Source organism: Mycobacterium sp. IS-1590, assembly GCF_001500025.1.
GTDB lineage: Bacteria > Actinomycetota > Actinomycetes > Mycobacteriales > Mycobacteriaceae > Mycobacterium.
In genome coordinates this window covers 170,286-212,095 of the sequence record NZ_LQIW01000002.1, presented here as the reverse complement: position 1 = coordinate 212,095, position 41,810 = coordinate 170,286, and the positions used below count along the sequence as shown (strand labels likewise).

The window sequence follows — 41,810 nt, the reverse complement described above, 5'->3', positions numbered from 1 at the left end:
CGGGGGCCCCGCCCGGCAGCCGCTCGCCGACCGGCGTCGCGCCCCCAACCCCCCCCGCCCCCGCAGGCTCCGACAAAGCCCAAACGCGCTCGGCGCAAACGACATTGGGGCCGGCTACTGGCGGTCGTGCTGCTACTGGCCGCGATCGCAGTGGTGGCAGGCGGCGCCTGGATAGACTCGTCGCTGCAGCGCATCCCCGCGCTGGCCGATTACCCCGGCCGGCCCGCCGCCGGCGCGGGCACCACGTGGCTGCTCGTCGGATCGGACAGCCGCCAGAACCTGACCCCCGAACAACAGGCGCAGCTGACCACGGGTGGGGACATGGGTGATGGCCGCACCGACACGATCCTGCTGGTGCACATCCCCGCCATCACCTCGAGCACCGAGGCGACGATGGTGTCGATACCTCGTGACTCCTACGTGTCGATCCCGGACTACGGCAGCGACAAGATCAATGCCGCGTACTCGGTGGGCGGCCCGCAGCTGCTCGCCCAGACCGTCGAGGAGGCGACCGGCCTCCGGATCGACCATTACGCCGAGATCGGCTTCGACGGGTTCGCCACCATGGTCGACGCGGTCGGCGGGGTGACGATGTGTCCCGCCGAGCCCATCAGCGACCCCCTGGCCGGAATCGAACTGCCCGCCGGATGCCAGAAGCTCGACGGCCGCAGCGCGCTGGGGTTCGTCCGCACCCGGGCCACACCGCGCGCGGACCTCGACCGCATGGTCCACCAGCAGGAGTTCATGTCCGCGCTGCTGCACCGCGCCACCAGTCCATCGGTACTGCTCAACCCGCTGCGCTGGTATCCGATGGCGCGGGCCGCCGGCCGTACCTTCACCGTCAACGAGGATGACCACGTGTGGAATCTGGCCCGGCTCGCGTGGGCGATGCACGGTGATGTCCTCACCACCACCGTCCCGATCGGGGAGTACTCCAGCGGGGACGTCGGCTCGGTCGTGGTCTGGGACGACGCCCTGGCGGGTCAGCTGTTCGAGGCGCTACGCACCGATTCCCCGGTACCGCAGGACGTCCTCGACGCACAGCCTTGACGCGGCTTCAGCAAACACTTCTACGCCGGTGTAAGTGGCGTCACCACGGGGCGGCTCGTTAAGGTAAACCTCGCCTGTGTTAGGTCGACCTTCACTGACAGTGCCCTCTGAGCTGGTCTATCGTGGCGTTCATGACCACTGCTGAAGCCTCCGACACCAAATTCCACGCCCTTCTGCAGGAGCAGATCCGCAACGAGTTCGGCGCCGCGCAGCAATACCTCGCCATTGCGGTTTACTTCGATGGAGCCGACCTTCCGCAGCTGGCCAAGCACTTCTACCGCCAGTCCGTCGAAGAGCGCAATCACGCCATGATGCTGGTGCAGTACCTCCTCGACCGCGACGTCGAATTCGAGATCCCCGGGATCGACGCGGTGCGCAACAGCTTCGACGCTCCGCGCGACGCGCTCGCGCTGGCGCTCGATCTGGAGCGCACCGTCACCGAGCAGATCGCCCGGCTGGCAGGTGTGGCGCGCGACGAGGGTGACTACCTCGGCGAGCAGTTCATGCAGTGGTTCCTCGGCGAGCAGGTCGAGGAAGTGGCGCAGATGACGACGCTGGTGCGCATCGCCGACCGGGCCGGCGACGACCTCTTCCATCTGGAGGATTTCGTCGCGCGCGAGCTGGGCAAGGCGCCGAAGGACAACGGCGCACCGAAGGTCGCGGGCGGCGGCCTCTGAGCGTCGCGCGGGGCTGATCGCGGCTAGTCGCGACCCGCGCCGGCCAAACCGTTCTGCAACCAATCCTTGGTGCGGCCAGGGTGGTTGGTCGCGACCCAAGCCACCCCGACGTCGCGGCAGTACTGCACGTCCTCGAAATGGTCGACGGTCCAGCAGTACAGCGCGCGGCCTTGTGCGGCCGCCCGGTCCACCAGCTCCGGATGCTCCCGCAACGTGGCGATCGAGGGGCCGACCGCGGTGGCGCCCACCGTCGTGGCGGCGCTTCCACCGAGGTAGCGCGACGTCTCGCCGAGCAAAACCGTCGGCAACATCGGCGCTGCGCGGCGGATTCGCCACACCGCGGCCGCCGAGAACGACATCACCACTGCGCGCGACAGGTCCGCCGATGCGGGCGAGGCGATCCCGAATCGGTGCAGGAGGGCCAGCACCTTGCTCTCCACCAGCCCACCGAACCGGACGGGGTGCTTGGTCTCGATGAACAGTTTGACCGGGCGGTTCCAGTCGAGCACCAGCGAGATCAGGGCTTCGAGGGTGAGCAGACCCGTATCACTTTGGGCCTCAACGACATTCCGACTGGGATGCCAACTGCCGTAGTCGAGCTCCCGCAGTTGGGCCAGCGTCATGTCGCTGACGATCCCCGTTCCGTTCGACGTGCGGTCGACCCTGCGGTCGTGCACACACACCAGGTGGCCGTCACGGGTGAGCCGCACATCGCATTCGACACCGTCGGCGCCCTGCTGCAGCGCAAGCTCGTACGCCGCGAGCGTGTGCTCGGGACGGTCGGCCGACGCGCCGCGGTGGGCCACGACGAATGGATGACCCCCGAGCGTCGGTCCGGAACTCGCGTTCTCGGCGGCTTCGGAGTCGCCTGTCATACGGCCTATGCTGCCGGGTCCTGCCCCTGCGACTCAACCGGAGCCTCGGGCTCGGGTCGATCCTGTGTCGGCGTGCCGTCGTCGGGGACGATCACCCAGCGCTTGCTCGGGCGCTCGACCGGTTGCCGTTCGAAGCCGGAGACGACCTTCATGGCGAGCAGCAGGGTGGTCAGCGCCAGCAGATAGGCGATCATCGTGGTCATCGTGTTGTCAGCGATTCCCTGCGCATCGCGGGTGAAGCTCGTCGCGATCGACCAGATCGACACCGCGTAGCTGGCCACCCACGCGAGCCACCAGACCGCGATCGGCCTGCGCAGATAGCTGAGTCGCTGCTCGACGCCCGCCAGTTCGAGGACGAACACCGGGGCCCAGAACAGGTTGACGAACGGGAGCAGACAGCCGGCCTGAAGCCGCCAGGATGGTCGAGGGTCGGTGGTTCCCCGGTAGGTGTATGCCACGGCCCGCCTGGCGATCAGCCAGTTGGTCAGCACGATGAGGCTGGCCACCACCATGAACGCTGCAACGACGCTGAGCACCACACCGAACCATGTCGCGATCGCCGCGATCCACGGGGGCAGCAACACCGACCGGTTGATGATCAGCAGCACGTAGCGCGCCAGATGGATCAGCGCCGCGGCGCCCAGTACCGCCATCGTCAGCAGCAGCGTGCCCGTCACCATGCCCGGCGACGGCCCGCGGCGCGGCTCTTCCTGCTGCTGGCCGGCCGGCGCGATCTGATCGACGAGGCCCCATCGCGGGATGGTCGCGTATCGGGGCGTCGGGCCGAGGGCGCGCTTCGGGCGCCGCGGATGCGGCGGTGCGCCCGGCCGCACGGCGATCCAGCGGTAGCCGGGCGGCAAGTGCGGCCGCGGGCCGGCCTGTCCGGGCGCAGACCGCGCGCTCCACTGGGCGTTCCCGGCATCGGGCGCAGAAGCCGACGGCGGCAGCAACGAACCGTTGCATCGCGGACACCACGTCCGGCGCCGGTCGCGCACGTTCCACCGGGTGCCGCACGACGAACACACCTGGATCATTTCGCTCCTCGCGCGCGCGGAATCACTTCGGCCCTCGCCCAGCCACTCGACCAGGGTAGCGACGAGCCCTCAGACGACACCCGGCCCGCCGTCGTCGGTCACCACCGGTCGGCCGGCACCGGCCCAGGCGAACATGCCGCCGTTGACGTTGACCGGTGAATAGCCGTTCGCGGCCAGGTACTGCGCCACTTGCTGTGACCGCCCGCCGGCTGCGCAGATCACGAACACCTGCGCGTCGGCGTCGATCTCCGCCAGCCGCGCCGGTACCTCTCCCATCGGGATGTGCCGCGCGTCCGGGGCATGCCCGCGTGTCCACTCGTCGTCTTCCCGCACGTCCAGCAGGATCGTCCCGGAACCGAAGGTGGTCGGCACGTCGGCGATGTCGACCTGCCCGATTTCAGCCTCGTTCATGCCTCAATGCTGACATGCCCTCGGCCGGCCCGCGGTGACAGCAATGCCCACCTATCCACAGTTTCCACAGGTTCATCCACAAGCCCCGACATCGGACAACCCACCGTGAGCCGCTGAATCTGTGTTTTTCCTGAGGGCCGCTGTGGATAAGCCGTCGGCGATTCGGCGTCCCCATCAACAGGCCTCGGCAGGGCGAGCGAAATCGCTAGTCACGCTAACCGCGACCGGGCCGGCGGTGCCGGTATCGGTGGTGAGTGCGAGCCGATTTTTCCGGTGCGCCGTGAGGGGTTATGATCGGCGTCACACACAGCCGCTGTGATAGATCTCACCCGCGGGAAGCCGTAACCATGCAGGTCAGGAGGGGTTCATGACGTCTTCGATGGGATCTGGTTCGGCGATGCCCCCCACGGAATGGCAGTCCTCGACACCCGCCGCCTACACCCGCAGCCAGTTGATGGCGTGCCTGCGCGCCGGTGCGATCGCGCTCGTGCTGCTGGTCGTGTTGGCCCTGATCGTCCTGTACTGACGAGGTGCTCCCGCCGCGACGCGGACACGAACGCGCATACGAAAGAGCCGCCGAGTCGTGACTCGGCGGCTCATTTTCGTGCCGGAAGGTTCTCAGGCGGGCGGATAGACGCCCATCTGCTTGCCCTTGTCGGTCTGCCAGAAGATGTCGGCGATCTCGTCGATCGTCTTGAGCAGCTTCTCGGCCACGGCGACGTCGAGCGACTTCTTGACGTCGCCGGCGCCGTGGACACCGTCCCAGAACAGCTGGTGCAGGTTGGGGAACTGCTCGAAGTGATCCTTGGTGAAGAAGTCGGCCCACAGCACCATCAGGTGATGCTTGACCTCCTCGGCTTGCCGCTCCTTGATGATGATGGCGCGCGCGCGGAAGTGCTCGTCGTCTGAGTCGTGATACTTCTGGATCGTCTTGAGGCACGAGAGCGCCTCGATCTTGGCCTGCGCGGGGTCGTAGACGCCGCAGTAGAGATCGCAGTGGGCATGGGCAGGGGTCGCGTTGTTGAACAATCGATGCAGCATGGTCCTAACTTACCCTTTGGGCGTGGGCCGCAACCAGACACCGCGACGCTGGCCGTTGCGGCTGTTCCGAGTGGTCGACGACTCGATGCGCCCGACCGTCGCGCCCGGCGACGGGCTATTGACCATGCGGGGCGGGAGCATTCGGCGCGGGCAGCTTCGGGTCTTCCAGGATCCGCGTCGTTCGACACGGTGGCTCGTCAAGCGGGTCGGTGATGTCTACACCGACGGCCGCGACGTGATTTTCGAAGCCCGCTCGGACAATCCCGGCGCCCCCGGTGCCGCCGACTCCCACGATTTCGGTTGGATCGCGGCGGCCGGGTCGTATCGCGTGCTGTGGACGGCCCGAGCAGATTCCGGCGATTAGCAGTCGTGTCCACTTGCGTGCCAGGCAAGTTCTGCCGCATGCTGAGCAAATCGACCCACTGGCGTGTCGGGCCATCAGTCGGCCAGCGGCCGGCGTCCGAACACCGATGGCGCGGAGGCGATATGGAGCGGGAGTCGGGCAGGGCGATCGAGATCGCACCCTTCCATTCACGCGGTTCACTCAAGGGATTCGTCATCTCGGGCCGCTGGCCGGACTCGACCAAAGAGTGGGCGCAGTTGCTGATGGTCGCCGTGCGGGTTGCATCGCTTCCCGGATTGCTCTCCACGACAACGATTTTCGGTGCCCGCGAAGAACTGCCCGACGAGCCCGAACCCAATACGGTCGGTTTGGTGGTCGCCGAGGGCACCGTGGTCGGTGAGTCAGCGGTGCCGCCAGGCTATTTCGCCGAGCACCAGCCACCGGCCCTGCTGATGCTGCATCCGCCGTCGGAAACCACACCGTCGCTGCCGGAGTGCAGCGGGGCGGCCTCGGGTTGCGTGTTACTGCCCGGCCTCCCCCACCTCGGTCTCGAGCACCGCGCCGCGTGGGTGGAAGCCGAATCCGACGGCACGGTGACCTCCATGGTGAGCCGCGTAGGCGTCGACCCCATCAGCCACCCGGACACCGCGATCCTCGCGATGCTGCTTGCGGCATAAGGGCTTTCGAAGCATTGATTCGGGCCCCTGAACGGTGGTTTCGGTTGTCCGAAAACCTGCGTGGCACTGGCGCATCCGTGACACCGCAGCTATGGTCGGTTCAGAAAGCGAAGGGGAGTAGCCCCCAATCGTCGTGTCGACACACTGGCGCAAGCCCGGCCGGCGAACCACACACCAAGCTGTGGTGGGCGAGACCTTCGACCGAAGCCGGCGGGGGCGTGAGCACCGTTTCGCCGGCGACGCGTCGAAAGGGTCGTCTGCATGCTCGCCGCCATTCTGGTCAGCCTGGCCGTGGTCTTCGTCGCCGAACTCGGCGACAAGTCGCAGCTGATCACCATGACCTACTCGCTGCGCCACCGGTGGTGGGTCGTGCTCTCCGGGGTCGGGATCGCCGCGATGCTGGTGCACGGCCTCTCCGTCGCCGTCGGACACTTTCTCGGCATGACGCTGCCCGAACGCCCGATCGCGTTCGTCGCCGCCATCGCGTTCCTGTTGTTCGCCGTGTGGACGTGGCGCGAGAACGGCGACGACGACGAGATCCGCATCGCCGAGCCGCGGTTCGTCGTCCCCGCCATCGTGTCGTCGTTCGTCCTGGCCGAACTCGGCGACAAGACGATGCTGGCCACCGTCGCCCTGGCCAGCGAACACCACTGGGCAGGCGTGTGGATCGGCGCGACTGCGGGCATGGTTCTGGCCGACGGCGCCGCGATCGCCGCCGGCAGGCTGCTGCACCGCCGACTGCCGGAGCGGTTCCTGCACGGTTTGGCCAGCGTCCTGTTCCTGGTTTTCGGCCTGTGGCTGCTGTTCGACGGTGCGCTGGGGCTGCGGTGGCTCGCCATGGCGGTCACCGCCTGTGTCAGCGTCTCGGTGCTGGTCGTCTGGCTGATCCGCCGCCGCCGCGCACCCGCGCCGGAGGGAACAGACCAGGCGTCAACCCAGGTGCCCTGACCACGGCTGCACGTTCGGCGACGGGACGCTCAGCGGCTCCGCGACCCTCCGCGCGGCGTTTGGCAAACGCCGCGTTCCGCCGGAATGCATGCAACTGATGTTGCCGGCGGCGGTCATCGGGCCCGCGGTGGGCACGGTGTCCGGCACCTCGGCAAAACTAGCTCGACAAAGTCGCCGTTGTTTGCTTCGTCGCACCGTATGGTAGAGGCGTCGGCGCACGCGAAATGCGTCGAGGCCGGCACGGCAGCGGGTGCCGAGCGCGGGGGCGGATCAACTTTTCCCGGGTTTGCACTTGGTTGTTGCCACAACACTCGCTACGATGATCAGCAAATACGCCGCTTGTACACCGCTCGTCCAATGCATGTGGAGGTCATATCGATGAGCACGACGTTCGCCGCTCGCCTGAACCGGCTGTTTGACACGGTCTACCCGCCGGGACGCGGCCCGCACACCTCCGCTGAGGTGATCGCGGCACTGAAGGCCGAGGGCGTCACCATGTCCGCTCCGTACCTCTCGCAGCTGCGCTCGGGCAACCGCACCAACCCCTCTGCCACCACCATGGCCGCTCTTGCCAACTTCTTCCGGATCAAGCCGGCCTACTTCACCGACGACGAGTACTACGAGAAGCTCGACAAGGAGCTGACCTGGCTCGCCAGCATGCGCGACGAGGGTGTCCGGCGTATTGCCGCACGCACCGTCGGCTTGTCGCCGGAGGCCCAGCAGGACATCGTCCAAAAGGTCGACGAGCTGCGTCGTCGCGAGCATCTCGACGATTAGCCCGACACGGCCCGCCGCGCCGCCCCTGGCGAAGCGGAGCCGCGCCACCAGCTACGCTGCTTGACCCGTCGCGCCGTCGCGGCGGGTCAGTGCTCTGTACTGCTCCGCGATCTCCAGGATCCATTCGCGATCCGAGTACTCGCTGGGCTGGTTCAACCACCCCAGGCCGGGAAAATCGACACGCTTGTCCTCCGAGGCGCCGTCGGTTCCCGAATGGATCCACTCGGCTATCGCCCTGGCCTGTTCCCGCGGCGGCACCGGCGGGGATTCGAGGTCCGTCTCGTCGGGGTCGGCGTCATCGCCGGACACCGCACCGCGCGGGTCGACCCGGAGTCTGCGCCGATGCTCGGCGGCCGTGGCTTCCAGGTAGAGCGCGTCGGAGATCAACGACATCCGTTCGGCGACCCGGAAGACGAGCGGACCGCGTGGCCGGACACCGATACCGATGTCGGGGTGCCTGCGGCCGAGTTCGGTGAGGATCGGCTGGATCACACGCAGTTCGCGCCTGGCGCCGAACCAGTCCTCGATGCTGGGCAGCAGCGATCCCGCGGCGACGACCAGCATCGCGCAGCCCAGGAGCGTCGCCGCGGCCCCGACGCCGACCGGCCCGTCGCGGTCGAGGGCGCGCAGAAAGAAGAAGGCGGACGCCACCACGATCAGCACGATGCCGATCGTGAACACGAACAGCGCGCGCCCCCGGCGGCTGCGGTTCGAATACCGCAGCCCGGCCCACGAGACCAACGACAGGGCCAGCAGCACGTAGAGCAGTGGCAGCAACCACGGCAGCGTGTTCGACCCGCCGCTGAGATTGCGCTGCAGGTATTCCTGCGGCGACATCTCGGGCTGGCGGCCGGCGGAGAAGAAGGCCACGCCGGTCACCACTGCGATCACCGCGGCGACGCTGTACTGCGCCAACGCGATCCTGCGGATGGTCGCCGGTTTGCGCACCGACGACACGGTCGTGATCATCACGCAACTGCCCGCGGCGCACGCGACCAACGCCACCTGGGACAGGCCCAGCGAGATGTTCGGCCAGCGCAGCAACCGGTCGATGAGCAGCGTCAAGGGCTGCCAGTTCAGCGCGGCGATCAACGCCAGGCTCGCCAAGGCGACGATCATCGCGGTGCTCACCAGGCTCTGCTTGTTGACCAGCGCCCATCCGATGCGTAGTCCGGTGGCCAGCCCGAGCAGACCGGCGATCACCCAGACGATCAACCAAACGCCTCTCCGAGCCGCACCTGCACGATCGACGAGCGGTCCGAGGGAAGCCGGCCCAGGCGGTACAGCAGCAGGGCCGCGAAATCCTCGGCCTCCTGCTCGGCCTCCTCACCCGCCGGACCCATACACCCGGTCCGCTGGTTGAGCATGTAGCTGATGAGATCGGAGCTGGCGAACTCCGTGCTCTGTTCGGCGGCCTGCGCGACGGGGATACCGTCGTGGCCCAACACCAGATGGCCCAGCTCGTGGGCCAGGGTGCGGTCCCACGCGGGCAGGCCCTTCTGGATCAGGAACACGTCGTGGTCGTTGTACTGGCGCCACTGCCCACAGACACCGGGCGGCAGCTCGGCCATCTTGAGCTCGATGGGTCGCTTGCGGTCTTCGCTGACGGCCTCGACGAGTCGGGTCAGCGACACCTCCCCGTGTCGCGGCGCCAGTTCGAGCACGGCCCCGACCGCACGGGTGACACGGCGGTTAGCTGGCATGGATCCCCCTTCCGACCAGTTCACTATGCGCTGTCCGCCGTCTTGACGGGCGGCTTCGGTGTCAGTTCGCGAACGTTTGCGGTCTGTATAAGCATGCCCTCAATACGCCATGCAGCCAAGACGCATCCGGTACGGCTTCGCCGGCGCCGAGCCGCCCGCAGCCTCAACACCGTGAACGATAGGGTTGTGCTGCACCGACAACCTGCACAGCCATGACCTCAGCAACCGAAAAGACCTCCGGGAGGCAGCCGGGATGAGCCCGTTCAAGCGACGCAAAACCCGCGCCACCCGCAGGGCCGAGGCCCGCGCGATCAAGGCGAAGGCGAAACTGGAGGCCAAGTTGGCCGCCAAGAACGAAGCCCGTCGCATCAAGTCCGCCCATCGGGCCGAGGCCAGGGCGCTCAAGGCGCAGATCAAGGCTCAGCGCGACAGTGACCGGGCCGCTCTCAAGGTCGCGGAGACGCAACTGAAGGCCGCCCGCGAGGGCAAGCTGTTCGCCCCGGGCCGAATTCGTCGTGTGCTGACCGTGACGCGACTGCTCGCGCCGATCGTGGTGCCCGTCGGCTACCGCGCGGCCATCGCCGCGCGCGGCTATGCCGACCAACGCCGGGCGGAGCGGCTCGGGGTTCCGCTCAGCCAGGTCGGCCAGTTCAACGGCCACGGCGCCCAGTTGTCGGCCCGCATAGCCGGCGCCGAGCAGTCGTTGCGATTGGTCTCCGAGAAGAAGCCGAAGGACGCCGAGACCAAACAGTTCGTCGGGGCGATCACCGAGCGTCTCGGGGACCTGTCCGCCGCGATCGCCGCCGCCGAGCACATGCCGCCGTCGAGGCGACGTTCTGCGCACGCCGCCATCGAACGTCAACTCGACGGAATCGACGCCGACCTGATGGCTCGGCTCGGCGTGAGCTGAGCCGCAAGTGTCGCCGTCCGGCTTCGCGGCCCGCCTTCGTGGCGCGGCGTCGGGGCTGCTGACGGCGGCGCTCGCCCTGGCCGCGCACGGTTACGGCGGTGCCGAGCCGCCCACCGGTGCCGCGGTCGTGGCGCTGGGCATCGTCGCGGTGACCGTCGGCACGTTGACGACCACCCTGTCGGGCGCTTCGAAAACCCTTGTGTTGCTTGTGGTTCTGGCGTGCGGTCAGATCGTCGGCCACATCGTGCTGGGCGCCTCCGGGCATCTTCACGCGCCGCGGACCGCGGCGATGGTGGCCGCGCACGCGGTGGCGGTCGGCGTCGGTGCGGCGCTGATCGCGGCGGGCGACCGGCTGTGCGGGGTGGTGTCGCGCGTGGTGCGCGTGGCGGTACGCGTGGTGTGCCCGCCGCCCGCACCGCATGCTCGCCCCATCGCGCGGCGGCCCGACCAACCGCTGCGCTCCGCGCTGCTTCTGGCCGCTTCCATGTCTCATCGCGGGCCGCCGGTCAGCCCCGCGCGCTGATCGACATACCAACGGCAAGAGAAAGACTTGTTTCGATGAGAACCATCACCAGGGTGCCCCGTCGCGCCCTCACCACCGTTGCCCTGATCCTCTGGCTGACGGCCGCAGTGCTGGCTACCGCGGGCACCGCCTCCGCGCACGCAACCCGCATCGCGTCGGATCCGGCGGAGAACGCCCGGCTGACCGAGGCGCCCGCAACGGTGTCCGCGACGTTCAGCGAGGCGCTGCAGCCACAGTTCGCGGCGATGACCGTCGTCGGCCCCGACGGCAATTTGTGGTCGACCGGCGAACCGCAGGTCCAAGGCGCTGTCCTGAGCGTCGGCGTTCGCCCGCTCGGACCGTCGGGGCTCTACACCGTGAACTACCGGGCGACGTCAGCGGACGGGCACGTGGTCAACGGGTCCTGGACGTTCGAGCTGAGCGTGCCGGGCACCGGGACACCGGGGCCGTCGGCGGCCGAACCGGCCGAAACCCCCGCCGACGACGGCATCCCGGTGTGGCCGTTCTTCGTGGGAGCGGTCGTCATCGTCGGTGTCGGCGCGATATGGGCGGTGCGGCGGCGCGCGTGACCCGTCAGCGCACCGTGGTCGTCGGGGCGGTGCTCGCGGCCGCCGCGACCGGCCTGTCCTGGGCGCTGGCCTACCCGCACGGGTCGCTCAGTTCGACGGTGGTGCGGGTCCTGGCCGACTGCGCGGGTGTCGTCACGCTGGGCTTGGCCGTGGTGCCGATGCTCGACGGCGAACGGCACCGCGGCGAGTTGTTGGCCCGCTCGACGCGACCGCTGGCGGCCGCCTCGGTGCTGTGGCTGCTCGCCGAGCTGAGCCGGACGATCGTCGGCGCGGCACAGACCGCCTCGCTGCCGGTGTTCCGGCTCGGCGTGCAGACCACCGTCGACTTCGCGACGACGACCGCGGCGGGCCGGGCGGGCATGCTCGCCGTGGTCGCCGCGGCCGCCATAGCGCTGGCTGCGCTCGTGGCACCGCGGACGGCGTCGTGGAATGTCGCCGTGATCGGCGCGGCGGCGGTCGGAGTCGTCGCACGCCAACTGACCGGGCACTTCGCGGACAGCCCGCTGGGTGGTGTGGCGGTCACCGTGCACACCCTGGCCGCCGCGTTGTGGGTCGGTGCGCTGGCAGCGCTGGTGCTCACGGTGGACCATCGAGGTCAGTGGGCCCGGATCTTGCCACGCTTTTCTGCACTGTCGCTGGTCTGTGTGGTGGTGCTGCTGGTCGGCGGGGTCGCCGGTGCCGCAATCCGGTTGGGTGCACCGGCCGACCTGTACGCGACCGGCTACGGGCGGCTGGTGTCGGCCAAGATCGCGGTGACCTTCGCGCTCGTCGTCCTCGGCTGGCGAAACCGCACGATGTGGCTGCCCGCCGCTCGGTCGCATCGCACCACGGCGGTGGTGTCCCGATCGCGGGCGCGGTTCGAAACCGCACTGATGCTCGTCGCACTGGTCCTGGCGGCCGGTCTGGCCGTCACCGGTTAGTGCCATATCCGACCTGGCATGATGGACCGATCGACTTCCGGCCGCACGCTCGGCGGCCCCGGCGACGAGACACTGCAAAGGAGCAGCCCGATGGCAGAGCAGCAGGGCCGACCCGACGAACAGCCGCAAGGCACACCACCGGCGGATCAGTCGACCCCGCAGCCCGCCGCCGCGGAGTCCGCGAGCGTCTCGCCTGACCCGCTGATCCCCCCAGCGCCGGCGAAGAAGACGCCGGCCAAGAAAACTCCCGCCAAGAAGGCCGCCAAGAAGACCCCCGCGAAGAAAGCGGCGAAGAAGGCCGCACCGGCAAAAAAGACGCCTGCCAAGAATGCCCCGCCCAAGAAGGGCCCGGCGAAGCAGGCGCCGGCCAAGAAGGCGCCCGTCGGCGAATCGGCCGCAACCGGCAACGATGTCGAATCTGCAGCGAAAGTGACTGCCGCACAGGCGAAATCGACGGTCGCTGGCGCAAGCAATCCGGTGGCCGGGCCGCCGACGCCGATGATCGGCCCCGAACCGTCCCGGTTGCCGGTTGCGGCGGCCATCGCGGCGGGTGTGCTGGCGATCATCGTCGTGCTGCTGATCCGCCGCGGAAGCGACCAGGACTGACAAACGCTTGACCCTCACGCCGCGTCAGGGTCGATAGTGGCGTCATGGACGCCATGACCGTCGGCGCGGTGGCCACCCTCACGGGTGTCTCGGTACGCACCTTGCACCACTATGACCACATCGGTCTGGTGGTACCCAGTGTGCGCACCGAGGCGGGCTACCGCGGCTACACCGACGCCGATATCGAACGGCTGCACCTGGTGCTGGTGTACCGGTCGATCGACATGCCCCTGGACGCGATCCGCACCCTGTTGGACGGGGAGGGTGACGTGCTCGAACACCTCGAACGCCAGCACCGGCTGCTGCTGGACCGTGCGGATCACCTGCAACACACGATCAAGGCAGTGGAGGAACTGATGAGCTCACACCGCAGCGGCATACAACTGACCGCCGACGAGCAGGTCGAGATCTTCGGCAGCGCGGTGTTCGACGAGTACGCCGCCGAATCCGAGCAGCGTTGGGGCGGTTCCGACGCGTGGAGACAGTCGCGGCAGCGGACGGCGCGGATGACCAAGCAGGACTGGATCGAGTTCAAGGCCGACAACGATGCGCTGTTGGCGGCGCTGGCCGCGGCCCACCGCGACGGTGTCGCTCCCGGCACACAGCGCGCGGACGAACTCGCCGCCTGGCATCGCGCCAACATCGAGCGCTTTTACGACTGCGATCACGAGATGCATGTGCGCCTCGCCGAGATGTACCTGGCCGACGAGCGGTTCAAGCGCTACTACGACGACGCCGAGCCGGGGCTCGCGCAATTTGTGCACGACATCATCGTGGCCTGCGCCGATAGCTGATCAACTGGACCCGACGCGAACGTCGCGAAGTTACGCTTCCGGTACCCGACGTCAACGGGGTGGGGAGCATGACTGGGCAACCGCCGTCGGGCACGGTGACGTTCCTGATGACCGACCTCGAAGGGTCCACGCGCATGTGGGAACAGGACCCCGAGGCGATGAAGGCCGCCATGGTTCGCCACGACGAACTGTTGGAGCAGACGATCGCCGAGCACAACGGGTTCGTGTTCGCGCGAATGGGCGACGGGATGGCCGCCGCGTTCCCCACGGCCGGTGACGCCGTGCGCGCAGCGACGCTATTTCGCAACTCACTCCTCGAGGAGGAATGGCACACGCCGAAACCACTTCGCGCCCGGATCGGACTACACACCGACGAGGCGGTCGTGGTCGAGAACCACTATGTCAGCGAGCCGGTCAATCGCTGCTCTCGGTTGATGGCGGCCGCTCATGGTGGGCAGACCGTGGTGTCGGGTGCCACCGAACCGCTTGTGCGCGACGAACTTCCCGACGGCTCCCACCTCGTCGACCTCGGCGAGCACCGACTGCGCGACCTCGGTCGGCCAATGCGTATTTTCGAACTGGCCGCCGATACGGCCGACCATGGATTTCCGCCGCTCCAAACACTGGACGCCTTCCCCGGAAACCTTCCCGCACAGGTCAGTTCGTTCATCGGTCGCCAGACGGAGGTGTCCCGCGTGGCTGCCGCGCTCGCCGGCTCGCGCGTCGTGACGGTGACGGGTGTGGGTGGGGTCGGAAAAACGCGGTTGGCGTTGCAGGTCGCGGCCGACGTACTGCCCCGCTATCGCGACGGGGCATGGCTTGTCGACCTGGCAGCGGTCCGCGACCCGGACGGCATCGCAACGGCCGTAGCGGCGGTGTTCCGGCTGTCCAGCCGGGCCGGACAGCCGCTCGACGAACTGCTGCTCGAAATGCTCGAGAACAAGCGGCTGCTGTTGGTGCTCGACAACTGCGAGCACCTGATCGGGGCGGCCGCCCGCCTGGTGTCTCGGATCGAGCGGGACTGTCCCGATGTCGTCGTACTGGCCACCAGCCGCGAAGGTCTCGCGGTCGACGGTGAGCAATTGATCGCGTTACCGCCGATGAACGTCGGACTGCCGGACGACGCCCTCGAGACCCTGTTGAACACCGACGCCGTCAAGCTTTTCGTCGAGCGCGCACGTGCCGTCAACGCCGATTTCGCGCTGTCCCAGCACAACTCTCGCGCGGTGGCGGAGATCTGTCAGCGACTCGACGGGGTTCCGCTGGCCATCGAATTGGCAGCGGCGCGAGTCATCGCGTTGAGCCCCGCAGAACTCGCCCAGCGCCTGGACCGCCGATTCCAGCTGCTTGCCGGAGGAAGGCGTGGCGCCGTCGAACGGCATGCCACACTTCGTGCGGCCATCGACTGGTCCTTCGAACTGTTGAACTCGAACGAACAGCGGCTGCTCGGCCGGATGGCCATCTTCTCGGCGGGGTGCACCCTGGAGGCGATCGAGGAGGTGTGCAGTGACGATCCGTTGCGCTCCGAGGACATGCTGGACCTCGTCACGACGTTGGTGTCGCGGTCACTCGTCGTAACCGAAGACAGCTCGGCGGGAACCCGCTTCCGCATGCTCGAGACCGTTCGTCAGTACTGAGAGGAGAAGCTGGCCGAGTGGGGCGAGACGGACGCGCTGCTACTCAAGCACGCCCATTTCTACGGGGATCTGTCCGCGAGGGCGGCAGAACATTACTACGGGCCCGAACAGATTCGTTGGTCCAGACGGATCAATCTCGAACGCGAGAACATCCGCACGGCGCTGGCCACGGCGATCGACAAAGGACACACGCGATTGGCCGTGCAACTGGTCGCCGACCATCCGCATCATCACGGTTACGGCGGAACCGGCGAGGTTTTCGAGATCCGCATACCCTCCGCCCGGGTGATCGATCTCCCGGGCGCCGACCAGCAGCCCGGCTATCCTCGCGTGCTGATGGCGGCGGCCTGGCACGCCTATCTGTCCGGGGATTTCGACCGCGCCGACGAATGGCGCAGGCAGGCCGTTGAAGCCGATGCGCCGCATCCGAATACCAGCCATCGGCCGACAGTGGCGATGGACGGCTTCAATCTCATCGCGATGGCGGCCCTCGCGTCCGGCGACTACTCGGGTGCGGTGTCGGCATATCGTTCGGCCGCCGATATAGCTGAAGCGGACGGGTATCCAGCTCTGGCCGCCGTCGCCCTCGCGGTATCGGTGAACGCGGCGCTCCTCGGCGGTTGTGACGGCACCGAGGAAGTCGCGCGGGCCGAAGAGGCACTCCGGTTGGCCCGGCGGTCCGGGATGCACGCGGCAATCGTTATGGCTCTCAACTCCCTCGCGCTCGCCCTGACCGACGCGGACCCGGCGCGGGCCACAACCCTTCTGAGGGAGAGTGTCGAGCGTTGCGCCGACCCGGGGGAGGCCAGTCCATCAGGAGTCCTCACCGCGTCGTTGGCGGCCGGCCGACTCGGCGACTGGAATCTCGCATTGCGGCTTGGCGCCCGTTCGATGCAATTGGAGCGCTGGGTGATGGCGCCGTTGCAGGTCGCTCCCTGTCTCGCGACATACGCGCGGGCGTTGGCCGAACACCAACCCGAAGCAGCCGGTGTCCTTCTCGGTGCCGCCTACGCGACTTTCCAGCGCGCGGCGGCCGAATCGAGGAAGGCGGGGAGACACGCCGCGGCCCCCACAGGCCCGAACGCCAACTTCGTCGTCACCGCGATGCACGACACCGGCCGGATCGTCGCGGCAGCTCTGGGTGATGGACGCGCTCGAGAGCTTCATGCCGAGGGCAGACAGATGGGTATGGACGACGCGATCACCTACGCCCTGGCCGTCGTCGAAACCGGCTCCCCTACCATCGACCGGTGAGTATCGAGCCCCGTCCCACCGCTGACCTGGTCGATGACATCGGCCCCGACGTGCGCAGCTGCGATCTGCAGCTCCGCCAATTCGGCGGGCGTGTGCAGTTCGCCGGGCCGATCGTCACGGTGAAGTGCTTCCAGGACAACGCGTTGCTGAAGTCGGTCTTGTCCGAGCCGGGTGACGGCGGCGTGCTCGTGATCGACGGCGACGGGTCCCTGCACTCGGCGTTGGTCGGCGATGTCATTGCGGGGCTCGGCGTCGAAAATGGTTGGGCCGGTTTGATCATCAACGGCGCGGTCCGCGACTCCGCGACGCTGCGCACCCTCGACATCGGCATCAAGGCGCTCGGCACCAATCCGCGCAAGAGCACGAAAACCGGTGAAGGCCACCGCGATATCGACGTCGAGTTCGGCGGCGTGGTCTTCACGCCCGGCCATATCGCCTACAGCGACGACGACGGCATCGTGGTGGTCGAACCGTAGTTCCCCGCCCGACTGCGCATTCTCATACGCGACACGCCGCCGTGGCGTATGAGAATGCACACTCGCGGACGCGAGACGCTGGCTAAGCCGAAGCCTTCACCGACGCACGGTGTTTGGTGAACTCCAGCGCCTCATCGTCGACCTTGCCGCGACGAATCAGCCGCAGGTCGAGCAGATAGTTCTGCTTGAGCCGCCACGGCGCGACATGTCCCGCCTTCGGCAGATAGTCCAGCGCGCGCAGGACGTATCCGGGGGTGAAGTCCATCAGCGGGCGTTCGTCGACACTGTTGCCGGGATGCATCGGTTCGACACGGTCGAATCCATTGGCGTCCATGTAGTTCAGCACCCGGCAGAAGAACTCCGAGACCAGGTCGGCCTTCAACGTCCATGACGCGTTCGTGTAGCCGATGGTGAACGCCATGTTCGGCATGTGGGTCAGCATCATGCCCTTGTAGGCCATGGTCTCGTTCAGCTCGATCGGCTCGCCGTTGCGCATGATCGCCGCACCACCGAACAGCTGCAGGTTCAAACCCGTTGCGGTGACGATGATGTCGGCCTCGAGCTCCTCACCGGAGGCGAGCTTGATGCCCGTCTTGGTGAACCGCTCAATGGTGTCGGTGACGACGTCGGCCTTGCCGTGGCGAATCGTCCTGAACAGATCGCCGTTGGGCGCCAGGCACAGCCGCTCGTCCCACGGGTTGTAGCGCGGCCCGAAGTGCTTCTGTACGTCGTAGCCCTGGGGCAACCGGCGCTGCGCCATGGTCATCAGCTGCTTGCGCATGAAGTTCGGGAAACGCCGGCTGATCTGATACTGCGCGGACTGGAACAAGATGCTCTTCCAGCGGTTCAGTACATACGCCGGCCTCTCCGGCAGCGTCTTCTTCGTCCGAACCGCGAACGGATCCACGTCGGGCAGCGAACCGACATAGGTCGGTGAGCGCTGCAGCATCGTGACGTGGCCGGCGCCGGAGTTGGCCAGCGCCGGAATCAGGGTGACCGCGGTCGCGCCGCTACCGATCACGACGATCTTCTTGCCCTGGTAATCGAGATCCTCGGGCCAGTGCTGCGGATGGATGATCGTGCCCTCGAAGTCGTCACGGCCAACAAATTCGGGGGCGTAGCCCTGGTCGTAGTTGTAGTAACCGCTCGCGGCGAACAAGAACGACGCGGTGATTTCGGCTTCCTGTCCGTCGCGCTCGACGCGCACGGTCCAGCGGTTGTTCTCATCCGACCAATCCGCCGACAGCACGCGATGGCGGTAGCGGATGTGCTTGTCGATGCCGTACTCGGCAACGGTTTCCTTGAGGTACGCCATGATCGACGGCCCGTCGGCGATCGCCTTCTCCGAGGTCCACGGCTTGAACCGGAAGCCCAGGGTGAACATATCGGAATCGGAGCGGATGCCGGGGTACTTGAACAGGTCCCAGGTACCGCCGAGGTTCTCCCTGCGCTCCAGGATTGCGTAGCTCTTGTTCGGGCAGCGGTCCTGCAGATGCCAGGCTGCGCTGATGCCGGAGATGCCGGCGCCCACGATGACGACGTCGAGGTGTTCGCTCATGGTACCGGAGCGTATCAACGGGGTGTCGAGTTAGTCAACACTGTGTCGATAATCTCGACAGCGTGTAAAGTCGTTCGATGTGACCGCCGTTAGCCAGTCCCGCGGACCGCGGGGACGCCGTTCCGGCCGCCCCTCCGGTGATGACCGTGAACAGGCGATTCTCTCGACCCTCGAGGCGCTGCTCGAGGAGCGATCGCTGGCCGACATCTCGGTGGACGACCTCGCCAAGGGCGCGGGAATCTCCCGTCCGACGTTCTACTTCTATTTCCCGTCGAAGGACGCGGTGCTTCGTGCGCTCGTCGAGCAGGTCATCAACGAGGCCGACCGCAATGCCGACGACGCGATGGGCGGCATGGATCCCGCGGTGGATCCCGCCGGAGTGTGGAAGGCCATCAACGCGCTGTTCGGGACCTTCGGTGCGCACCGCGCGGTCACGCTCGCGGGGGCCGACGCCCGGCCCACCAATCCCGACGTGCGCGCGCTGTGGTCACGCTTCATGCAGAAGTGGATCGACCACACCACCGCATCGATCGAGAGTGAACGCGCTCGCGGCGAGGCGCCCGAGACGATTCCGGCGCAGGATCTCGCGACGTCGCTGAACCTGATGAACGAGCGCACGATGCTTGCAGCCTTCGCATCCGAGCAGCCTGCGGTCAGCCCCGACCAGCTCGTCGACACCCTCGCCCACATCTGGGTCACGAGCATCTACGGCACCACTCGCCACTAGTCGGTCCTCGATGCGAACATATGTTCGTGTCCACTGGTTCCGGGGCGGCCTCGACGAGCATTCTGCACGCCGACCTCGATTCGTTCTACGCCTCGGTCGAACAGCGTGACGAGCCGTCGCTGCGCGGCCGGCCCGTCATCGTCGGGGCAGGCGTGGTGCTGGCAGCCAGCTACGAGGCCAAGGCATACGGTGTGCGCACCGCGATGGGCGGACGAGAAGCACGCCGCCTCTGTCCGCACGCGATCGTCGTGCCTCCACGCATGTCGGCGTACTCCCAAGCCAGCCGCGCGGTCTTCGAGGTTTTTCACGACACAACTCCGGTGGTCGAACCGCTGTCGGTCGACGAGGCGTTTCTCGATGTGTCGGGGCTGCGGCGGGTCTCGGGCACCCCTGTCGAGGTCGCGGCCCGGTTGCGGGCGCGGGTCCGTGAAGAGGTCGGCCTGCCCATCACCGTCGGCATCGCGCGCACCAAGTTCCTGGCCAAGGTCGCCAGCCAGGAAGCCAAACCCGACGGGTTGCTACTCGTCCCACCCGATCGCGAGCTGGCGTTTCTGCACCCGTTGCCGGTGCGCCGACTCTGGGGTGTCGGCGCCAAGACCGCCGAGAAGCTGCACACCTACGGCATCGAGACGGTGGCCGACGTCGCCGAGTTGAGCGAGTCCACTCTCGGATCCCTCGTCGGCGCGGCGATGGGCAGCCGGTTGTTCGCGTTGTCGCGCAACATCGATCGGCGCCGGGTGGTCACCGGTGTGCGCCGGCGCTCGGTCGGTGCGCAGCGTGCGCTGGGCCGGCGCGGCAACACGATGTCGCCGGGCGAGATCGACGCGGTCGTCGTCAACCTGATCGACCGCATCACCCGGCGGATGCGCAAGGCCGGGCGGACCGGGCGCACCGTGGTTCTGCGGCTGCGCTTCGACGACTTCGGCCGTGCCACCCGGTCGCACACGATGCCACGCGCGACCGCGTCGACCGAGGTGATCCTGCACACCGCCCGGGGCCTCGTGGCCGCGGCGGCGCCGTTGATCGCCGAACGCGGTCTCACCCTCGTCGGGTTCGCCGTGTCCAACATCGATCGCGACGGCGCGCAACAGCTCGAGCTGCCGTTCGAGGAGAGCCACGACACCACCGCGGTCGACGAAGCCGTCGACCAGGTGCGTCAGCGGTACGGCAATTCCGCGGTGACCCGCGGCGTGTTACTTGGCCGCGACCCCGGTCTCGAAATGCCCCAGCTACCCGACTGACCCGGGCTTGCCTTTGCGCGGCTGGGCCTTCGCCCGCTTGGCGGGATGTGCCTTCTTGGCTGCCCGGACCGGCTTCGGCGGTGGGTTGGCGGCTTCCGTCTTCGCCGACTTCATCGGTGGCACAGCCTTTTTCGCGGGCGCCTTCTTGGCGGGCGCCTTGGTGGGCGCCTTGGTGGCCGCCTTCTTGGCAGTCGTCTTCTTGGCCGGCGCCTTCTTCACCGGCGCCTGGGCCGCCGCCTTCTTGGCGGGCACCTTGGTCACCTTCTTGGCGGGTGCCTTTTTCGCCGGAGCCTTGGCCGCCTTCTTGGCTGGTGCCTTCTTCGGTGGCGCCGACGACGGTTTGCTGTGCTCGGCCTGGTCTTCGGGCTCGCCGCTGACGCGTCGTACGAGGCGACCGGCGGTCTCGCCCGCCGCGTTCGCGAGCTCTGCGGCACGCGCGCCCAGCGCCGCGGCCGTCTCACCGATAATTTTTCTCACAGTCACCCTGTACCCCGTTCGGGGCAGTTAACCGCGGACTGTTCTCAAGAACCGGCCCACACCAACAATTCCTCGGCGGGCCAGGTGTTGACGATGCGCTCGACCGGCACCTCGGCGTCGAGCGCACGCTGCGCTCCGTAGCCGAGGAACTCCAACTGCCCGGGCGCGTGCGAATCGGTGTCGATCGAGAACAGGCAACCGATGTCGAGCGCGAGCTTGAGCAGCCGGGTCGGCGGATCGCGCCGCTCGGGTCGGGAGTTGATCTCGACGGCCGTTCCGTTGTCCCGACATGCCGTGAACACCTTTTCGGCGTCGAATTTCGATTCCGGCCGCATCCCACGTCCCCCGGTGACCAGGCGACCGGTGCAGTGGCCCAGCACATCGGTGTGCGGGTTGGCGACCGCCTTGAGCATCCGGCGCGTCATCGACGGGGCATCCATCGCCAGCTTCGAATGCACGCTGGCCACCACGATGTCGAGCCGTTCGAGCAGTTCGTCCTCCTGGTCGAGGGAGCCGTCCTCGAGGATGTCGACCTCGATGCCGGTGAGAATCCGCAGCGGGGCGACCTTCTCGCGCAACTCGTCGATGACGTCGAGTTGTCTACGCAGCCGTTCCGGTGACAGACCGTTGGCGATCCGAAGCCGCGGCGAATGGTCGGTCAGCGCGCAGTACTCATGCCCCAGATCCCTTGCCGCGGACATCATTTCCTCGATGGGTGCCGAGCCGTCCGACCAGTTCGAATGCACGTGCAGATCGCCGCGCAGCGCCGCACGGATATCGCCGCCCCCGAGATCTTTTGCGTTCGAGCGCAGTTCGGTCAGCACCTCGGGTTCGCGCCCGGCCCATGCCTGCGCGATGACCTTCGCGGTCTTGGGGCCGATGCCGGGCAGCGACTGCCAGCTGTTGGCGGTGCCGTGGCGGTCGCGTTCGGCGTCGGAGAGGGCTTCGACGACGTCGGCGGCGTTACGGTACGCCATCACCCGGCGCGGGTCCTCGCGAGCGCGGTCCTTGTAATAGGCGATCTGGCGCAGCGCGTTGACGGGGTCCATCACTCCAGTGTGCCCGTTTTGCATGACCCGACCTGGTCCCGATATAGTGGATTGCGAATTTGTTCAATCCATCAAGTGCTGGAATGTATGCCTCACCGCTTCCTCGGTAGCTCCGAGCTGCCGCTCTACGAGATCAAGGCCAACCTGTTCAAAGCGCTGGCCCACCCGGCACGCATCCGTGTTCTGGAGATTCTGTCGGCCAACGGCAAGCCGACCTCGGTCAGCGAGATCCTCGCCGAAACCGACCTCGAGCCCACGCTGCTGTCTCAGCACTTGGCGGTGCTCAAGCGTCATCACGTGGTCTCGGCGCAACGAGTCGGCAACTCAGTCCTCTACGAACTCGCCCACCCGAAGATCTCCGAACTCCTGGTCATCGCCAGAACCTTCCTCGCCGACGTCCTCGGAACCAACCGGGACCGATTGGAGGCGTTCAAGACGCTGCCTCCGCTGGCGCACGACAAATGAACCTCGCCCGACTGCTCCCGAACCGCCGGGACTACAGCGAACTCCCCCGATCGTGGCGCCGTGACATCCTGGCCGGAATCACGGTCGGCGTCGTCGCCCTGCCCCTGGCCCTGGCGTTCGGCATCAGTTCGGGTGTCGGTGCCGCTGCCGGACTGGTCACCGCCGTCGTCGCTGGTTTGGTGGCGGCCGTCTTCGGTGGGTCGCATGTGCAGGTGTCCGGGCCTACCGGTGCGATGGCCGTCGTGCTCGCACCGATCGTGGCTCACTACGGTCTCGGCAGCATCGCCCTCGTCACCGTGCTGGCCGGTCTGCTCGTGGTCGTCGCGGGAGTCACCGGTCTGGGCCGTGCGGTGACATTCATCCCCTGGCCCGTCATCGAAGGGTTCACGCTGGGCATCGCCGTGATCATCTTCCTTCAGCAGGTGCCCGCTGCGTTCGGCCAAGACAGCCCGGCGGGCGGGCGCACGCTGTCGGTCGCGTGGAACGTTGTCAGACAAGCGGATTGGTCATCGGCGGCGAAAACGCTTGCCGTGGTGGCGGTTGTCGCGACGCTGATGGTGGTCCTGCCACGCCTGCACCGCGGCATCCCGGAATCGCTCGCTTCTGTGATAGTTGTGACGGTAGTCGTGGTGGCTCTTGATATTTCGGTAGCGCGCATCGGTGAGCTGCCCTCCCATCTCCCCACGCCAGTCATTCCCGACGTAGACGTCGGCGCAATGCGGACCCTCGTCGGTGCCGCTCTGGCGATCGCGGCACTGGCCGCCATCGAGTCCCTGCTGTCGGCGCGGGTCGCCGCCACCATGGCGCCGACGGGACCGTACGACCCCGACCGCGAACTGGTGGGACAAGGACTCGCTTCGGTCGCATCGGGCGCCTTCGGCGGAATGCCCGCGACCGGAGCCATCGCCCGTACCGCCGTCAACGTTCGTTCCGGCGCGCGTACCCGGGTCGCGGCCATCGTGCATTCGCTGGTCCTGCTCGCAGTCGTCTACCTGGCGACCGGACCCGTGTCCGCAATACCGTTGTCGGCATTGGCGGGCGTTCTGATGGTGACCTCGTTTCGGATGATCTCGTTGTCCACCGTCACCAAGATCCTGCGCTCCACCCGCTCGGATGCTGTGACGTTCGCGCTCACCGCCGCCATCACGGTGTGCTTCGATCTCATCGAAGCCGTGCAGATCGGGGTCGTCGTCGCGGCGTTCTTCGCGCTGCGCGCGGTCGCCCGTCGCAGCAGCGTGACCCGAGAAGATCTCCCCGTGCCGCGTCGCCCCGGTGACGAGCGGATCGCGCTGCTACGTCTGGACGGAGCGATGTTCTTCGGGGTGGCCGAGCGCATCTCGAGCGAGATCATCGATACCGACCATCCGCACACGTCGGTGGTGATCATCCGACTCAGCCAACTGGGCATGCTCGACGCCACCGGCGCGAATTCCTTGGCGCAGATCGCCACCGAACTGGAGGCGCGCGGCATCACCGTGATCATCAAAGGCGTTCGCCCCGAACACATGCGCCTGCTTTCCAACGTCGGCGTATTCGAATCACTGCGCCACGAGAACCACTTGATGGACTCACTCGACGAGGCGATCGACCACGCCCGAACCCACGTCACCCGCCTGACGTCCGAGCGCTCGTCGGGTTGATCGCACCGTGCACCAGCGCAGCGACTTCGCCGTGGGTGGAGCCGCCGGCCAAGAACAGCATCTCGTCACCGGCTTCCAGCACGTCGTCGGGCTGGGGCAGGACGATCCCGCTGTCGCGGATGATGATCGCCAGCGCGGTGTTCTCCGGCAACGGCAGGTCGCGCATCCGCCGACCGACCAGCGGATCACCCTCGGGCAGCGTCAGTTTCGCCAGGCTCACCTGCCCGTGCCGCAACTGCATCAACCGCACCACGTGACCGATGTCGATGGCGCCCTCGATCGCGGCCACCAGCGCGCTCGGCGCGGAGACCGCGACGTCGACCCCCCACGCCTCGGTGAACAACCACTCGTTGCGCAGGTCGTTGACCCGAGCCACCACGCGGGCGACACCGAATTCCGTTTTCGCCAACAGCGCGGCCGCCAGGTTCACCTTGTCGTCGCCGGTCGCCGCGATCACCACGTCGCATATCTGCAACCCGGATTCCTCGAGCGAGGACAACTCGCACGCATCGGCGAGCAACCATTCCGCGCCGGGAACCGTCCGCGGTTCGTAGTGCCGCACGTCGTGTTCGATCAACAGCACCTTGTGGCCGTAGTCGATCAGTTCCTGCGCCACCGACCGTCCGACCGCCCCGGCGCCGGCGATGCCGACGCGCATCATCGTCCGCTCCTCGACGCGATGCGTTGCGTCGAAGTGGGGCCAGCGCAGCCGTATCACGCACTCATACTTACCCATCGCGGCGGCTTTGCGCGCGGCTACCGGGCCGGACTGCCCGGCCACCGCCCGTGGTAGGTGTTTTACTGCCTCTCACACCGCCCATACGGTCCCGAACGGGGATGCAATGACCCTCGAGCAGCTCTATCTTGTGCTGCTGATCGCTGGGGTGGTGCTGCTGGCGAGCATCGTCGCCACCAGGGCCGCAAGCCGTGTCGGGTTGCCGAGCCTGCTGCTCTTCCTCTTCGTCGGCGTCGTCGTCGGTGAGGACGGGCTCGGCCTGGATTTCGACAACTATCTGCTCGCCGACCACCTGGGCACGGTGGCACTGGCCGTCATCCTCGTCGAGGGCGGCCTGACGACCCGGTTCTCCGACATCCGACGGGTGCTCGCGCCTGCGGGAGTGCTCGCGACCCTCGGCGTCGCGATCAGCATGCTCATCACCGCCGCCGGGGCGCACCTGCTGCTGGGTATCAACTGGCAGCTGTCGCTGCTACTGGGCGCAGTCGTCTCGGTGACCGACGCCGCGGCGGTGTTCTCGGTGCTCCGCGTGGTGCCCCTGCCGCGCCGGGTAGCGGGCTTGCTGGAGGCCGAGTCCGGTTTCAACGACGCCCCGGCCGTCATCCTGGTGCTGATGTTCAGCGTGGCCCCGCTCGAGCTGTCGCCGGTGCACGCGCTCACCGAGCTGGTCTATGAGCTGGTGGTCGGTGCGGCGATCGGGCTCGGCGTCGGGTATCTGGGCTCGATGGCGCTGCGCCGCATCGCGCTTCCGGCGTCGGGCCTGTATCCGTTGGCCACATTCGGGCTCGGCATGGTCGCGTTCGCGGCGGGCGGCACCGCGCACGCCAGCGGTTTCCTCGCCGCTTATGTGGCCGCGGTCGTGCTCGCCAACACCGGGTTGCCTCACCGCTCGGCGACGCGTTCGTTCGCCGAGGGCCTCGGCTGGCTCGCTCAGATCGGGCTGTTCGTCCTGCTCGGCTTGCTCGTCGACCCCAGCGACCTCGCCGCGGAGGTGGTGCCGGGCATCGTGACGGGCCTGGTGTTGCTGCTCGTCGCCAGGCCGCTGTCGGTGTTCCTGTCCCTGGTGTGGTTCCGAATCCCCTGGCGTGAACAGGTTTTCGTCTCCTGGGCAGGTCTGCGCGGTGCCGTTCCGATCGTGTTGGCGACGTTCCCGATCGTGGGTGGTGTGCCCGACAGCGTCCGCCTTCTCAACATCGTGTTCATCCTGGTGGTGGTGTTCACGCTGGTGCAGGGTCCCAGCCTGCGGTTCGTCGCGCATCGACTGGGCCTGATCTCGAAGGAGGCGACGCGGGAGATCCAGGTGGAGTCGGCTCCCCTCGACGTGCTGGACGCAGAACTTCTGACCATGAGGGTGCAGGCGCCGTCGCGGTTGCACAACGTCACGGTGCTCGAATTGCGGCTTCCCGATCCGAGCGTGATCACGCTGATCATCCGTGACGGGCGCACCTTCGTCCCGCAGCCCGACACTCGCATCGCGATCGGCGACGAGCTGCTGATCGTGACCACCACGAAGACCCGTGCCCTGGCCGAACGCCGGCTGCGCGCGGTGAGCCGTCGCGGCAAGCTCGCATACTGGTTCGACGAGTTCGGCGAAACCGACTGATCGCGCGGCGGACTCGGCTCACAGCTCGTTGTCAGCCCCTCGGAACTAAGCTCGGTCCGGTGAAGTTCGCCTTCAAAACCTCGCCGCAGAACACCACGTGGGCCGACATGCTCGCCGTGTGGAAGGCCGCCGACCAGATCGACGTGTTCGAATCCGGCTGGACCTTCGACCACTTCTACCCGATCTTCTCCGACTCCAGCGGGCCGTGCCTGGAGGGTTGGGTGACGCTCACCGCCCTCGCGCAGGCGACCGAGCGGCTGCGCGTCGGTGTGCTCGTGACCGGCATCCACTACCGCCACCCCGCGGTGCTCGCCAATATGACTTCCGCGTTGGACATCGTGTCCGGCGGCCGGCTCGAACTGGGTATCGGTGCGGGCTGGAACGAGGAGGAGTCCGAGGCGTACGGGATCGAGTTGGGGTCCATCCGAGAACGGTTCGACCGCTTCGAGGAGGCCTGCGAGGTGCTCACCAACCTGCTCAGCCAGGAGACGACGTCGTTCGACGGCAAGTTCTATCAACTCAAGGACGCCCGCAACGAGCCGAAGGGCCCGCAGCGTCCGCACCCTCCTATCTGCATCGGCGGCAACGGCGAGAAGCGCACACTGCGGATCACCGCCCGCTACGCCCAGCACTGGAACTTCGTCGGCGGCACACCGGACGAGTTCGCCCGCAAGCGCGACGTGCTGGCCGGCCATTGCGCCGACATCGGGCGGGATCCGGGCGAGATCATGCTCTCAGCCCACGTCCGACTTGACCCCGACCGCAACTACGACAAGACGCTGTCCGAAGCCGCGGCCCTGGGCCGGGAGGGTCTGGATCTGGCGATCATCTATCTGCCGACGCCGCACGATCCCGCGGTGCTCGAGCCGCTGGCCGACGCGATCGTCGCGTCGGGACTACGGAATTAGCCGCCATTTCTGACGGTCACGAAAATATAACGATTTGGCAAACGGATGGCCGAAGGCGTCCGGCGCGAGGGATTCCGCGCTTCCCAGTTCGCTAGACGCCGTAAAGGCGGAGTTCGTCGGCGGTGATGAGGCGCTCGGCCTTGGCCGGGAACTCGCGGCTCTTGAGTGGATGACGAAGGAGTGACCAGGCGATTCGGCTCACCCGAGACCGGGATAGCGGGTTGACATACACGGAACTGACTCCTGTGTCGAAACCGATAGCTGACCGGGGCCCAACCTTACCGCAGTGCCCCCATGAAGTCATTAGAACCCGCCCCTCGGCAAACTGCGGTAGGCGCGCCGGTAAAACGTCTGATGTTTTTAAAGTTGCTGAAGTGACAGATGTGACTCAGTTTGAGGCCAGCCCCGGGTGCTCCCCGACCGGGGGCGCCGCGGTCATGGCCTTAGGAACACGTCGTCCAGGGTCACGGTCCGCAGCCCACGCGCCCGGATGATGTCGACCAACTGGCCGAAAACCTCGGTGACGGGCGGGTGGTTGAGGTGGCCGATCACGATCGTCTGCCCGGTGAAGTGTTTGTCGGCCATCGCGACAACCTCCGCAGGCGGGATCCACACGTGGTCCTCCAGCGTGCCCGACCACAACGTGCCTGCGGTGTAGCCGAGGTCGGCGGCGACCTTGTCGACATGCGGGCTGGTCGCGCCGTAGGGGGGCCGGAAGTACGGACGCGCGTCCACGCCGTAGGCCTTCCACAGGAAGTCGTGGTTGCGCCGGAACTGTTCGGCCACGTCGACGAGGGGCAGCTTGGTGAGGTCCGGGTGCGACCACGTGTGGTTGGCCAGTTGGATCTGCCCGTCGTCGACCAACGGACGCAACAGGTCGACGTGATCGGTCCACGACCGGTAGATCCCGTTGACGAAGTAGGTCATCCGAAGCCCGGTGTCCTTGGCGAATTGCGTGTAGGCCCGCACGACGTCACTGCTCACACCATCGTCGACGGTCAGCGCCAACAGGTCCCCGTCGCCGGGCAGGCTGCTCAGCACACCACTGCCGGGTAGAGCGATGCGCGCCGACGTCGGCGGCGGGGGCAGCAGACCGGCCGATGGTGCGGACGGGACCTGCGCTGCGGCCACATCCGCCACTTGCGATTGCTCCCCGGTCGCCCACCGGGTCAGCCCCACGGCGCCGACGGTGGCGACGGACAGCGCCGCGATGAAGCTGCGCCGGTCGAGTCTCATCCCGGCGCCGCCGGTGGGGTAGCGGCCGATCACCGCCCCTACTGTCGCGCGTTCAGCCGCAAAAGCCGCACATTGCGCGCCGTGTCGCGCGAGCGCTCACGCTACCTTCGGCTCTTCGCGCGAGCGCTCATCGCTGCGGCACGGCGGTCGGTTTGATCGGTGCCGGAAGCGCCGACCGACCCATCAGGTAGCGGTCCACACCCGCCGCGGCCGCGCGACCCTCCGCGATCGCCCACACGATCAGCGACTGCCCACGCCCCATGTCGCCTGCGACGAAGACACCGGGCACCGAGGACGCGAAGTCGGCATCCCGGCTGACGTTGCCCCGCTCGTTGATCTCGACGCCGAGGTCGGTCAGCAGGCCTTCCCGCTCGGGACCCGTGAAGCCCATCGCGAGCAGCACGAGATCGGCTTCCAGCTCGAACTCGGTGCCCTCGACCTTCTCGAACTTGCCCGCGTTCATCTTGACCTCGTGGCCACGTAGCCCGGTCACATGCCCGTCTTCACCGATGAACTCCTCGGTGTTGACCGAGTAGACCCGCTCGCCGCCTTCCTCGTGCGCCGAGGACACCCGAAACATCAACGGGTATACCGGCCACGGCGTCGAGTCGGCGCGCGTCTCCGGCGGCCGCGGCATGATCTCGAACTGGTGCACGCTTGCCGCGCCCTGGCGGTGCGCGGTGCCCAGGCAGTCGGCGCCGGTGTCACCGCCGCCGATGATGATGACCTTTTTGTCCTTCGCGTGGATCGGCGGCAGGCCGTTCTCGTCGGTGACGGGGTCGCCGAGCTGGACCCGGTTGGCCCACGGCAGGTACTCCATCGCCTGGTGAATGCCGTCGAGCTCACGGCCCGGGATCGGCAGGTCGCGCCGTTCCGTCGCGCCGCCGGCGAGCACCACCGCGTCGAAGTCCTTGCGGAGCTGCTGTGCGGTGATGTCGACGCCGACGTTGACCCCGGTGCAGAACTCGGTGCCCTCGGCCGCCATCTGCTCCAGACGACGGTCGATGTGGCGCTTCTCCATCTTGAATTCGGGGATGCCATAGCGCAGCAACCCGCCGATGCGGTCGTCGCGCTCGAACAACGTCACGCTGTGCCCGGCGCGGGTCAGCTGCTGGGCCGCGGCCAGCCCGGCGGGGCCGGAGCCGACGACGGCAACCTTCTTGCCCGTCTTGACATCCGGCGGCAGCGGCGTCACCCAGCCCTCGTCGAACGCCTTGTCGATGATCTCGACCTCGACCTGCTTGATCGTGACGGGATCCTGGTTGATACCCAGAACGCACGAGCCCTCGCACGGCGCGGGGCACAGGCGGCCGGTGAACTCCGGGAAGTTGTTCGTCGCGTGCAGCCGCTCGATGGCGTCGCGCCAGCGGTCGTTGCGCACCAGGTCGTTCCACTCGGGAATCAGGTTTCCGAGCGGACAGCCGTTGTGGCAGAACGGTATCCCGCAATCCATACAGCGGGTCGCCTGCTCGCGCAGCCTGTCGTGGGAAAAGTCTTCGTAGACCTCTTTCCAGTCGCGCAGACGAATCGGCACAGGCCGCCGTTGCGGCGTCTCGCGCTGGGTGTACTTGAGGAAACCGCGGGGATCAGCCACTGGCGGCCGCCATGATCGCCTCGTCGACGTTGGCGCCGGTCCGTTCGGCCTCGGCGATCGCCTCGAGTACCCGCTTGAAATCGCGGGGCATCACCTTGGTGAAGTGCTTCACGTTGTTGTCCCAGTCGTTGAGGATACGTACTCCGACAGCGGAATCGGTGGCATCGACGTGGGCCTGGATGATGCCCGCGAGCCACTCGAGGTCCTCCTCGTCGAGGCCCTCCAGTTCCACCATCTCGGCGTTGAGGTTGGCCGGCAGCGCGCCGTCGGGATCGTAGACGTAGGCGATGCCGCCCGACATTCCCGCGGCGAAGTTGCGCCCCGTCGGACCGAGGATCGCGATCTTGCCGCCCGTCATGTACTCGCAACCGTGGTCGCCCACTCCTTCGACCACCGCGTGCGCACCGGAGTTGCGCACCGCGAACCGCTCACCGACCTGGCCGCGGATGAACACCTGGCCGCTCGTCGCACCGAACAGGATCACGTTGCCCGCGATGATGTTGTCTTCGGCGACGTAGTCCTCGGGCGCGCTGTCCGACGGCCGCACCACGATCCGCCCGCCCGAGAGGCCCTTGCCGACATAGTCGTTGGCGTCGCCGTAGACCCGCAGCGTGATGCCCTTCGGTACGAACGCCCCGAAGCTGTTGCCCGCCGATCCGTCGAAGGTGATGTCGATGGTGCCGTCTGGAAGACCTTGCCCGCCATAGGCTTTGGTCACCTCGTGGCCGAGCATCGTACCGACGGTCCGGTTGACGTTGGCGATCGTCGTCGAGAAGCGCACCGGCGTCTGGGAATCCAGCGCTTCGCGGCACATCACGATCAGCTGCTGGTCGAGTGCTTTGTCGAGGCCGTGGTCCTGACGCGAACTGCAGTACAGGTCCTGGTTCATGAAGGCCGACTCGGGCTCGTGCAGCACGGGCGTGAGATCGAGCTTGTAGGCCTTCCAGTGCTCGGCGGCCTTCGTGGTGTCCAGCGCACCGACCTGCCCGACCATCTCGTTGACGGTGCGGAAGCCCAACTGGGCCATCATCTCCCGCACTTCCTCGGCGATGAACATGAAGAAGTTCTCGACGAATTCGGGCTTACCGGTGAACCGCTCGCGCAGCACAGGGTTCTGGGTCGCCACACCGACCGGGCAGGTGTCGAGGTGGCAGACGCGCATCATGATGCAGCCCGACACCACCAGGGGCGCGGTGGCGAAACCGAACTCCTCGGCGCCGAGGAGCGCGGCGACCACGACGTCGCGACCGGTCTTGAGCTGACCGTCGACCTGGACCACGATGCGGTCGCGAAGACCGTTGAGAAGCAACGTCTGCTGGGTTTCGGCCAGGCCGAGCTCCCACGGCGCGCCCGCGTGCTTCATCGACGTCAGCGGCGTCGCGCCCGTACCGCCGTCGTGACCGGAGATCAGCACGACGTCGGCATGCGCCTTGGACACCCCTGCCGCGACCGTTCCCACGCCGTTCTCGGAGACCAGCTTGACGTGCACACGGGCCTGGGGGTTGGCGTTCTTCAGGTCGTGGATCAGCTGCGCGAGATCCTCGATCGAGTAGATGTCGTGGTGCGGCGGCGGGGAGATCAGCCCCACGCCGGGCGTCGAGTGCCGCACCTCGGCGACCCACGGGTAGACCTTGCCGCCCGGAAGCTGGCCGCCCTCACCGGGTTTCGCACCCTGGGCCATCTTGATCTGGATGTCGGTGCAGTTGCTCAGATAGTGGCTCGTCACGCCGAACCGGCCCGACGCCACCTGCTTGATCGCGCTGCGGCGCCAGTCGCCGTTCTCGTCGCGGTCGAAACGGTTGACGTGCTCGCCGCCCTCACCCGAATTCGATCGTCCGCCAAGGCGGTTCATCGCAATGGCCAACGTCTCGTGCGCCTCGGCCGAGATCGAACCGTAGCTCATCGCGCCGGTGGAGAACCGCTTGACGATCTCGCTGGCGGGCTCCACCTCCTCGAGCGGCACCGGCGGGCGCAACCCGTCGCGGAACTTGAGCAGCCCGCGCAGCGAGGCCATCCGCTCGCTCTGGTCGTCGACCAGCTTGGTGTACTCCTTGAAGATCGAGTACTGACCGGTGCGGGTGGAGTGCTGCAGCTTGAACACCGTGTCCGGGTTGAACAGGTGGTACTCACCCTCCCGGCGCCACTGGTACTCACCGCCGACCTCGAGTTCGCGGTGCGCCCACTCGTCGGGCCGGTCGAGATAGGCCAACGAGTGCCGGGCGGCGACGTCGTCGGCGATGTCGTTGAGGTCGATTCCACCGACGGGACAGGTCAACCCGGTGAAGTACTCGTCGAGCACCTGCTGGTTGATGCCGATGGCCTGGAACAGTTGGGCGCCGGTGTAGGAGGCGAGCGTGGAGATGCCCATCTTCGACATGACCTTCAGCACGCCCTTGCCCGCGGCCTTGACGTAGTTGGCCTTGGCCTGGTCGCTGGAGATGCCGGTGATCACGCCGCGGTCGACCATGTCCTCGATCGACTCGAACGCCATGTACGGGTTGATCGCCGCCGCACCGAAGCCGCACAGCATGGCCATGTGGTGCACCTCGCGGGCGTCACCGGCCTCCACGACCAGCCCGACCTTGGTGCGAGTGCGCTCCCGGACGAGGTGGTGGTGCACCGCCGAGACCGACAGCAGCGACGGGATCGGCGCCATCTGCTCGTTGGATTCGCGGTCGGAGAGCACGATGATGCGCGCCCCCTCGCGGATCGCGCCCGACACCTTCGCGCGCACGTTGTCGAGGGCTTCCTTGAGGCCCTGCCCACCGCGGTTGACCGGGTACAGGCAGCGGATCACCGCCGCGCGCATCCCGTGCTTGTGGCCGCGGATCTCGTGGTCGGGGTCGACGCAGATCAGCTTGGACAGTTCGGCGTTACGCAGGATCGGCTGTGGCAGCACGATCTGGCGGCACGACTCGGCGTCCGGGTTGAGCAGGTCGCCCTCGGGGCCGACCGTGCCCTGCAGGCTGGTCACCACCTCTTCACGGATGGCGTCCAGCGGAGGATTGGTCACCTGGGCGAACAACTGCTGGAAGTAGTCGTAGAGCATCCGCGGCCGCTGCGACAGCACGGCGACGGGGGTGTCGGTGCCCATCGAGCCGAGCGGCTCGGCGCCGGTGCGCGCCATCGGCGCGACCAACAGGTTGAGCTCCTCGTAGGTGAAGCCGAAGATCTGCTGGCGCAACACCACCCGGTGGTGGGGCATGCGCACGTAGTCACCGGGCGGAAGTTCGTCGAGGTGGAACAGGCCGGCATCGAGCCACTCCCGATACGGGCGTTCGGCGGCGAGTTCGGCCTTGATCTCCTCGTCCTCGACGATGCGGCCCTTGGAGGTGTCGACCAGGAACATGCGGCCCGGCTGCAGGCGCATCCTCTTGACCACCGTCGACGGATCGAGGTCGAGCACGCCGGCCTCCGAGGCCATGACCACCAGACCGTCCCTGGTCACCCAGATCCGCGACGGCCGGAGACCGTTGCGGTCGAGCACCGCCCCGATCACCGTGCCGTCGGTGAAGGTCATCGAGGCCGGGCCGTCCCACGGCTCCATCAGCGAGGCGTGGTACTCGTAGAACGCCCGGCGCGCCGGGTCCATCGACTCGTTGCGCTCCCAGGCCTCCGGAATCATCATCAGCACCGCGTGCGGCAGGCTTCGCCCGCCCAGGTGCAGCAGTTCGAGCACCTCGTCGAACCGGGCGGTGTCCGACGCCCCCGGGGTGCAGACCGGGGTGATCTTGTCGAGGTCCTGATTCGGGCCGAACACGTCGGTCTTGATGAGCGCCTCTCGTGCGCGCATCCAGTTCTCGTTGCCGGTAACGGTGTTGATCTCGCCGTTGTGGGCGATGCGCCGGAACGGGTGGGCCAGCGGCCACGACGGGAACGTGTTGGTCGAGAAGCGCGAGTGCACGATGCCCAGCGCACTGGTGAGCCGGTCGTCCTGCAGGTCGAGGTAGAAGGCCTTGAGCTGCGGGGTGGTCAGCATGCCCTTGTAGACGAAGGTCTGTCCGGAAAGGCTTGGGAAGTACACGGTTTCGCGTCCCGGCCCGTCCTGGCCCGGCCCCTTGGTGCCCAGCTCGTGTTCGGCGCGCTTGCGCACCACGTACGCGCGACGCTCCAACTCCATGCCTGAAGCACCGCCCATGAACACCTGCCGGAACGTCGGCATCGCGTCGCGGGCCAGGGCGCCCAGCGGCGAGTCGTCGATCGGCACCTCACGCCAACCCAGGACCTCGAGTCCTTCGGCCTCGGCGATCTTCTCGACGGCCTCGCACGCGGTCGCCGCATCCTTCGACGACTGCGGCAGGAACGCGATTCCGGTGGCGTAGCTACCCGGCTCCGGCAGGTCGAAGTCGACGACCTCGCGCAGGAACGAGTCGGGGACCTGCAACATGATGCCCGCACCATCGCCGGTGTTCGGCTCGGCGCCCTGCGCCCCACGGTGCTCCAGGTTCACCAGAGCGGTGATCGCCTTGTCGACGATGTCGCGACTGCGGCGACCGTGCATATCGGCCACCATCGCCACGCCGCACGCGTCGTGCTCGAACGCGGGGTTGTACAGCCCTTGCATCCTGGGCGCCATTCCCACCTACCCTTTTCCTGCACGTCTTACGAAGCTTCTGCCTGACAGCCGTAGACAACGGCGGTTTGCCGGTCCGGCTATGGAGTGCCTTCGTGCAGCATCGAACGCCGGCCTGTTTCCACTTGCCCCGAGTGGAGAAAACGATATGACAAACACCGGGTGACATGCCAACTTAGTAGAGCCTAACTAGAGCGGCAGGACGGTGTGGACGGCTCGCTGCCCACCGCCCCGCCCGGCGTCCGATTCCGTTGTCGCCCTGGCATTTTCAAGGCGTGCAGCAATTCTCCAGCGGAGTGCGGTACACATCACACTTGCCTCCCGACGCCGCCTGGCGTTTGCTGAAGCGCGCAATTTCAGCGCTTTTACCAGCTTAGACCGGTGTGTTGAAGTTTGCGCAAAGCCTAGCCAGATTCTTATAAAACCGCCTTTAGGCTGGCCTCGGGGGTGAGGTCCAGCCGTCGCAGCAGCTGGGCATTCAGCGCCACCACCACGGTCGACGCCGACATCAAGATCGCGCCGACGGACATCGGCAGGATGAAGCCGACCGGTGCCAGCACCCCAGCAGCCAGCGGCACCGACACCAGGTTGTATCCCGCTGCCCACCAAAGGTTTTGCTTCATCTTGCGATAGGCGGCGCGGGACAGCAGCAGCACCGAAAGCACCGAGCGCGGATCCGATCCGGCCAGGATCACCCCGGCCGAGGCGATCGCCACGTCGGTCCCCGCGCCGATCGCGATACCGACGTCGGCCTGGGCGAGTGCGGGGGCGTCGTTGACGCCGTCCCCGACCATCGCCACTTTGCGGCCCTCGCGCTGCAGTTCGGCCACCTTCGCCGCCTTGTCTTCCGGCCGTACCCCGGCGAACACGCGCTCGATCCCCAGGTCGGCGGCCACGGATCGCGCGACGGCCTCCGCGTCGCCGGTGATCATCACCACTTCGACGCCGAGTTTGGTCAGCGCCTCCACCACCTGCCGCGATTCCGGTCGCACCTCGTCCGCCAGCTTGATCGCCCCCACGGCCTCACCGTCGACGACGACGTGCAGGATGATCGCCCCTTCGTCGCGCCACCGCCCGGTATCGGGCAGCTCGGTGAGCCCGGCTTCGACCAGCATCCGCGGCCCGCCGACCTGGACGGTTCGGCCCCCGACGGTGGCCGTGACGCCGACCGCCGGGGACGAGCTGAAGTCGGTGGTCGGTGGCAGCGTCAGCGAGCGGTCGCGCGCGGCCGCGACGATCGCCCGGGCCAGCGGATGCTCGGAGTACGCCTCGGCCGCCGCCGCCCACGTCAGGACGTCCTCGGCCGATTGGGCGGGCGCGGTCGCAACCCCGGTGACCGTCGGCTCCCCCTTGGTCAGCGTGCCGGTCTTGTCGAACAACACGGCCTCGACGGTGCGCATGCTCTCCAGCGCAAGCCGGTCCTTGACCAGAACTCCGCCGCGCGCGGCGCGTTCGGTGGCGATCGAGACCACCAGCGGTATCGCCAGCCCGAGCGCGTGCGGACAGGCGATCACCAGCACCGTGATGGTCCTGACGACGGCCGCTGCGGGCATTCCCGCGAACGACCACACCACCGCCGTGACGACCGCCGCCGACAATGCGAACCAGAACAGCCAGCCCGCCGCCTTGTCCGCCAGGCGCTGGGCCCGCGACGACGAGTTCTGCGCCTCGGTCACCAACCGCTGGATGCCGGCGAGGGTCGTGTCGTCGCCGACCGCGCTGACCTGCACCCGCAACCCCGAGTCGGTGGCCACGGTGCCGGCCACGACGTGGTCGCCCGCCTCGCGGCGGACCGGGCGCGATTCGCCGGTGACCATCGACTCGTCGACGTCCGCGGCGCCGTCGACGATCTCGCCGTCAGCGGGGATGTTGCCTCCCGGGCGCACCAGCACGACGTCGCCCACCCGCAGCTGCGCCGGTGCGACGGTCTCCGTGCCGCCGTCGACGACCCGCTCGGCCTCGTCGGGCAGCAGCGCAGCCAGCGAATCGAGCGCGGACGTGGTCTGCGCGAGCGAGCGCATCTCGATCCAGTGGCCGAGCAGCATGATCACGATCAGCAGCGCCAGTTCCCACCAGAAGTCGAGCTCATGGTGCAGCACGCCGAGGCTGGCGCCCCAGGACGACAGGAACGCCACCGTGATCGCAAGCCCGATCAGCAGCATCATTCCCGGTGCGCGGGAACGGATTTCACTGATCGCCCCGGACAGGAAAGGCCGCCCGCCCCAGACGTACATCACGGTGCCGAGCACCGGCGGAACCCATCGGATCCCGGGGATGTCGGGCAGCGAGTAGCCGAGGATCATCGCGAACATCCCGGACAGCGCGACCGTGGGGACGGCGAGCACGAGCATGGTCCAGAACAGGCGCCGGAACTCGGCTACATGGCCGGCGTGGTCATGACCGCCCGAGTGGCCGTTCGAGTGGCCGCCCGGATGGTCGTGGCCCGAATGACCCTCCGCGGCCGTGTCCGGGTGTTGTGCACCATGGCCGGTATGCGTCATGGCGGTCATGGTATACCCCCTAGGGGTATATAGCCAGGGCTTGTTCGGTCACGCTGTATCCCGATGTCACATCCACTGAACACTCCGTTGGGCCGGTTCGGCATCGCGACGTCCGTGGACACGCCCGACGAGTGTGTGGCCTCGATTCCGGTGGGTGGAATGGTGAACCCGCTGACCGGCGCCCCGACCATCGCGCCCATGGCGATGCTGGTCGATCACGCGTGCGGCCTCGTCAACCACCGGCGCCGCGCCGATGACGAGTGGACGGTGTCCAGCGAGCTGTCCCTGGAAGCAGATCCGCACGCCGCCGAGATCATCGCAGGCGCACCCGATGTACCTGTGGTCGCGACCGCCCGGCCGTTCGGCGCCAAGAGCGACGTGGCGTTGGCGCTGTGCGAACTCACCCACCGCGGCACCGTGCTCGCCACCGCCACCGTGCGCTCGTTCTACATCCAGTCGCCCGCCGACATCGCACCGTTCCCCGACGGCCCGTCCGGCCCGCTGCCGCCCGGGACGCTTGCCGACCGGATGGCGGTTCGCGTCGCCGAGAGCGGCGGCGCGGGCCGGGTTCTGTTGCAGGACGAGGATCCCGTGCTGAACAACGCGATCGGCATCGTGCACGGCGGGGTGACGGCCATGGCGCTGGAACTGGTGGCGGCCGCGGCACTCGACGACGCAGGTCAGAAACATCCGCTGCGGACTGCGTCGCTGCGGGTCAACTTCTTGCGGCCCTTCCACAGCGGACCCGAATCCCGTTATGTGGGAACCGCTTTGCGTGTCGGGCGCAGGACGGGTGTTGCCGAGGGGCAAGCCGTCGGCCCCGGTGGCGGCGTGGCGATCACCGCCAGACTGACTGCATACCGCGCAGCGCCGCACTAGCATCTGGAGACCATGGCCGAGACCCGTGAAGCCGGCGGCGGGCTCGGTGGATTCATTCGACGCTCCGGTTACATCCGTAAGTGGCTGATCCTCGGGATCTCTATCGGCGTCATCGCCGGCCTCGGGGCGGTGGTGTTCTATCTGGCGCTCGAGTACGCGGGCGACTTCCTTCTCGGTGACCTGGCCGGTTACCGCATCCCCAAACCGGTCGGCGACGGCGGCGACCCCGGTTCGACCGGCTTCGAACGACCGTGGGCCATCCCGCTGGTGGTCTGCGGCGGCGCACTCGTATCGGCCTGGCTGGTCGCGACATTCGCGCCGGAGGCCGAGGGACACGGCACCGACAGCGCCATCGAGGCCGTGCACACCGACCCTCGCGCCATCCGCGGACGAGCCATCGTGATCAAGACCATCGCCAGCGCGTTGACCATCGGGTCGGGCGGTTCCGGCGGCCGTGAGGGCCCCGCGGCGCAGATCTCCGCGGGCTTCGGGTCCATGCTGACGCGCTGGCTGAACCTGTCCGACCAGGACGGGCGTGTGGCCGTGTCGCTCGGCATCGGATCGGGCATCGGGGCGATCTTCGGCGCCCCGCTGGGTGGCGCGGTGCTGGCGGCGTCGATCGTGTACCGCCGCGATTTCGACTACCGGGCATTGATCCCGGGATTCATCACCTCGGCGACCGCCTACTCGGTACTCGGTTCGATCCTCGGGTTCGACCCGCTGTTCGGGTTCGTCGCCACCGACTACCGGTTCGACAGCCCGCTGGATTTGGGCTGGTTCGTCGTGCTTGGCGTCGTCGCGGCCGGCGTCGGGTACCTCTACGCGCGCATCTTCTACGCCACCGTCGCACTGACCGGACGACTGCCCGGCCACAAGGTGCTCAAACCCGCGGTCGGCGGGCTGGCGGTGGGACTGCTGGGCCTGGCGATCCCACAGGTACTCGCGAGCGGGTACGGATGGGCGCAGAAGGCGACCGCCACCGACACCCTGATGGCGATCCCGCTGTGGATCGTGCTGATACTGCCGCTGGCCAAGATTGTGGCGACATCGTTGTCGATCGGCACCGGCGGATCGGGCGGCATCTTCGGGCCCGGTGTGGTCGTGGGCGCATTCGTCGGCGCGGCTCTGTGGCGACTCGGCGATCTGGTCGACGCTCCCGGAATCCCCGACAGCCCCGCCACCTTCGTCGTCGTCGGCATGATGGCGTGCTTCGGCAGCGTCGCGCACGCGCCGCTGGCCGTGATGATCATGGTGGCGGAGATGACCGGCTCGTTCTCGGTGCTCCCGTGCGCGATGGTCGCGGTCGGTGTCGCCTACATGTTGATGTCGCGCACCGAGGTGTCGATCTACCGGGCGCAGCGCTTGGACCGGGAGACCGCTGCGGCCGAGCGGGGCACCGGCTGACACCGGCAGCCCCCGCCCGCAGATTTAGCCAGCGATACTTGGCCACCGTTACTTGGCCGAGGACTTCTTCTTGGCCTGGCTTGCTGCCGCCTTCTCCGTCGTCGCGCCCTTGTTGGCGAGCTCACCACCCGCGTTCTCCAGGTGCGCGCGCACGAACCACTGGAACTTCTCGAGTTCGGCGGCGTGGCCGATCAAGATGTCCTCGGTCACCGGATCGGCGTCCTCGGCCTCTTCGATGTTATGACGGGTGTCCTCGATGATGCCGTCGTAGACCAGGTCGAGCGCGGCGAGGTGCGCTTGCACGGTGTCGCGGTCCAGCGAGTAGTCATCCCAGCTGCGGTCTTCGATGATCGCGCCGGGCGTGCCCTTGGGCGAGAAGCCGAGCGTGGCGATCCGTTCGGCGACCTCGTCGGCATAGCCGCGCACCAACTCGACCTGCGGGTCGATCATTTCGTGCACGCCGATGAAGTTCGGGCCCACCACATTCCAGTGGATGTGCTTGAGGGTCAGGTGAAGATCGTTGTACCGGCTCAACTGCTTCTGCAGCAGTTCGGCGACCTTTGTGGCGTCCTTGTCAGTCATGCCGGGGACTGTGTAATTGGATCTAGGCATTGAAGCTCCTTTGCACGCATACGGTGTCGTGGCTTCGACTACCCGCTGCATTGGTGCGGTAATCAACCCCGTCGCACGCGTCACATCTCGATCAGATTGGGGATCGCCATGCGCGGGCCGAACCGCGGCAGCACCGCAAGACCGCTCACCTCCAACAAGCGCACCGCGCGATGACGGTGAGGGCGAAGCGGTTCGAGCAACTCGACCATCGCGGGATCGTCGATCGGATGCCCCAGCAGGCTCCATCCGACCATCTTCGCCAGGTGATAGTCGCCGACCGAGAGCGCGTCCGCGTCACCGAATGCGCGTTGACTCGTCTCCGCGGCCGTCCACTCGCCGACCCCGGGAAGCGACGCCATCGCGGCGCGGGCCTTCGCCGGTGACCGGGCGCCGAGTCGTTCCAGCGAGTCGGCGCGTTGCGCACACACGACGACGGTGCGAGCGCGCCGAGGGTCGACGTTGGCGCGGTGGAACTCCCACGACGGAATGCGGCGCCAGACCTCACCAGGCGGCGGGACTCGCATGTGCACGGGCGCCGGTCCCGGCGCAGGCGCGCCGTACTTGGTGACGAGCAGCCGCCACGCGCGGCGAGCGTCCTTTCCATAGACCCGCTGTTCGAGCACCGCGGGAATCAGCGCTTCGAGCACCCGGTCGGTGCGGCCGAGCCGCAGATGCCGGACGCGTCGATGCGCGGCCACGATCGTCGGTTCGCTGGGCGAGAAGCCGACGTTGTCGTCGTACGCCCCGAGTTGGGCGGGCAGGGTCTCGGCGAATTCCATCGCACCGTCACCCCATGCTTCGCAGTCGACCGTGTCGGGGGCCGATTTGGTGAGGCGCGCGGTGACCGGGCCGCTGCGCATCAGGCTGGTGCGCCAGATCGCTCCGTCGGGGGCGTCGAAGTAGCAGGGGTCCTTTCGGCCACGTCGCAGCGGCGCCAGGGTCAACGCGGGGCTGACCGGGCCGTCGAAGACGACGCTCACCGAGGTGTGCACCGGCCAAGGTTATGCCGGGGTCACGACGATCTCCGCCTTGTCCGGATAGAACGCGACGTGCCCGGCGATGGGGGCGACCGCCGGATAGGGCTTCTCATAGGTCCAGATGGCGTCCTCGACGGCGCCGGCCTCGGTCACGACGTGGAAGTAGGCGGCGTCGCCCTTGAACGGGCAGTACGTCTGGGTGTCGCTGGGCCTGAGTTTGTCTTGGACGACGTCGGCCAGCGGGATGTACTGCACGGCCGGGTAGGTCGACTCCTGCAGCGTCAACGCTCGATCGGTGTCGGCGACGACCTCGCCGTTCACCCGGGCGGTGACGTGCGCGCCGGTCGGCGCGACGGTGATCGGGTGTTGCGCGGTGGGCTCGAGTACGGGTCGATCGCTCATATC

41 protein-coding genes are annotated in these 41,810 nt (G+C 67.5%); 24 read left to right on the top strand and 17 right to left on the bottom strand.

Translation table 11 applies throughout. The features are described from left to right. Together AU197_RS03770 and AU197_RS03765 are read left to right on the top strand one after the other, a co-directional pair. A partial coding sequence (locus AU197_RS03770) for an LCP family protein (RefSeq protein ID WP_231744809.1) occupies positions 1–1,050 on the top strand: 1,050 nt, incomplete at its 5' end. A 131-nt stretch (positions 1,051–1,181) separates the two neighbouring features. Continuing rightward, a complete protein-coding gene (locus tag AU197_RS03765) occupies positions 1,182–1,727 on the top strand; it encodes a ferritin (protein WP_064401196.1) in 546 nt (181 codons plus the stop codon). 23 nt (positions 1,728–1,750) lie between these two features. Here the strand turns inward: AU197_RS03765 and AU197_RS03760 are convergent, their stop codons facing one another. From AU197_RS03760 to AU197_RS03750, 3 genes are all read right to left on the bottom strand, one after another. Then, positions 1,751–2,602 (bottom strand): glycerophosphodiester phosphodiesterase, encoded by an 852-nt coding sequence (locus tag AU197_RS03760; protein WP_064401174.1) that lies wholly within the window; start codon positions 2,600–2,602, stop codon positions 1,751–1,753. Between the two features lie 5 nt (positions 2,603–2,607). Continuing rightward, a complete protein-coding gene (locus AU197_RS03755) occupies positions 2,608–3,636 on the bottom strand; it encodes a DUF4328 domain-containing protein (RefSeq protein WP_064401173.1) in 1,029 nt (342 codons plus the stop codon). Positions 3,637–3,705: 69 nt separating this feature from the next. Continuing rightward, positions 3,706–4,047, bottom strand: coding sequence for a rhodanese-like domain-containing protein (locus AU197_RS03750; RefSeq protein ID WP_064401172.1), 342 nt, complete (start codon positions 4,045–4,047; stop codon positions 3,706–3,708). A gap of 367 nt (positions 4,048–4,414) precedes the next feature. Here AU197_RS03750 and AU197_RS26210 point away from each other — a divergent pair, with 367 nt between their 5' ends. Next, positions 4,415–4,573, top strand: a complete 159-nt coding sequence (locus tag AU197_RS26210) for a hypothetical protein (RefSeq protein WP_156434292.1) — start codon at positions 4,415–4,417, stop codon at positions 4,571–4,573. Positions 4,574–4,665: 92 nt separating this feature from the next. Here the strand turns inward: AU197_RS26210 and sodN are convergent, their stop codons facing one another. Further along, complete coding sequence (gene sodN, locus AU197_RS03745; RefSeq protein WP_064401171.1) at positions 4,666–5,088, bottom strand: superoxide dismutase, Ni; 423 nt, start codon at positions 5,086–5,088, stop codon at positions 4,666–4,668. Between the two features lie 85 nt (positions 5,089–5,173). Here sodN and AU197_RS03740 point away from each other — a divergent pair, with 85 nt between their 5' ends. From AU197_RS03740 to AU197_RS03725, 4 genes are all read left to right on the top strand, one after another. Then, positions 5,174–5,452: a S24/S26 family peptidase gene (locus AU197_RS03740; protein WP_231744813.1), complete on the top strand. Its 279-nt coding sequence runs from the start codon at positions 5,174–5,176 to the stop codon at positions 5,450–5,452. Positions 5,453–5,574: 122 nt separating this feature from the next. Continuing rightward, a complete protein-coding gene (locus AU197_RS03735) occupies positions 5,575–6,108 on the top strand; it encodes a hypothetical protein (RefSeq protein WP_064401170.1) in 534 nt (177 codons plus the stop codon). A gap of 261 nt (positions 6,109–6,369) precedes the next feature. Next, a complete protein-coding gene (locus tag AU197_RS03730; RefSeq protein ID WP_064401169.1) occupies positions 6,370–7,056 on the top strand; it encodes a TMEM165/GDT1 family protein in 687 nt (228 codons plus the stop codon). 378 nt (positions 7,057–7,434) lie between these two features. Beyond that, on the top strand, positions 7,435–7,833 hold the full coding sequence (locus tag AU197_RS03725; RefSeq protein WP_064348517.1) for a helix-turn-helix domain-containing protein: 399 nt from the start codon (positions 7,435–7,437) through the stop codon (positions 7,831–7,833). A 51-nt stretch (positions 7,834–7,884) separates the two neighbouring features. Here AU197_RS03725 and AU197_RS03720 read toward each other — a convergent pair whose 3' ends face one another. Next, positions 7,885–9,048 carry a hypothetical protein gene (locus tag AU197_RS03720; RefSeq protein ID WP_064401168.1) on the bottom strand — a complete coding sequence of 388 codons (1,164 nt, stop codon included), beginning with the start codon at positions 9,046–9,048 and terminating at the stop codon, positions 7,885–7,887. After that, positions 9,045–9,536 (bottom strand): ImmA/IrrE family metallo-endopeptidase, encoded by a 492-nt coding sequence (locus AU197_RS03715; RefSeq protein ID WP_064395089.1) that lies wholly within the window; start codon positions 9,534–9,536, stop codon positions 9,045–9,047. The genes AU197_RS03720 and AU197_RS03715 overlap by 4 nt, the downstream gene beginning before the upstream one ends. Before the next feature lie 253 nt (positions 9,537–9,789). Here AU197_RS03715 and AU197_RS03710 point away from each other — a divergent pair, with 253 nt between their 5' ends. From AU197_RS03710 to rraA, 9 genes are all read left to right on the top strand, one after another. Continuing rightward, positions 9,790–10,446, top strand: coding sequence for a DUF6474 family protein (locus AU197_RS03710; RefSeq protein WP_064401167.1), 657 nt, complete (start codon positions 9,790–9,792; stop codon positions 10,444–10,446). A 7-nt stretch (positions 10,447–10,453) separates the two neighbouring features. After that, positions 10,454–10,969, top strand: a complete 516-nt coding sequence (locus AU197_RS03705; RefSeq protein WP_064401166.1) for a hypothetical protein — start codon at positions 10,454–10,456, stop codon at positions 10,967–10,969. A gap of 35 nt (positions 10,970–11,004) precedes the next feature. Beyond that, on the top strand, positions 11,005–11,538 hold the full coding sequence (locus tag AU197_RS03700; RefSeq protein WP_064401165.1) for a copper resistance CopC family protein: 534 nt from the start codon (positions 11,005–11,007) through the stop codon (positions 11,536–11,538). Further along, positions 11,514–12,458, top strand: coding sequence for a CopD family protein (locus tag AU197_RS03695; RefSeq protein ID WP_064401164.1), 945 nt, complete (start codon positions 11,514–11,516; stop codon positions 12,456–12,458). Before AU197_RS03700 ends, AU197_RS03695 begins: the two co-directional genes overlap by 25 nt. Before the next feature lie 90 nt (positions 12,459–12,548). Then, complete coding sequence (locus AU197_RS03690; RefSeq protein WP_064401194.1) at positions 12,549–13,064, top strand: hypothetical protein; 516 nt, start codon at positions 12,549–12,551, stop codon at positions 13,062–13,064. Between the two features lie 44 nt (positions 13,065–13,108). Next, positions 13,109–13,858, top strand: coding sequence for a MerR family transcriptional regulator (locus AU197_RS03685; RefSeq protein WP_064401163.1), 750 nt, complete (start codon positions 13,109–13,111; stop codon positions 13,856–13,858). A gap of 68 nt (positions 13,859–13,926) precedes the next feature. After that, complete coding sequence (locus tag AU197_RS03680) at positions 13,927–15,495, top strand: ATP-binding protein (protein ID WP_064401162.1); 1,569 nt, start codon at positions 13,927–13,929, stop codon at positions 15,493–15,495. 195 nt (positions 15,496–15,690) lie between these two features. Beyond that, positions 15,691–16,749, top strand: coding sequence for an ATP-binding protein (locus tag AU197_RS03675; RefSeq protein WP_156434291.1), 1,059 nt, complete (start codon positions 15,691–15,693; stop codon positions 16,747–16,749). Then, entirely contained in the window at positions 16,746–17,225 is a 480-nt protein-coding gene (rraA, locus tag AU197_RS03670; RefSeq protein ID WP_064401160.1) for a ribonuclease E activity regulator RraA, read from the top strand. Before AU197_RS03675 ends, rraA begins: the two co-directional genes overlap by 4 nt. A gap of 82 nt (positions 17,226–17,307) precedes the next feature. Here the strand turns inward: rraA and AU197_RS03665 are convergent, their stop codons facing one another. After that, entirely contained in the window at positions 17,308–18,783 is a 1,476-nt protein-coding gene (locus AU197_RS03665; RefSeq protein WP_064401159.1) for a flavin-containing monooxygenase, read from the bottom strand. A gap of 79 nt (positions 18,784–18,862) precedes the next feature. Between AU197_RS03665 and AU197_RS03660 the strand changes: the two genes are divergently transcribed. Further along, a complete protein-coding gene (locus tag AU197_RS03660; RefSeq protein WP_064401158.1) occupies positions 18,863–19,510 on the top strand; it encodes a TetR/AcrR family transcriptional regulator in 648 nt (215 codons plus the stop codon). Positions 19,511–19,530: 20 nt separating this feature from the next. Further along, positions 19,531–20,751, top strand: a complete 1,221-nt coding sequence (gene dinB, locus AU197_RS03655; protein ID WP_064401157.1) for a DNA polymerase IV — start codon at positions 19,531–19,533, stop codon at positions 20,749–20,751. Here the strand turns inward: dinB and AU197_RS26430 are convergent. Together AU197_RS26430 and AU197_RS03645 are read right to left on the bottom strand one after the other, a co-directional pair. Further along, positions 20,740–21,228: a hypothetical protein gene (locus tag AU197_RS26430; RefSeq protein WP_064401156.1), complete on the bottom strand. Its 489-nt coding sequence runs from the start codon at positions 21,226–21,228 to the stop codon at positions 20,740–20,742. The two genes, dinB and AU197_RS26430, sit on opposite strands and share 12 nt — an antisense overlap. 44 nt (positions 21,229–21,272) lie before the next feature. Continuing rightward, a complete protein-coding gene (locus AU197_RS03645; protein WP_064401155.1) occupies positions 21,273–22,277 on the bottom strand; it encodes a PHP domain-containing protein in 1,005 nt (334 codons plus the stop codon). 87 nt (positions 22,278–22,364) lie between these two features. On the opposite strand from AU197_RS03645, the gene AU197_RS03640 reads away from it, so the two are divergent. Further along, a complete protein-coding gene (locus AU197_RS03640; protein WP_064401154.1) occupies positions 22,365–22,742 on the top strand; it encodes an ArsR/SmtB family transcription factor in 378 nt (125 codons plus the stop codon). Next, a complete protein-coding gene (locus AU197_RS03635) occupies positions 22,739–24,382 on the top strand; it encodes a SulP family inorganic anion transporter (RefSeq protein ID WP_064401153.1) in 1,644 nt (547 codons plus the stop codon). The genes AU197_RS03640 and AU197_RS03635 overlap by 4 nt, the downstream gene beginning before the upstream one ends. Here the strand turns inward: AU197_RS03635 and AU197_RS03630 are convergent. Continuing rightward, a complete protein-coding gene (locus tag AU197_RS03630; RefSeq protein ID WP_064401193.1) occupies positions 24,348–25,040 on the bottom strand; it encodes a potassium channel family protein in 693 nt (230 codons plus the stop codon). The two genes, AU197_RS03635 and AU197_RS03630, sit on opposite strands and share 35 nt — an antisense overlap. Positions 25,041–25,224: 184 nt before the next feature. Here AU197_RS03630 and AU197_RS03625 point away from each other — a divergent pair, with 184 nt between their 5' ends. Continuing rightward, positions 25,225–26,721 (top strand): potassium/proton antiporter, encoded by a 1,497-nt coding sequence (locus AU197_RS03625; protein WP_064401152.1) that lies wholly within the window; start codon positions 25,225–25,227, stop codon positions 26,719–26,721. Positions 26,722–26,780: 59 nt separating this feature from the next. Further along, a complete protein-coding gene (locus tag AU197_RS03620) occupies positions 26,781–27,629 on the top strand; it encodes an LLM class F420-dependent oxidoreductase (RefSeq protein WP_064401151.1) in 849 nt (282 codons plus the stop codon). Positions 27,630–28,064: 435 nt separating this feature from the next. Here AU197_RS03620 and AU197_RS03615 read toward each other — a convergent pair whose 3' ends face one another. From AU197_RS03615 to AU197_RS03600, 4 genes are all read right to left on the bottom strand, one after another. Next, a complete protein-coding gene (locus AU197_RS03615) occupies positions 28,065–28,865 on the bottom strand; it encodes a polysaccharide deacetylase family protein (RefSeq protein ID WP_064401192.1) in 801 nt (266 codons plus the stop codon). Between the two features lie 127 nt (positions 28,866–28,992). Beyond that, on the bottom strand, positions 28,993–30,459 hold the full coding sequence (locus AU197_RS03610; RefSeq protein ID WP_064401150.1) for a glutamate synthase subunit beta: 1,467 nt from the start codon (positions 30,457–30,459) through the stop codon (positions 28,993–28,995). After that, positions 30,452–35,035 (bottom strand): glutamate synthase large subunit, encoded by a 4,584-nt coding sequence (gene gltB, locus AU197_RS03605; RefSeq protein WP_064401149.1) that lies wholly within the window; start codon positions 35,033–35,035, stop codon positions 30,452–30,454. The genes AU197_RS03610 and gltB overlap by 8 nt, the downstream gene beginning before the upstream one ends. A 413-nt stretch (positions 35,036–35,448) precedes the next feature. Continuing rightward, a complete protein-coding gene (locus AU197_RS03600) occupies positions 35,449–37,542 on the bottom strand; it encodes a heavy metal translocating P-type ATPase (RefSeq protein WP_064401148.1) in 2,094 nt (697 codons plus the stop codon). 54 nt (positions 37,543–37,596) lie between these two features. On the opposite strand from AU197_RS03600, the gene AU197_RS26425 reads away from it, so the two are divergent. Beyond that, positions 37,597–38,412 (top strand): PaaI family thioesterase, encoded by an 816-nt coding sequence (locus tag AU197_RS26425; RefSeq protein ID WP_064401147.1) that lies wholly within the window; start codon positions 37,597–37,599, stop codon positions 38,410–38,412. A gap of 12 nt (positions 38,413–38,424) precedes the next feature. Continuing rightward, on the top strand, positions 38,425–39,816 hold the full coding sequence (locus AU197_RS03590) for a chloride channel protein (RefSeq protein WP_064401146.1): 1,392 nt from the start codon (positions 38,425–38,427) through the stop codon (positions 39,814–39,816). A gap of 48 nt (positions 39,817–39,864) precedes the next feature. Here AU197_RS03590 and AU197_RS03585 read toward each other — a convergent pair whose 3' ends face one another. The 3 genes from AU197_RS03585 to AU197_RS03575 form a co-directional block, all read right to left on the bottom strand. Continuing rightward, positions 39,865–40,428, bottom strand: coding sequence for a Dps family protein (locus AU197_RS03585; protein ID WP_064401145.1), 564 nt, complete (start codon positions 40,426–40,428; stop codon positions 39,865–39,867). Between the two features lie 80 nt (positions 40,429–40,508). Then, positions 40,509–41,420, bottom strand: coding sequence for a DNA-3-methyladenine glycosylase family protein (locus AU197_RS03580; RefSeq protein ID WP_064401144.1), 912 nt, complete (start codon positions 41,418–41,420; stop codon positions 40,509–40,511). A 9-nt stretch (positions 41,421–41,429) separates the two neighbouring features. Further along, complete coding sequence (locus tag AU197_RS03575; RefSeq protein ID WP_064401143.1) at positions 41,430–41,807, bottom strand: DUF427 domain-containing protein; 378 nt, start codon at positions 41,805–41,807, stop codon at positions 41,430–41,432. Between the last annotated feature and the right edge of the window lie 3 nt (positions 41,808–41,810).

Bases quoted from the DNA above. Each gene is read 5' to 3' on its own strand.
- AU197_RS03765 (WP_064401196.1), top strand. From the start codon at position 1,182: ATGACCACTGCTGAAGCCTCCGACACCAAATTCCACGCCCTTCTGCAG.
- AU197_RS03760 (WP_064401174.1), bottom strand. From the start codon at position 2,602: ATGACAGGCGACTCCGAAGCCGCCGAGAACGCGAGTTCCGGACCGACG.
- AU197_RS03755 (WP_064401173.1), bottom strand. From the start codon at position 3,636: ATGATCCAGGTGTGTTCGTCGTGCGGCACCCGGTGGAACGTGCGCGAC.
- AU197_RS03750 (WP_064401172.1), bottom strand. From the start codon at position 4,047: ATGAACGAGGCTGAAATCGGGCAGGTCGACATCGCCGACGTGCCGACC.
- AU197_RS26210 (WP_156434292.1), top strand. From the start codon at position 4,415: ATGACGTCTTCGATGGGATCTGGTTCGGCGATGCCCCCCACGGAATGG.
- sodN (WP_064401171.1), bottom strand. From the start codon at position 5,088: ATGCTGCATCGATTGTTCAACAACGCGACCCCTGCCCATGCCCACTGC.
- AU197_RS03740 (WP_231744813.1), top strand. From the start codon at position 5,174: ATGCGCCCGACCGTCGCGCCCGGCGACGGGCTATTGACCATGCGGGGC.
- AU197_RS03735 (WP_064401170.1), top strand. From the start codon at position 5,575: ATGGAGCGGGAGTCGGGCAGGGCGATCGAGATCGCACCCTTCCATTCA.
- AU197_RS03730 (WP_064401169.1), top strand. From the start codon at position 6,370: ATGCTCGCCGCCATTCTGGTCAGCCTGGCCGTGGTCTTCGTCGCCGAA.
- AU197_RS03725 (WP_064348517.1), top strand. From the start codon at position 7,435: ATGAGCACGACGTTCGCCGCTCGCCTGAACCGGCTGTTTGACACGGTC.
- AU197_RS03715 (WP_064395089.1), bottom strand. From the start codon at position 9,536: ATGCCAGCTAACCGCCGTGTCACCCGTGCGGTCGGGGCCGTGCTCGAA.
- AU197_RS03710 (WP_064401167.1), top strand. From the start codon at position 9,790: ATGAGCCCGTTCAAGCGACGCAAAACCCGCGCCACCCGCAGGGCCGAG.
- AU197_RS03700 (WP_064401165.1), top strand. From the start codon at position 11,005: ATGAGAACCATCACCAGGGTGCCCCGTCGCGCCCTCACCACCGTTGCC.
- AU197_RS03695 (WP_064401164.1), top strand. From the start codon at position 11,514: ATGGGCGGTGCGGCGGCGCGCGTGACCCGTCAGCGCACCGTGGTCGTC.
- AU197_RS03690 (WP_064401194.1), top strand. From the start codon at position 12,549: ATGGCAGAGCAGCAGGGCCGACCCGACGAACAGCCGCAAGGCACACCA.
- AU197_RS03685 (WP_064401163.1), top strand. From the start codon at position 13,109: ATGGACGCCATGACCGTCGGCGCGGTGGCCACCCTCACGGGTGTCTCG.
- AU197_RS03680 (WP_064401162.1), top strand. From the start codon at position 13,927: ATGACTGGGCAACCGCCGTCGGGCACGGTGACGTTCCTGATGACCGAC.
- AU197_RS03665 (WP_064401159.1), bottom strand. From the start codon at position 18,783: ATGAGCGAACACCTCGACGTCGTCATCGTGGGCGCCGGCATCTCCGGC.
- dinB (WP_064401157.1), top strand. From the start codon at position 19,531: ATGTTCGTGTCCACTGGTTCCGGGGCGGCCTCGACGAGCATTCTGCAC.
- AU197_RS03645 (WP_064401155.1), bottom strand. From the start codon at position 22,277: ATGGACCCCGTCAACGCGCTGCGCCAGATCGCCTATTACAAGGACCGC.
- AU197_RS03640 (WP_064401154.1), top strand. From the start codon at position 22,365: ATGCCTCACCGCTTCCTCGGTAGCTCCGAGCTGCCGCTCTACGAGATC.
- AU197_RS03635 (WP_064401153.1), top strand. From the start codon at position 22,739: ATGAACCTCGCCCGACTGCTCCCGAACCGCCGGGACTACAGCGAACTC.
- AU197_RS03630 (WP_064401193.1), bottom strand. From the start codon at position 25,040: ATGCGCGTCGGCATCGCCGGCGCCGGGGCGGTCGGACGGTCGGTGGCG.
- AU197_RS03625 (WP_064401152.1), top strand. From the start codon at position 25,225: ATGACCCTCGAGCAGCTCTATCTTGTGCTGCTGATCGCTGGGGTGGTG.
- AU197_RS03615 (WP_064401192.1), bottom strand. From the start codon at position 28,865: ATGAGACTCGACCGGCGCAGCTTCATCGCGGCGCTGTCCGTCGCCACC.
- gltB (WP_064401149.1), bottom strand. From the start codon at position 35,035: ATGGCGCCCAGGATGCAAGGGCTGTACAACCCCGCGTTCGAGCACGAC.
- AU197_RS03600 (WP_064401148.1), bottom strand. From the start codon at position 37,542: ATGACCGCCATGACGCATACCGGCCATGGTGCACAACACCCGGACACG.
- AU197_RS26425 (WP_064401147.1), top strand. From the start codon at position 37,597: ATGTCACATCCACTGAACACTCCGTTGGGCCGGTTCGGCATCGCGACG.
- AU197_RS03590 (WP_064401146.1), top strand. From the start codon at position 38,425: ATGGCCGAGACCCGTGAAGCCGGCGGCGGGCTCGGTGGATTCATTCGA.
- AU197_RS03585 (WP_064401145.1), bottom strand. From the start codon at position 40,428: ATGCCTAGATCCAATTACACAGTCCCCGGCATGACTGACAAGGACGCC.
- AU197_RS03575 (WP_064401143.1), bottom strand. From the start codon at position 41,807: ATGAGCGATCGACCCGTACTCGAGCCCACCGCGCAACACCCGATCACC.